At 40.2% G+C, this 57,671-nt stretch carries 59 protein-coding genes, 1 pseudogene, 1 riboswitch and 1 other annotated feature (2 of these 62 running past the window's edge); of the genes and pseudogenes, 40 read left to right on the top strand and 20 right to left on the bottom strand.

Annotated elements, in window-relative coordinates:
- The 5 genes and pseudogenes from uraD to KHA99_RS02220 form a co-directional block, all read left to right on the top strand.
- Positions 1 to 250: the end of a 2-oxo-4-hydroxy-4-carboxy-5-ureidoimidazoline decarboxylase gene (gene uraD, locus KHA99_RS02240; protein ID WP_249366394.1), read on the top strand. It extends 251 nt beyond the left edge of the window; 250 of the gene's 501 nt are visible here — the last part of the coding sequence; its start codon lies beyond the left edge, outside the window; it ends in the stop codon at positions 248 to 250.
- A gap of 112 nt (positions 251 to 362) precedes the next feature.
- Positions 363 to 1,334, top strand: coding sequence for a factor-independent urate hydroxylase (gene pucL / locus KHA99_RS02235; RefSeq protein ID WP_213115801.1), 972 nt, complete (start codon positions 363 to 365; stop codon positions 1,332 to 1,334).
- Positions 1,331 to 1,684 carry a hydroxyisourate hydrolase gene (uraH, locus tag KHA99_RS02230; protein ID WP_213115800.1) on the top strand — a complete coding sequence of 118 codons (354 nt, stop codon included), beginning with the start codon at positions 1,331 to 1,333 and terminating at the stop codon, positions 1,682 to 1,684. Before pucL ends, uraH begins: the two co-directional genes overlap by 4 nt.
- Before the next feature lie 43 nt (positions 1,685 to 1,727).
- Positions 1,728 to 2,249 carry a thiol peroxidase gene (gene tpx, locus KHA99_RS02225; protein ID WP_213115799.1) on the top strand — a complete coding sequence of 174 codons (522 nt, stop codon included), beginning with the start codon at positions 1,728 to 1,730 and terminating at the stop codon, positions 2,247 to 2,249.
- Positions 2,250 to 2,659: 410 nt separating this feature from the next.
- A pseudogene (locus tag KHA99_RS02220) lies at positions 2,660 to 2,788 on the top strand (Fur-regulated basic protein FbpA); the annotation flags it as partial.
- 245 nt (positions 2,789 to 3,033) lie between these two features.
- Here KHA99_RS02220 and KHA99_RS02215 read toward each other — a convergent pair.
- A complete protein-coding gene (locus KHA99_RS02215; protein ID WP_213115798.1) occupies positions 3,034 to 3,852 on the bottom strand; it encodes a GDSL-type esterase/lipase family protein in 819 nt (272 codons plus the stop codon).
- 119 nt (positions 3,853 to 3,971) lie between these two features.
- Between KHA99_RS02215 and KHA99_RS02210 the strand changes: the two genes are divergently transcribed.
- The 3 genes from KHA99_RS02210 to KHA99_RS02200 all read left to right on the top strand — a co-directional run bounded on the left by KHA99_RS02210 (position 3,972) and on the right by KHA99_RS02200 (position 5,429).
- Positions 3,972 to 4,523: a DUF421 domain-containing protein gene (locus tag KHA99_RS02210; RefSeq protein WP_213115797.1), complete on the top strand. Its 552-nt coding sequence runs from the start codon at positions 3,972 to 3,974 to the stop codon at positions 4,521 to 4,523.
- 79 nt (positions 4,524 to 4,602) lie between these two features.
- Entirely contained in the window at positions 4,603 to 4,788 is a 186-nt protein-coding gene (locus tag KHA99_RS02205) for a hypothetical protein (protein WP_213115796.1), read from the top strand.
- Between the two features lie 155 nt (positions 4,789 to 4,943).
- Positions 4,944 to 5,429 (top strand): hypothetical protein, encoded by a 486-nt coding sequence (locus tag KHA99_RS02200; protein WP_213115795.1) that lies wholly within the window; start codon positions 4,944 to 4,946, stop codon positions 5,427 to 5,429.
- A 43-nt stretch (positions 5,430 to 5,472) separates the two neighbouring features.
- Here KHA99_RS02200 and KHA99_RS02195 read toward each other — a convergent pair whose 3' ends face one another.
- Complete coding sequence (locus KHA99_RS02195) at positions 5,473 to 6,393, bottom strand: MBL fold metallo-hydrolase (protein WP_213115794.1); 921 nt, start codon at positions 6,391 to 6,393, stop codon at positions 5,473 to 5,475.
- A 93-nt stretch (positions 6,394 to 6,486) separates the two neighbouring features.
- Between KHA99_RS02195 and pepF the strand changes: the two genes are divergently transcribed.
- Positions 6,487 to 8,277: an oligoendopeptidase F gene (gene pepF / locus KHA99_RS02190; protein ID WP_213115793.1), complete on the top strand. Its 1,791-nt coding sequence runs from the start codon at positions 6,487 to 6,489 to the stop codon at positions 8,275 to 8,277.
- Positions 8,278 to 8,490: 213 nt separating this feature from the next.
- On the opposite strand, the gene KHA99_RS02185 is transcribed toward pepF, so the two are convergent.
- Positions 8,491 to 9,054 carry a hypothetical protein gene (locus KHA99_RS02185; protein ID WP_213115792.1) on the bottom strand — a complete coding sequence of 188 codons (564 nt, stop codon included), beginning with the start codon at positions 9,052 to 9,054 and terminating at the stop codon, positions 8,491 to 8,493.
- Positions 9,055 to 9,253: 199 nt separating this feature from the next.
- Here KHA99_RS02185 and KHA99_RS02180 point away from each other — a divergent pair, with 199 nt between their 5' ends.
- From KHA99_RS02180 to hprK, 7 genes are all read left to right on the top strand, one after another.
- A complete protein-coding gene (locus KHA99_RS02180; RefSeq protein WP_213115791.1) occupies positions 9,254 to 11,407 on the top strand; it encodes an ATP-binding protein in 2,154 nt (717 codons plus the stop codon).
- Positions 11,388 to 12,047: a response regulator transcription factor gene (locus KHA99_RS02175; protein WP_213115790.1), complete on the top strand. Its 660-nt coding sequence runs from the start codon at positions 11,388 to 11,390 to the stop codon at positions 12,045 to 12,047. Before KHA99_RS02180 ends, KHA99_RS02175 begins: the two co-directional genes overlap by 20 nt.
- Positions 12,048 to 12,109: 62 nt before the next feature.
- Positions 12,110 to 13,519 (top strand): TrkH family potassium uptake protein, encoded by a 1,410-nt coding sequence (locus tag KHA99_RS02170; RefSeq protein ID WP_213115789.1) that lies wholly within the window; start codon positions 12,110 to 12,112, stop codon positions 13,517 to 13,519.
- A 331-nt stretch (positions 13,520 to 13,850) separates the two neighbouring features.
- Entirely contained in the window at positions 13,851 to 15,410 is a 1,560-nt protein-coding gene (locus KHA99_RS02165) for a malate:quinone oxidoreductase (protein WP_213115788.1), read from the top strand.
- Positions 15,411 to 15,571: 161 nt separating this feature from the next.
- The gene (locus KHA99_RS02160; protein ID WP_213115787.1) at positions 15,572 to 16,711 is read left to right on the top strand and encodes a sensor histidine kinase; all 1,140 of its coding nucleotides are present in this window, start codon (positions 15,572 to 15,574) and stop codon (positions 16,709 to 16,711) included.
- A gap of 9 nt (positions 16,712 to 16,720) precedes the next feature.
- Entirely contained in the window at positions 16,721 to 17,365 is a 645-nt protein-coding gene (locus KHA99_RS02155; protein ID WP_213116865.1) for a response regulator, read from the top strand.
- Between the two features lie 181 nt (positions 17,366 to 17,546).
- A complete protein-coding gene (gene hprK, locus KHA99_RS02150; protein WP_213115786.1) occupies positions 17,547 to 18,482 on the top strand; it encodes an HPr(Ser) kinase/phosphatase in 936 nt (311 codons plus the stop codon).
- A 48-nt stretch (positions 18,483 to 18,530) separates the two neighbouring features.
- Here hprK and KHA99_RS02145 read toward each other — a convergent pair whose 3' ends face one another.
- Complete coding sequence (locus KHA99_RS02145; RefSeq protein WP_213115785.1) at positions 18,531 to 19,679, bottom strand: MFS transporter; 1,149 nt, start codon at positions 19,677 to 19,679, stop codon at positions 18,531 to 18,533.
- A gap of 79 nt (positions 19,680 to 19,758) precedes the next feature.
- On the opposite strand from KHA99_RS02145, the gene yeiL reads away from it, so the two are divergent.
- Positions 19,759 to 20,430 (top strand): transcriptional regulator YeiL, encoded by a 672-nt coding sequence (gene yeiL, locus KHA99_RS02140; protein WP_213115784.1) that lies wholly within the window; start codon positions 19,759 to 19,761, stop codon positions 20,428 to 20,430.
- Between the two features lie 60 nt (positions 20,431 to 20,490).
- Here yeiL and KHA99_RS02135 read toward each other — a convergent pair whose 3' ends face one another.
- The 3 genes from KHA99_RS02135 to KHA99_RS02130 are packed head-to-tail and all read right to left on the bottom strand — an operon-like array spanning position 20,491 to position 22,761.
- A complete protein-coding gene (locus tag KHA99_RS02135) occupies positions 20,491 to 22,002 on the bottom strand; it encodes a DHA2 family efflux MFS transporter permease subunit (RefSeq protein ID WP_213115783.1) in 1,512 nt (503 codons plus the stop codon).
- A gap of 16 nt (positions 22,003 to 22,018) precedes the next feature.
- Positions 22,019 to 22,141, bottom strand: a complete 123-nt coding sequence (locus KHA99_RS31135; protein ID WP_261363763.1) for a hypothetical protein — start codon at positions 22,139 to 22,141, stop codon at positions 22,019 to 22,021.
- Positions 22,138 to 22,761: a TetR/AcrR family transcriptional regulator gene (locus KHA99_RS02130; protein ID WP_213115782.1), complete on the bottom strand. Its 624-nt coding sequence runs from the start codon at positions 22,759 to 22,761 to the stop codon at positions 22,138 to 22,140. Before KHA99_RS02130 ends, KHA99_RS31135 begins: the two co-directional genes overlap by 4 nt.
- Positions 22,762 to 22,983: 222 nt before the next feature.
- On the opposite strand from KHA99_RS02130, the gene KHA99_RS02125 reads away from it, so the two are divergent.
- Positions 22,984 to 23,895 (top strand): DMT family transporter, encoded by a 912-nt coding sequence (locus tag KHA99_RS02125; RefSeq protein WP_213115781.1) that lies wholly within the window; start codon positions 22,984 to 22,986, stop codon positions 23,893 to 23,895.
- A 407-nt stretch (positions 23,896 to 24,302) separates the two neighbouring features.
- Here the strand turns inward: KHA99_RS02125 and KHA99_RS02120 are convergent, their stop codons facing one another.
- Positions 24,303 to 24,686, bottom strand: a complete 384-nt coding sequence (locus tag KHA99_RS02120; protein WP_213115780.1) for a VOC family protein — start codon at positions 24,684 to 24,686, stop codon at positions 24,303 to 24,305.
- Between the two features lie 77 nt (positions 24,687 to 24,763).
- Positions 24,764 to 25,558: an EcsC family protein gene (locus tag KHA99_RS02115; RefSeq protein WP_213116864.1), complete on the bottom strand. Its 795-nt coding sequence runs from the start codon at positions 25,556 to 25,558 to the stop codon at positions 24,764 to 24,766.
- 179 nt (positions 25,559 to 25,737) lie between these two features.
- Between KHA99_RS02115 and KHA99_RS02110 the strand changes: the two genes are divergently transcribed.
- Together KHA99_RS02110 and KHA99_RS02105 are read left to right on the top strand one after the other, a co-directional pair.
- Positions 25,738 to 26,151 carry a MerR family transcriptional regulator gene (locus KHA99_RS02110; protein ID WP_213115779.1) on the top strand — a complete coding sequence of 138 codons (414 nt, stop codon included), beginning with the start codon at positions 25,738 to 25,740 and terminating at the stop codon, positions 26,149 to 26,151.
- A gap of 57 nt (positions 26,152 to 26,208) precedes the next feature.
- Entirely contained in the window at positions 26,209 to 27,519 is a 1,311-nt protein-coding gene (locus tag KHA99_RS02105; protein WP_213115778.1) for a hemolysin family protein, read from the top strand.
- Between the two features lie 211 nt (positions 27,520 to 27,730).
- Here the strand turns inward: KHA99_RS02105 and KHA99_RS02100 are convergent, their stop codons facing one another.
- Complete coding sequence (locus tag KHA99_RS02100; protein ID WP_213115777.1) at positions 27,731 to 29,416, bottom strand: hypothetical protein; 1,686 nt, start codon at positions 29,414 to 29,416, stop codon at positions 27,731 to 27,733.
- A 376-nt stretch (positions 29,417 to 29,792) separates the two neighbouring features.
- Here KHA99_RS02100 and KHA99_RS02095 point away from each other — a divergent pair, with 376 nt between their 5' ends.
- Both KHA99_RS02095 and KHA99_RS02090 read left to right on the top strand, forming a co-directional pair.
- On the top strand, positions 29,793 to 29,933 hold the full coding sequence (locus tag KHA99_RS02095; RefSeq protein WP_213115776.1) for a hypothetical protein: 141 nt from the start codon (positions 29,793 to 29,795) through the stop codon (positions 29,931 to 29,933).
- A 128-nt stretch (positions 29,934 to 30,061) separates the two neighbouring features.
- Positions 30,062 to 30,898, top strand: a complete 837-nt coding sequence (locus KHA99_RS02090) for a hypothetical protein (RefSeq protein ID WP_213115775.1) — start codon at positions 30,062 to 30,064, stop codon at positions 30,896 to 30,898.
- 30 nt (positions 30,899 to 30,928) lie between these two features.
- On the opposite strand, the gene KHA99_RS02085 is transcribed toward KHA99_RS02090, so the two are convergent.
- The 3 genes from KHA99_RS02085 to KHA99_RS02075 all read right to left on the bottom strand — a co-directional run bounded on the left by KHA99_RS02085 (position 30,929) and on the right by KHA99_RS02075 (position 34,001).
- A complete protein-coding gene (locus KHA99_RS02085; protein WP_213115774.1) occupies positions 30,929 to 32,155 on the bottom strand; it encodes an MFS transporter in 1,227 nt (408 codons plus the stop codon).
- Between the two features lie 15 nt (positions 32,156 to 32,170).
- Positions 32,171 to 33,052 (bottom strand): LysR family transcriptional regulator, encoded by an 882-nt coding sequence (locus KHA99_RS02080; RefSeq protein ID WP_213115773.1) that lies wholly within the window; start codon positions 33,050 to 33,052, stop codon positions 32,171 to 32,173.
- A 169-nt stretch (positions 33,053 to 33,221) separates the two neighbouring features.
- On the bottom strand, positions 33,222 to 34,001 hold the full coding sequence (locus tag KHA99_RS02075; RefSeq protein ID WP_213115772.1) for an arylamine N-acetyltransferase family protein: 780 nt from the start codon (positions 33,999 to 34,001) through the stop codon (positions 33,222 to 33,224).
- Between the two features lie 125 nt (positions 34,002 to 34,126).
- Between KHA99_RS02075 and KHA99_RS02070 the strand changes: the two genes are divergently transcribed.
- A complete protein-coding gene (locus tag KHA99_RS02070) occupies positions 34,127 to 35,104 on the top strand; it encodes an aldo/keto reductase (protein WP_213116863.1) in 978 nt (325 codons plus the stop codon).
- Positions 35,105 to 35,192: 88 nt separating this feature from the next.
- On the opposite strand, the gene KHA99_RS31130 is transcribed toward KHA99_RS02070, so the two are convergent.
- Positions 35,193 to 35,327 carry a hypothetical protein gene (locus KHA99_RS31130; RefSeq protein WP_261363762.1) on the bottom strand — a complete coding sequence of 45 codons (135 nt, stop codon included), beginning with the start codon at positions 35,325 to 35,327 and terminating at the stop codon, positions 35,193 to 35,195.
- Positions 35,328 to 35,451: 124 nt separating this feature from the next.
- A riboswitch (cyclic di-AMP (ydaO/yuaA leader) is annotated at positions 35,452 to 35,594 on the top strand.
- Positions 35,595 to 35,722: 128 nt separating this feature from the next.
- Here KHA99_RS31130 and kimA point away from each other — a divergent pair.
- Positions 35,723 to 37,549 carry a potassium transporter KimA gene (kimA, locus tag KHA99_RS02065; RefSeq protein WP_213115771.1) on the top strand — a complete coding sequence of 609 codons (1,827 nt, stop codon included), beginning with the start codon at positions 35,723 to 35,725 and terminating at the stop codon, positions 37,547 to 37,549.
- A 57-nt stretch (positions 37,550 to 37,606) separates the two neighbouring features.
- On the opposite strand, the gene KHA99_RS02060 is transcribed toward kimA, so the two are convergent.
- Positions 37,607 to 37,783: a hypothetical protein gene (locus KHA99_RS02060; RefSeq protein ID WP_213115770.1), complete on the bottom strand. Its 177-nt coding sequence runs from the start codon at positions 37,781 to 37,783 to the stop codon at positions 37,607 to 37,609.
- A 93-nt stretch (positions 37,784 to 37,876) separates the two neighbouring features.
- Here KHA99_RS02060 and KHA99_RS02055 point away from each other — a divergent pair, with 93 nt between their 5' ends.
- The 6 genes from KHA99_RS02055 to KHA99_RS02030 all read left to right on the top strand — a co-directional run bounded on the left by KHA99_RS02055 (position 37,877) and on the right by KHA99_RS02030 (position 43,838).
- Positions 37,877 to 38,020, top strand: a complete 144-nt coding sequence (locus tag KHA99_RS02055; protein ID WP_213115769.1) for a hypothetical protein — start codon at positions 37,877 to 37,879, stop codon at positions 38,018 to 38,020.
- Between the two features lie 153 nt (positions 38,021 to 38,173).
- A complete protein-coding gene (locus KHA99_RS02050; RefSeq protein WP_213115768.1) occupies positions 38,174 to 38,863 on the top strand; it encodes a Na-translocating system protein MpsC family protein in 690 nt (229 codons plus the stop codon).
- A 114-nt stretch (positions 38,864 to 38,977) separates the two neighbouring features.
- A complete protein-coding gene (locus KHA99_RS02045; protein WP_213115767.1) occupies positions 38,978 to 40,129 on the top strand; it encodes a PAS domain S-box protein in 1,152 nt (383 codons plus the stop codon).
- 73 nt (positions 40,130 to 40,202) lie between these two features.
- Positions 40,203 to 40,859: an ATP-binding protein gene (locus KHA99_RS02040; RefSeq protein ID WP_213115766.1), complete on the top strand. Its 657-nt coding sequence runs from the start codon at positions 40,203 to 40,205 to the stop codon at positions 40,857 to 40,859.
- A 150-nt stretch (positions 40,860 to 41,009) separates the two neighbouring features.
- The gene (locus KHA99_RS02035) at positions 41,010 to 42,227 is read left to right on the top strand and encodes an MFS transporter (RefSeq protein WP_372447558.1); all 1,218 of its coding nucleotides are present in this window, start codon (positions 41,010 to 41,012) and stop codon (positions 42,225 to 42,227) included.
- Between the two features lie 264 nt (positions 42,228 to 42,491).
- A complete protein-coding gene (locus KHA99_RS02030; protein WP_307852010.1) occupies positions 42,492 to 43,838 on the top strand; it encodes a glycosyltransferase family 2 protein in 1,347 nt (448 codons plus the stop codon).
- A 69-nt stretch (positions 43,839 to 43,907) separates the two neighbouring features.
- Here the strand turns inward: KHA99_RS02030 and KHA99_RS02025 are convergent, their stop codons facing one another.
- Positions 43,908 to 44,075 (bottom strand): hypothetical protein, encoded by a 168-nt coding sequence (locus KHA99_RS02025; protein ID WP_213115764.1) that lies wholly within the window; start codon positions 44,073 to 44,075, stop codon positions 43,908 to 43,910.
- A 129-nt stretch (positions 44,076 to 44,204) separates the two neighbouring features.
- Here KHA99_RS02025 and KHA99_RS02020 point away from each other — a divergent pair, with 129 nt between their 5' ends.
- The 3 genes from KHA99_RS02020 (at position 44,205) to KHA99_RS02010 (ending at position 48,020) form a co-directional block, all read left to right on the top strand.
- Positions 44,205 to 45,074 carry a proline iminopeptidase-family hydrolase gene (locus tag KHA99_RS02020; protein ID WP_213115763.1) on the top strand — a complete coding sequence of 290 codons (870 nt, stop codon included), beginning with the start codon at positions 44,205 to 44,207 and terminating at the stop codon, positions 45,072 to 45,074.
- Between the two features lie 176 nt (positions 45,075 to 45,250).
- On the top strand, positions 45,251 to 46,477 hold the full coding sequence (locus KHA99_RS02015; RefSeq protein ID WP_213115762.1) for an ATP-binding protein: 1,227 nt from the start codon (positions 45,251 to 45,253) through the stop codon (positions 46,475 to 46,477).
- Positions 46,478 to 46,694: 217 nt separating this feature from the next.
- Entirely contained in the window at positions 46,695 to 48,020 is a 1,326-nt protein-coding gene (locus KHA99_RS02010; RefSeq protein WP_213115761.1) for an MDR family MFS transporter, read from the top strand.
- Between the two features lie 127 nt (positions 48,021 to 48,147).
- Here the strand turns inward: KHA99_RS02010 and KHA99_RS02005 are convergent, their stop codons facing one another.
- Complete coding sequence (locus KHA99_RS02005; RefSeq protein ID WP_213115760.1) at positions 48,148 to 48,603, bottom strand: YndM family protein; 456 nt, start codon at positions 48,601 to 48,603, stop codon at positions 48,148 to 48,150.
- A 218-nt stretch (positions 48,604 to 48,821) separates the two neighbouring features.
- On the opposite strand from KHA99_RS02005, the gene KHA99_RS02000 reads away from it, so the two are divergent.
- The 4 genes from KHA99_RS02000 (at position 48,822) to KHA99_RS01985 (ending at position 52,025) form a co-directional block, all read left to right on the top strand.
- Positions 48,822 to 49,607, top strand: a complete 786-nt coding sequence (locus tag KHA99_RS02000) for an ABC transporter ATP-binding protein (protein ID WP_213115759.1) — start codon at positions 48,822 to 48,824, stop codon at positions 49,605 to 49,607.
- Positions 49,591 to 50,352: an ABC transporter permease gene (locus KHA99_RS01995; RefSeq protein WP_213115758.1), complete on the top strand. Its 762-nt coding sequence runs from the start codon at positions 49,591 to 49,593 to the stop codon at positions 50,350 to 50,352. Before KHA99_RS02000 ends, KHA99_RS01995 begins: the two co-directional genes overlap by 17 nt.
- 21 nt (positions 50,353 to 50,373) lie before the next feature.
- Complete coding sequence (locus KHA99_RS01990) at positions 50,374 to 51,381, top strand: ABC transporter substrate-binding protein (protein ID WP_213115757.1); 1,008 nt, start codon at positions 50,374 to 50,376, stop codon at positions 51,379 to 51,381.
- Positions 51,382 to 51,443: 62 nt separating this feature from the next.
- Positions 51,444 to 52,025 carry an SCO family protein gene (locus KHA99_RS01985; protein WP_213115756.1) on the top strand — a complete coding sequence of 194 codons (582 nt, stop codon included), beginning with the start codon at positions 51,444 to 51,446 and terminating at the stop codon, positions 52,023 to 52,025.
- A gap of 76 nt (positions 52,026 to 52,101) precedes the next feature.
- On the opposite strand, the gene KHA99_RS01980 is transcribed toward KHA99_RS01985, so the two are convergent.
- A complete protein-coding gene (locus KHA99_RS01980) occupies positions 52,102 to 52,608 on the bottom strand; it encodes a gamma carbonic anhydrase family protein (RefSeq protein ID WP_213115755.1) in 507 nt (168 codons plus the stop codon).
- Between the two features lie 222 nt (positions 52,609 to 52,830).
- Positions 52,831 to 53,087 (top strand) — a binding site (T-box leader).
- A gap of 70 nt (positions 53,088 to 53,157) precedes the next feature.
- Here KHA99_RS01980 and ilvA point away from each other — a divergent pair.
- The 3 genes from ilvA (at position 53,158) to KHA99_RS01965 (ending at position 55,997) form a co-directional block, all read left to right on the top strand.
- A complete protein-coding gene (gene ilvA / locus KHA99_RS01975) occupies positions 53,158 to 54,417 on the top strand; it encodes a threonine ammonia-lyase IlvA (RefSeq protein ID WP_213115754.1) in 1,260 nt (419 codons plus the stop codon).
- Positions 54,418 to 54,723: 306 nt separating this feature from the next.
- A complete protein-coding gene (locus KHA99_RS01970; RefSeq protein ID WP_213116861.1) occupies positions 54,724 to 54,936 on the top strand; it encodes a hypothetical protein in 213 nt (70 codons plus the stop codon).
- Positions 54,937 to 55,277: 341 nt separating this feature from the next.
- A complete protein-coding gene (locus KHA99_RS01965; RefSeq protein ID WP_213115753.1) occupies positions 55,278 to 55,997 on the top strand; it encodes a YebC/PmpR family DNA-binding transcriptional regulator in 720 nt (239 codons plus the stop codon).
- Positions 55,998 to 56,164: 167 nt separating this feature from the next.
- On the opposite strand, the gene KHA99_RS01960 is transcribed toward KHA99_RS01965, so the two are convergent.
- Both KHA99_RS01960 and KHA99_RS01955 read right to left on the bottom strand, forming a co-directional pair.
- Positions 56,165 to 57,076: a DMT family transporter gene (locus tag KHA99_RS01960; protein ID WP_213115752.1), complete on the bottom strand. Its 912-nt coding sequence runs from the start codon at positions 57,074 to 57,076 to the stop codon at positions 56,165 to 56,167.
- A gap of 127 nt (positions 57,077 to 57,203) precedes the next feature.
- Positions 57,204 to 57,671, bottom strand: partial view of a GNAT family N-acetyltransferase gene (locus KHA99_RS01955; RefSeq protein WP_213115751.1) — the 3' portion only. The gene runs 324 nt beyond the window's last position; only the last 468 of its 792 coding nucleotides appear in the window; its start codon lies beyond the right edge, outside the window; it ends in the stop codon at positions 57,204 to 57,206.

Raw genomic sequence — 57,671 nt, 5'->3', positions numbered from 1 at the left:
GGAACAGGCAAGTGCCGGCCTAAATCAGCTCACTAAAGAAGAACACGAAGAATTTTTATCCCTCAACAACGCATACACATCAAAATTTCAATTCCCCTTCATCATGGCAATAAAAGGACAAACGAAAGAAACGATTCGAGGCAATATGAAGGAACGGGTGAATAACGATCCGGCAGAGGAACTGCAGGAAGCACTTACCCAGATTTATAAAATCGCCTTCTTCCGCCTAGAGGATTTTATCATCAAGTAAAAGACCTGACGACTTAAAGTTTGTATCATTTTTGGTTCCTATATCTTGAAACGCAGGAGCAGCACTTCGGCGATTCAGGGTTGAAATAAAAAAATTTTAGGGAGGAATTTAAATGAGTTCACAAGAGAGAGTTTGCTATTATGGTAAAGGTGATGTTTTTGTTTTCCGGACGTACCAAACCCCGCTAGAAGGAATCAAGACTATTCCGGAGTCGAATTTTACCGGCCGCAACAATGTTATTTTTGGAATGAATGCCAAAATTGCCCTTGAGGGAGACTTCCTTCACTCTTTCACAAAAGCTGATAACAGCTGTGTTGTCGCTACGGATTCCATGAAAAATTTCATTCTTCGTCAAGCAGCGCAGTATCATGGACCAACCTTTGAAGGATTTTTAAAATTTGTTTGTAACCGCTTCCTTGATACGTATCCACACATTACATCCGTAGAAATCACCGCAGATGAAGTTCCTTTTGAAACAGTCCAAGTGGCAGGACAAAATGGACTGGAGGCCAGCCCGTTAGTATATCGTCACTCCAGAAATGAATTAATTACAACAACTGTCAAAGTTGCGCGGACTGAACAAGGTAATCAGCTTGTAAAGCAAGAGAGCGGCATTAAAAATCTTCACCTAATTAAGGTAACCGGCAGCTCCTTCTATGGCTTCATCCAAGATGAATACACAACTCTTCCAGAAGCTAAGGACCGTCCGCTTTATATCTATCTTGATATTTTCTACCGCTATAATGATAAAGAGGATGCTGTTTCTGATAATCCTGCTGTTTATGTACCTGCTGAACAAGTCCGTGATATTGCAGCATCTGTCTTCCATGAAGCTGAAACATTATCAATCCAAGATTTAATTTATCGAGTCGGCTGTCGTGTATTACAGCGTTTCCCACAGCTTGCTGAAGTTCAATTTTTATCAAATAACCGTACGTGGGAAACAATTGTGGAGATTCCGGATTCAGAGGGTGCGGTGTTCACAGAACCAAGACCTCCATACGGCTTCCAGGGATTTGTCGTTAACCGCCAAGATCTTGTAAATGAAGGCTTAGAATTTCCGACAGAAAGTGTAGAAGCATGAGTGGAAAATTAACCACACACGTCCTTGATATATCCAAGGGCCTTCCAGCAAAAAATTTAAAAGTAGAACTTTGGCGGTTAGGACCCGAGCGGTCACTTTTAAAGACAGTTGCTACAAACAGCGATGGCAGGGTGGATGCCCCGTTGCTTGCCGAAGGTAATGTAGAATCAGGAGAATATGAATTAGTCTTTTATGTAGCGGATTATTTTCGGGAACAATGTGTAGGAGATGGTGAAACGCCTTTTTTAGATAAAGTTCCAATCAGGTTTGGAATTGCTGACACGAATTCCCATTATCATGTTCCACTGTTGGTGGCACCTGGCGGATATAGCACATATCGTGGCAGTTGATTTAAAGATAAATGTGTAGTGTGTTAAAGGGGGAGAACAAGAAATGATTCAAGAACAGACTCGGACGGCAACATTAGCGGGTAATCCTGTAACCTTGCTGGGGCCAGAAATTAAAGTGGGCGATCAAGCACCTGACTTTACGGTTTTGGCAAATGACCGCTCGCCAGTTACTCTTGCTGATTCATATGGAAAGGTCCGGCTGATTAGTGTGGTACCTTCACTTGATACGGGAGTTTGCGACCAGCAGACGAGGCGCTTTAATGAAGCAGTGTCTGAATTGGGCGATAATGTTGTGGTACTGACCATCAGCGCCGATCTTCCGTTTGCCCAAAGCAGATGGTGCGGGGCTGCCGGTATCAGCGGCGTCCAGACATTGTCTGACCATTTTGAAATGTCATTCAGTACAGCTTATGGAACGTATATAAAGGAACTTCGTTTAAACAGCCGCGCTGTTTTCGTGGTAAATGCTGAAAACATTGTTACGTATGTCGAGTATCTTTCCGAAGTGACAAACCATCCGAATTATGAAGCTGCTTTGGAAGCGGCAAAGGCAGCGGCAAAATAAAAATATGGGACCCAAAAAAAGCAATGGATTATTCCGTTGCTTTTTTTGTGGGTCTCCATTTAAAAAGATTTTACTATGAGCATATTCTATTCCCGCGGTTTGTCTCATATCGCGTAAGCGCATACATTTAACAACTTATCTCATTAAACAATTCCCGGTTTTATTATATACATATATAAATAGTAAAAAACCATTTTTTGCAGCCGTCCAATTTTTAACAATTTCGTTAAAAATATTCGTGACTATCACACTAGTTTATTAAAAAATGATAACAATTCTGTAAAAATCTACTTTTTCGACAAAATCTTCGAATTGGACATTTTATAATGGCAGTGGAAGGTGACGAACTTGTTATTAGCTTAGAGATTGGGGGAGCTTTTAATGGAACATCTTCTTAACGAAACTGTTCAATTGAAGAGCTAATTAAATTAGGTATCTTTAAAATCAATGAAAAACATCTATATGAATGGTCCATAAGTGAATTAGAAAAGGAATTCGAGGATATTGAAAAAGAATACTTGGGAATAACCGTTACATAAAAGCCGGTGGAGAATGATTTTCATAAAAAAATGCAAAATAAGAGGGTGAACATTACAATCAAATGGAGGTATTTTCATGTCCAAGAAAAAACAATCCCCCTCGCCGCAGGTAGACCAAAAGAAATTGCTTGACGATAAAGTCAAGCAAGAGCTAATAATTTTGAAGATGACCATGTCCGCAGAGTAACGCAAAACGGAGCAGATGGACAATAAAAACCGAAGGGGCCTTTACGGCTCCTTCGGTTTTATACAGAATCGATTCGATACTGATGCTTAAATTGATAAATCATTAGCTCTGATATAGCGGAATAACCGTTCGAATTAGGATGCACACCATCCGGCGATAAATTTTCCGGTCTTTCCCCATTTATTACCTTAGTGGTTTCAATCACAAGAGATGGGGAATATTGATTGGCAGTTTCATATAGTTTAAGGTTCCATTTCGGCAGCAATTGATCTGCAAGAGGATACAGTTTGTCAGACGGTGATAACGGATTATATAATTCCAAAAATACAATGGTGGCATCAGGATTCACCGATTTTACCCTTGATGCGATGTCAGATAAGTTTTTTGTAAAAGAGGTTTGTAGCTCACCAAACGATTGAAATACATTTTGCAGGTTCTGACCCTTAGCAGCCCTCAGTACATCATTTCCGCCGACATTAATGGTAATGATGTCGGCTTTCTTCATTTCTTCATCAAACCGACCTTCGAGAACCAATTCCCTTAACTCGCCGCTCGTAATCCCGTTAACACCTTCATTTTGAAATTGAATGTTCTTCTTAATCTGGCTGCCTAGCTTGTTCGAAAATTGATTGACAAGATCTTCATTTTGCTCTGCACCTACACCGCGAATGACAGAGTCGCCAATTGCCAGGTGGTAAATTTCATCTTTTTTCATGTTTCGAAAATAATCAAGATAAGAGATTTTATGGACATTTGCACTAACTTCCACAGTCTGTTTTTTTATTTTCTGAATTTGATATTTTGGGTAATAAATCCAGGCTGATACACCAAGACCAATAAGTAAGACAAAAATTACAAGGAATTTAATCAGTTTCATTGGTACCACTCCTTAATTCTCCTATTATAACAGGCAAATTCCAAGAAGAAATTAGTGGATGATTTCCAATGAACTTGGGATAAAATAATCATAAATAAGCTATGTTTGGTGTGGTACTGTTGAAATTCTACTTCATTTATGAGGCAACCATTTTATTAATTACAAGTATCGTTATATTAAGATTTGTCGGGAAAAAATCAGTTGCGAGGATGACCAATTTGGAGTCGGTTGTCATTTTGGCAACCGGGACCACCATGGGGCATGCCATTAAGGAAAATAAATTTTATCAAGTAATCATCATTCTGATTTTCTTCGGTATATTTTTATTTATTTTTCAAAAGCTGCAGATGAAATCGAGTTTCATTGAACGTTATGCAATTGGCGAAGCGACCTTGGTCATTAATGATGGAAAAATCATAATGGAAAGTTTAAAAAAACTCCGTATTACCCAAGGGCAATTAGAAATGCGGATGCGACAAAAAGGAATTTCTTATGTTTCGGATGTAAAAATCGGTACGATTGAAACGGATGGTGAATTCGGATTTGAACTAATGCCGCATGCACAACCGCTGACACAGGAAGCATTAATGAAAATAATGGGGAAAGGTCAGACAGAAACCTCATCGAAAAGTGAAAACATTTTCGATAAGGTCGTGGAAAATAATAAATGAATAGGAAAACCCAACTAATATACCCTGTATATATTTATAGAAAAAGCAAAAACTACCCTTTGGAAGGGTGGTGCGAAATTTGCGCAAAGAGAACGAATATGTCCCACAGGAATTGCTAAATGACTTAGAGGGAAAGAAAACGAATAAAGCTCACGATGAAAATGGGGCAATAACAGCTGACAACGACATTCAAGCGGAGAGTGCCATCATTATTGGCGGTGGTGATCCGAATCTTTCTCCAGATGCCGGAAAGCCGCTAATATAAGAAAACAACCTCAATGGTTGTTTTTATTTTTGGCCGTACATAGATTCATAATAATCTTTTGCTTCTTTGTTGGTAAAAAAGTGTATATGAATCACTCATTATAGCCAAAGTAAAAGCATTGAACGGAAAATCATATTTTAAACAAGGATGATAAAATGTTACCGGTTGCCATTAGAATTCTTTTCTTTTTAGCCTCTTGGGTTTCAGTAATTTTACTCCCTAATAAGAAGAAGGTGTTTGTCAAATATCTCCCAGTTTCCTTGTTTTCGGCAATGACAGTCATGTGTGAAATATTTTACTTTACGACAAAAAAATTATGGAAGGTAAGAGGCGGTCAAAAAAACATGACGCATACCGCATTCCTTCTATTATTTGGTCCATACCTTGTGATGAATATTTGGGTTTTCTATTTATCGAAAGGTAGATTTTTGTTATATGCCTTAATCAATTTTGTAGGGGACTTAATTTATGCTTTTCCGGTACTAGCTTTATTCAAAAAACTTGATGTGTTTAAAATTAAAGTAAAATCCAGTTATTTTTTCTTATTAATTTTTGCAGATGCGTTATTAAACTATTGTTTTCAAAAAGTTTTTGAAAAAATATATCCTCAACAGGAAACAAAGTGTTTGCCAGAGGAATAACCCTAAATGCTCCTTGGGAAACACTTTGTTTTTAAACAATAACTTAATCCTGTATAAACGTCTCTCCTATAGCTAAGACCTCTAATTGATGTAGTGGAAGCTGCAGTTTTTCCCATTCACGATAAAGGCGCTCAAGGGCTTCCGGGCCGGTATCATCCGCCAGCCGATAGGCACCATAATGCATCGGGACAAATTTTTTCGCTTTCAATTCTAAAAATGCCATCACACTATCTTCCGGCGAAATATGTGAATCCTTCATGAACCATTCCGGCTCGTAAGCACCAATTGGCATAAACACAGTATCAATGTTGTCGAAACGCTCGGAGATTTGCTTAAATCCCGCAAAATATCCTGTATCTCCAACAAAATACAGCGTTTCTTTTTGATTTTGAAAAATAAACCCTCCCCAATGGGATGTATTCATGTCCGTCAGCGTCCTTCTTGTCCAGTGCTGGGCCGGGACAAAATGAATCTGGATGCCTCTGATTTCAGCACTTTCCCACCAGCCCATTTCGCTGACCTTTTGATATCCTTTCCGGTTAAAAAGCGGCTTTAAACCAATTGGAACAAAAAATTGAGGGTTCCCCTTTAATTTTTTGATGGTTGGAAAATCCAAATGATCGTAATGGCCATGAGAAATAACGACTACATCAATCTCAGGAAGATCCTCGAGTGGAATCCCGGGCTCCGTTAATCTTTTTTGAAAGCCCATCCGCTTTGCCCAGACTGGATCGGTTAATATATTAACTCCATTCATTTGAATCAAAAAGGTGGAGTGGCCAATCCAGGTATAAGAAGTCATGCTACGGTTTTCTTTAATTTCTTCAATCTGTTTATCCTGGCATTGTGGAATATTAATCGTTAAATCCTTTACCTTGCTTCGTCTTTCTTTGTTCCACTTCATCATATCTTTAAATGACTTGTTGTTTTTCACATCATCGAGATTTGAGTATTTTTTTCTCATAAACTCACCTGCGAGAATTTTTTTGTTTTGATTATAACAGCATTCAATTAAATGGTAAAATTAAGTAACTTACAATTGCAAGGGGAGATTCACATGACCATTACTTATAAGTCAAGGGTTGAGGTGCCGGAAAAAGAAAAATGGAATTTCGAGGACCTTTATAAAAATCTTGAGGACTGGGAAAATGATTATCTCTGGATTGAAAAAAAGACTGCCGAATTGAAAAAATTTGATGGTGCGATTCACAATGGAGAGTCACTTTATGATTATCTATCCGAAAAAGAGGAAGTTTCCAGTAAATTGAATCTTGTCTATGTGTACGGCATGCTCCAGGCCGATGTAGACACCCGCGATGCCTTGGCGCAATCGCTCGTTGACCGTGCCAAGCAGCTTTCCGTAAAAATAAGCGCAGCTTCATCATTTTTCATGCCATTTTTATTGAGTTTAGAGGAAAGCACATTAAGAGAATATATCGAGCAAGAACCGCGGTTAAAATACTTTGAACAAGACCTTTTTGAAGCTTTCCGATATAAAGCACATGTTTTGACCAAGGAAAAAGAAGAGATCTTATCCAACTTAGGTGAGGCCCTTTCTGCGCCAAGCCACACCTACAGTATGCTCAACAACGCCGATATCAAATTCGGCGAGGTGACGAATGATGAAGGAATGAAAGTCGAACTGACGCGCGGCATGTACTCAAAGTTAATTGAAGATGAGGATCGAGATAAGCGGAGGGAAGCATACAAGGCTTATTATCAGCCGTATTTGCAATTGAAAAATTCGATTGCTTCCACTTTATCTGCAAACGTTAAAACAAATACGACGTTGGCCCGCTTGCGGAACTACCCAACCGCTTTGGAAAAAGGTTTGTTCGGGGACATGGTTCCAAAAGAGGTCTATGAAAATCTGATTACGGCAACAAAAGCCAATATTGGACCGTTGCATCAATATGGCTCTATTCGAAAAAAACTGCTTGGCTTGGAGGAGCTGCGCCAGTACGATCTGAACGTTCCTCTGGTTCCTGGTGTGAAATTAGAAATTTCCTATGAAGAAGCGTATGAAACGATTTTAAAAGCTTTGGCACCCCTGGGCGAGGATTACGTTAATACACTGAAAACCTTCAAAGATGCCCGCTACATCGATGTCCGGGAAACACCTGGCAAGCGTTCGGGTGCTTACAACCTGGGTGTCTACGGGGTTCATCCATTTGTGCTGCTAAATCAACATGATGATTTGGATAGTATGTTCACCATGATTCACGAATTCGGTCACGCGATGCATTCCTGGTATTCCAGCAAGCACCAGCCAAGAATCTCCGCCGGCTACAGTATTTTTGTAGCCGAAGTGGCTTCAACGGTGAACGAAGTACTATTGATTCATTATTTGTTAGAAAGAGAAACAAATCAAGAGATACGGAAATATTTGCTAAATCATTTTATTGACCAATTTAGAGGAACTTTCTTTACACAGGTCATGTTCGCAGAATTTGAAAAAATCACGCATGAATATGCGGAAAGCGGAAAACCTTTAAACGCTAATGTATTTAGTGAAATTTACGAATCTTTATTTAGGCAATATAACGGGGACGAAGTGGTGTTTGATGAGGAAGTGAAATACGGCTGGTCACGGATCCCGCATTTTTACCGACCTTTCTATGTGTACAAATACGCAACCGGCTTTGCTTCTGCCATTCATATTGCTGAACAGCTATTAAGCAGGGACGAATCGGCCGTCAATGCTTACATTGAATTTTTGAAGAGCGGCAGTTCCGATTATCCGCTCGAGTTGTTAAAGAAAACCGGTGTAGATTTATCTAAACCTGAACCGATTGACAATGCTTTGAAACGGTTTGAGCAGCTGATTAGTGAATTTGCTGCTTTATAGGTTAATTGATAAAGCTCCAAAGCCAGAGAGATAGGCGTTGGAGCTTTTCCGTTTTTATTCATAAAAATTTGCGATTCGCTGATATATTTCGATAATTCGCTGATAAAATTGGAAATTCGCCGATATAATTAAAAATTCACTGATATGTGCCAAGAATTCGCTGATATCTTTAAAAAATCCGCTGATGGATTACTTTAAAGTAAAAGTCTTATTTTATAAGGAAATTTCCTCTTTTTTAACAGTGACAACGCTGATTCCTTTTCCAGTGAAGATGGAGTAACCCATCAGTACATATGTCAATCCCCAGAAGAAGGCGAAGAAATCACCAAGGAACGGAAGGCCGAGACAGACAAGCATGAGCAAGAACACTATTGCGTACCAGCGAGGGAACACTTTTGCGCGAAAGGTAACAATCATCAGGATGACCGTGGCAAACAGCAGCCCTCCGTAGGAGAGACTATTCGCAAGATTGACGAACAAGCCGTCTTTCGGGTAACCACCGTAAGCGAACAAACCATAGAATGTCGCCGATAGCATTAAGTTTCCTGCAGAAAGAATGAGACCGGAGATGAAACCGAAAACCCCTGTCTGCCGTGACTGGGACATAAACAAAGCCATAGACGAGATTGCCATTAATATACTTGCGGCAAAAGCGAAGATTAGCTCAGGTGTGCTGTCCGACCCCCAAATCAAACCTGAAGGCGTCATCCCCATTCTGGCGATTCCCCCTAAAAAAGCAATAAACCCAAGAACTTTAACGATTTTTTCTAACGTCATGTTTTCCAACTCCCTTTGTTTTGTTGTTTACGAATTAATCGTATCAAAGGGGAATTCCTGATTTGAAGGGAGGGGGATTCCCATTTCAAGCGGGAAGTTTTTATGGGAATAAACGGGAAAAACCAAATCTATACAGAAGTTGGTCGTCTTGTTATAATTTTCCTATATCTTAGGTGCAAAAGGTGGGGATAGTTCCTGGATGAATGGAGTAAATAAGAAAATTTTCTTGTTTCAAGTCTTTGTGATTATTTTTTCTATACTGACCTTAGTATTTTTCATTCAATCCATTGCAGGCTATTATGACGCCCTACGAAACGAATGTATCCTCAAGTCCTGTAGTTCCTTGGCACCTGCGCCCCCAACAACGATTGAAGCGTTAAGCAAATACCATTTAACCTCTAACACGTATGCGGCGTTATTTGTCATCATCGAATCCACGTTTGCCTTCCTATTTTTCACAGCAGCTATCATCATTTTTTTTAAAAGCAGGCGGGATATAATGGGGCTTCTGGCAGTATTGGCATTGGTCACATATGGGTCAACCTACACATCATTGGTATACCTTGCATCAGATGGCCGCGAGTTGGTAGACCAGTTTCCGGAAATCATCGGGGCTGTAGGTAGAATGGCTCTATTCTTATTCTTCTTAATATTTCCAAACGGACGTTTTATTCACCGCTGGCCGCTTGTGCTATTTACTCCTTTTTGTATCATCCAGTTCATTAGTTTGATTTTTTCGGGCACGGCTGTTGATTTATTAAATTGGTCCAGCATGGCGAGACTGCTTTATTATGGATTCATGATTTCTGTTATGATTTATTCACAAATCTATCAATATAAAAAAATATCCAGCCAGGTCGAGCGGCAACAAACCAAATGGGTGGTCTATGGATTTTCGCTCTCATTTCTGGGGTCAATTATCATAAGCGGATTTTTTGTCTATCCGATTTTTGGCGAAAACCCAGTATCTTACCTCTATTTAAGTGCATTATTATATAGCGTTGTTGCCATCATACCATTAACATTAGCATTCGCAATTCTCCGTCATCGCTTGTGGGATATCGACCCGGTTGTGAACCGGACGATTGTGTATGGCACCTTGTCGCTGGCTATTATTCTTCTATACTCATTTTTAGTTTTCTATTTTAGCAGCATATTTAAGACAGATAACAACTTCATCATTTCCATAGTGGCAACCGCCATTGTGGCAATTCTTTTTGCGCCAATAAAAGAAAGATTGCAGCTTCTTGTGAACAGGCTGATGAAGGGAAGGCATGATGATCCGTATACCGTTCTGAAGGAACTTGGGGATCATTTGATCAAACCCATTGCGCCTGAAGAAATGCTAAACGTTGTGACAGGAACGATACGGGATGCTCTTTGCCTGCCATACGCCGGGATTTTCGTTAATATAAACGGAAAAGAGACACTTGCTGCAGCATCGGGAAAAGTAAAGTTTGATATCCACACATTACCGATTATTCATGGAGGGGAAGAACTAGGGACACTTCATTTATCAAGCAGGTCTTTAAATGAGGTATTTACTGGTGAGGACAATAAACTTATTGTTGTTCTTCTCCGCCAAGCTGGTCCCGTACTTCAAAATGTGAAAATGAATTTGGGAATGAAATTACTGGCAAATGACCTGCAGATGTCAAGGGAAAGGTTGGTGCTGGCACGTGAAGAGGAAAGGCTGCAAATCCGCCGAAACCTTCATGATGACCTTGCCCCCCGGCTCATGTCATTAGCTTTTAACGTCGCGGCAGCCGAGCAATATATTGAAAGAAATCCAGCGAAAGCTTTGGAGTTAATGGAGGGGCTGCGTCAAGTAATTCGTTCAACTGTGGATGAAATTCGTACGATGGTCCATGGATTACGCCCACCGACACTCGATGAATTTGGACTGCTGGGTTCAATCCAGGCGAGGGTGGATGAAATCAGGAAAACGTCGGAAGAAGTGTCTGCCACATCGGGAGTTAGTTTCATTGAAATTTTCTTGGAAGCCCCGGAATGTTTGCCTGTATTGCCCGCAGCTGTTGAGGTTGCAGCGTACCGGATTATAACGGAAGCCCTCGTCAATTTACTCCGCCACGCGAATGCGACCAAATGTAAAGTTCGTGTAACAATTGTAGAAAACACACTAGAACTCGAGGTTACGGATAATGGTGCTGGGTTTCCTGATAAGCTGAGGCCGTCCCAAAACGGAGGAATTGGTTTAACATCGATAAGGGAGCGAGCATTGGAGCTTGGCGGGAAATGTGAAATGGAATCTTTGGAAATGGGTGGAGCACGAGTAAGGGCAGTGCTGCCTTTTTCGACAGGAGTGATGAGGGATGAGAATAGTTTTAGCTGATGACCATCCGTTGTTTCGCGGAGGAGTTAGAAATTTGATTCAAACAACGGATGACTTGGAAGTGATTGGTGAGGCTGCCACAGGAGAGGAAGCTGTAGAAATGGCGTCTTCACACCAACCGGATGTCATTGTCATGGATATACGCATGCCAGGACTAAATGGAATTGAAGCCACTCAAATCATAAAGGAAAAATTTCCGAAAATAAAGATTCTAATTGTCACGATGCTGAAAAATGATAAATCTGTTTTTACGGCAATGAAAATGGGTGCAAGCGGGTATGTGTTAAAGGATGCCGGAGAAATGGAACTCCTTCATTCCATCCGCATGGTCGGAAATGGCAGCGCCGTGTTCAGCGCGGACATTGCCGCACGGATGATGCAATATTTTTCAAAAACAGAAGAGATAGAATCGGTAAATCCTGTATTGTCCGACCTAACTGCCCGTGAAAAGGAAATATTGGAGTTGATTGTCGAGGAAAAAACAAATGCACAAATTGCTGCTAGGCTCCATTTAAGTGTGAAAACTGTAGCAAATCATGTTACGAATATACTTAATAAATTGCAGGCCTCCGACAGGCATGAGGCTAAGAAAATTTTTAAAACCTCGCAAAGCTGGGAAGAATCTGAAATGGAATCATGAAAGGAAACAACATGCGGGAAAAGAAATTTTTTGTTTACAAATCCAACTCCCGAGAGTAAGATATGATTCATAAATTTATCCAATATTTACACATTTCATATCTTACCAAACAAAGGGGAGTATTTGTGGAGTTAAAAAAGGAAAAAGGGAAGTTTATCAAACTGCATCCAGCGCAAATTCTGGTAATCGGATTTGCGGTACTTATTTTTCTAGGTACACTTTTATTAATGCTGCCCATTTCGACTTATGAAGAGGGAAAGGGCCTCCATTTTGTCGACGCCTTATTCGAGGCAACGTCGGCCGTTTGCGTTACTGGTCTCGCGGTTGTGGATACAGGAACAACCTTTACCATTTTCGGCCAGCTGGTGATGCTTTTCTTAGTCCAGATTGGCGGTTGGGGATTTATGACCATCGGCATATTCATGTTTATCATCCTCGGAAAGAAAATTGGCTTAAAAGAAAGACTGCTACTTCAAGATTCGCTAAATCTATTTACACTTTCAGGCGTGGTAAAACTCGTCTCCAGAATTATCTTTATTACTTTAATCGTAGAAATAACAGGGGCGCTTATTTTAGCCATACGCTGGTCCTTTGAGATGGCATGGACCAAAGCCTTATATTATGGATTTTTTCATTCCATATCTGCTTTTAACAATGCCGGTTTTGGCCTTGAACCAGACAATCTCAGCAAATGGGTCGGCGATCCGACCGTCAACTTAGCCATCACTTCATTATTTATCATCGGCGGTATTGGCTTTACCGTTATACTAGATGTCTGGCAGAAAAAATCTTTACGTAAACTGTCTCTTCATTCCAAAGTGGCGCTCCTTATGACATTAATCCTTAATGTTGTTGGAACAATAATTATATTAATCTCTGAATTTCATAATGCCGCAACGATTGGAAATCTAAGCTGGAACGATAAATTCTGGGCCTCCTATTTTCAAGGTGTCGTACCAAGAACAGCCGGCTTTAATACCATTGATATTGGCCATATGACGCTGTCCTCGCAAGTTTTTACGATGGCATTGATGTTTATCGGCGCTTCTTCTGGCTCTACTGGCGGAGGAATTAAGGTTACGACGTTTGCCATTATCATATTTGCCTTTTGGACTGTACTGACTAATCGAAGCGATGTCAATATTTTTAAAAGAAGAATTTCCTGGAACTTGGTCAATAAATCCTTATCGATTGGGGTGTCAGCCATCATTTTTATCTTTACGATTTTCTTTTTGCTGACCTATACAGAGGATATGCCGATGAATAAGCTGCTTTTTGAAACCATTTCAGCATTCGGAACAGTCGGATTGTCAACGGGTATCACTGGTGATTTATCACCTTATGGAAAACTTTTAATTACCTTGATGATGTTCATCGGTCGCCTTGGGCCTTTAACCATGGCATTCGCGCTCATGTCCAAGCGCCATAAGGCAAGACTTAGATATGCTGAAGAAAAGATATTAATAGGATAATTGAAATATAATCCGTGTATAGGTAAACGGCGCGGTTTATAATTATTCATCATAAAAAAATGATTTCACAGAAATGTAAGCGATTGCCAAAAAGATTGATAAATACAGGGCCTTGTGGATGTACTTCTCACTTTTACCAGCTTTTAAATAGCTTACTAACTATTATTATAGTAATAAATATTTAAATCTATCGATATTAGTGATACACTATATAAAGGAATTAATTGATCCAGAAAAGGTGTGTAACTAGTCGCGCCTTAGCTTGCTGTTTGCTTTAAGCATAGGCGCCAGCATCCTTTCTGCAAATCATAGCATATAAGGGATGGGAAAAATGAGTAGCAGACAAACTGAAACAGACGTTATCTTAATTGGTGCCGGAATCATGAGTGCCACTTTAGGGACACTCTTAAAGGAATTAGTACCGGACTGGAAAATTACAGTTTTTGAAAAGCTTGAAAAAGCAGGCGAGGAAAGCTCGAACGAATGGAATAATGCAGGAACTGGACATTCTGCCCTGTGCGAGTTGAACTACACTGTAGAAAAACCAGACGGATCAATAGATATTAACAAAGCTATCAAAATTAATGAACAGTTTCAGGTTTCACGACAGTTTTGGTCTTATCTTGTTAACAGTGATCTGATCCGCAATCCGCACGATTTTATTATGCCGCTGCCACATATGAGTATGGTACAAGGGAAAAATAATGTAGAGTTCTTGAAAAAACGTTTTGAAGCACTCTCAAACAATCCATTGTTCCAAGGGATGGAATATTCCGATGAGCCGAAAAAATTGCAAGAATGGATTCCGCTTATAATGGAAGGCCGGACTTCAAAGGAACCAATAGCGGCTACAAAAATTGACTCTGGTACGGATGTTAACTTTGGTGCTTTAACACGCATGTTGACTGAACACTTAAAGAACCAAAACGTTGAAATCAAATACAAACATCAAGTTGATGATATTAAACGTACTGAGGATGGCCTATGGGGATTAAAAGTGTGGAATATGGAAACCGGTGAAATTGAACGCCATACTGCAAAATTTATCTTTATTGGCGGCGGAGGCGGCTCCTTGCCTTTACTGCAAAAAACTGGTATTCCTGAAAGTAAACATGTTGGAGGATTCCCTGTAAGTGGACTATTCTTAGTATGTAACAATCCTGAGGTTGTAAACAAGCATCATGCAAAAGTATACGGCAAGGCTGCGGTTGGTGCTCCTCCAATGTCAGTGCCACATCTTGACACACGATTTATCGATAACAAAAAATCACTATTGTTTGGACCATTTGCGGGCTTTTCACCAAAATTTTTGAAAACTGGTTCAAATATGGACTTATTAGGTTCTGTAAAACCAAATAATGTCATTACGATGTTGGCTGCAGGTGCCAAAAACATTCCATTAACAAAATACTTGATCCAACAACTAATGTTATCGAAGGAACAGCGTATCGAAGAACTGCGCGAATTTATTCCAAATGCAAAAAGCGAAGATTGGGATATCGTGGTAGCTGGACAACGTGTACAAGTTATTAAAGATACGGAAGCAGGCGGTAAAGGAACGCTTCAATTTGGTACTGAAGTGGTCACTGCAACAGATGGCTCAGTCGCAGCATTGCTCGGTGCTTCACCAGGTGCATCAACAGCTGTTTCCGTCATGCTCGAGATCATAAAAAAATGTTTCCCTCAGCACCTAGAAGCGTGGGAACCAAAAATAAAAGAAATGATTCCATCTTACGGCGTTTCACTAGTGGACAACCCAGAGCTTTTCGACGAAATTCATGCTTCAACAGCGTTTGCACTTGGCTTAAGTAAAGGACGCGCACCTGTAAACAATAAGAAGGATTTATCGAAAGAGAAACGTAGTGTAGAAAAGGAACCTGTATCAGTTTAAAAGTTCATGGGAAGTTTTATGGGGACGGTTCTTCTGCATCAGAGCAGAAGAACCGTCCCCATTTTTCATTTTTGTATGACTTTAGATACCTATTCAGTTTTTTAGCAGAATAGTATAATGCAATTAAAATAGAAACTAATTGATGGATGTGATGTCATGTCATGGAAAAACATAAAACCCCCTCGGTCATGATGATTTTTCGAATCATCCTGATCATTATGGCTTCGATTGATATTATGGGGCAGTCTCCTTCTTCGATACCTTTAAAGGGGGCTTTCATTATAGGATTGGTTATTTTGCATTTAAATGATATTTACAGAAATTATTACCAACTATATGAAAAAAATCGTATAATCTACTATATATCGATGTCGGTAAGTATTATAGCAATCGGTTTATATGTGATTCAATTTGATAACATACCGCTAAATATTTATTTTATTTTTCCAATCGTAGAAATTTTTATTTATCTGCCGACTATACAAATTGGCCTTGTTATTCTTCATATTTTCATGTTTGTGATCGGCATGTTTGCTCTTAAGGCAGGAATCCAGCAAGCATTAATCCCTTACTTTGCTTTGATGGCGCTTATCTACCTCGTTCGGAGCAACAGCAGGGAAAGGGAGAAGGGAAATCTGCTCAATGCTGAATTAATGGAGGCTAATGTCAAACTGAAGGAAATCACGATTATAAAAGAGCGGACTAGAATTGCCCAGGAGCTCCACGATTCCATCGGCCATGCCCTGATCGCCTTAAAAATGCACCTAGAATTTGCCGATAATATGATGGAATCAAATCCAGAAAAAGCAAAGGATGTCATGAAGAAAGCCTTAGTCATTTCGCAAACATCGATTACGAACCTTCGTAAAGCAGTTGATGTTTTAAAGGATAATCAGGCATGGAAAGATAAGGTTAAGCTGCGCGACTCTATTGAGGATTTAATAGATAGCTTACAAACCGCCGGCAGATTACAATTTGAATTATTTTTCGATGACACCGTTGAGTTCGCAAGCCGCGACATTCAAAATGGAATTTTTGAAACTGTGAGGGAAGCCATTACAAACGGGATTAAACACGGGAATACCCATACGTTTCATATTGATATTTTTGTAAATGAAAAAAAGGTGCTGTTGAAAGTAGAGGACGACGGGGAAGGCTGTACTGATATTAAAAAATCCCACGGCCTGCGGGGAATGGAGGAACGAATCCATTTATTGAACGGGAGTATTCAGTTTGTGTCGGCCAAGGGACACGGTTTTGCGGTGGAAGCGGAAATTCCATTTGTGACAAATGTGGAGTGATGAAAAGTGATTGACGTGATAATTGTAGATGACCAGGGAATTGTCAGGGATGGTTTAAAAATGTTGCTTAGTTTAAATGAAGAGATTCGGATCATCGGGGAAGCAACGAATGGGGAAGAACTTCTTGTATTTTTGGAAAGAATGACGCCTAATGTGATACTCATGGACATCAGAATGCCTGTCATGAATGGCATCGAGGCTACAAAAGCAGTTAAGGAAAAATATCCAAATGTGAAAGTAATCATCTTAACCACCTTTAATGAAGATGAGTATATTTTTAATGGACTGAAGAATGGGGCAGACGGTTTTATTCTAAAGGACTCTGACCTAAAAGAGATTATTAAGGCAATAAAGGCTGCACACGAAGGAACGCTACTACTTCATTCAGATGTAACAAGTAAACTAATCAGCGCCCTCCGGAATGTTCCTGAATCTCCGCAGGCACCTACCGCGGAAAAGAAAGACTTGTCCAAAATACTTACACCAAGAGAAATAGAAGTCGTTGAACAAATTATGCAAGGAAAAAGCAACAAGACCATCAGCGCGACATTATTTTTAACAGAAGGAACAGTTAAAAACTATGTTTCCCGCATTCTAGATAAGCTAGAACTCAAAAGCCGTTCAGAGTTGATTATTTATTTAAAGGAAAAGTGAGGCATGAGGACGGTTCTTATGGTTCATGGCCCTTTATCAGAAATACTGAATGAGTATTCTACATGGACAAGGATTGATAGTTACAGTCACAATTTATTTTGTTAATGATGATGATTTCATTAATCCTAAATATAATGCAAGGAATGCAATTATATAAAGACTAATTGAGGGGAGTTTAGAAGTGAAGAAAATAACAGTTGAAAACTTGGTTGAGAAGTTTTCATTGAAGGTACTTGCTGGCGAAAGTCAGCTTCAGAATGTGATAACGCAATCACGGGTGCATCGTCCGGGCTTGGAATTTGTTGGCCATTTTGACTTTTTTCCAACAGAGCGAGTTCAAATTTTAGGAAAAAAGGAAGTTACTTATTTACATAGGTTAAGTAAAGAGGAACGTAAAATCCGAATCGGAAATATTGTCCATTATCATCCGCCATGCTTTATCGTAACTTGTGGTGAAGAAGGACTTACCTATTTGAATCAACATTGTGTTGAACAGGGCATCCCCTTGTTGTTGACAAATAAGCCTGAGATTACATCAGAGTTTATTCCCAAATTGGATGCGTATTTGGTGAAAGAATTAGCACCGGAAATTGCTGTGCATGGAGTTTGTATGAATGTATCCGGTATTGGGGTTTTAATTCGAGGGAATTCGGGGGTTGGAAAAAGCGAGACAGCGCACACCTTAATCCGCCGGGGACATCGGCTGGTTGCGGATGATATTGTTGTTCTAAAAAAGCTTAGTCATCAAACCATTCTGGGTACTCACGATGAGAAAACCAAGGAGTTTTTGGCTCTTCGCAGTATTGGGCTGCTGAATGTGGTTCGGTTATATGGACGCAAGGCTTTTCAGGACGAGACACGAATCGCGCTGGATATTAATTTGACCAGATGGGAAAAAGATGCCTTGTATAACGATTTGGATCAAGAAGTTCACTCTACAGACTATATGGGTGTTAAGATTCCTTCCATTGAAATCCAACTCCAGCCAGGACGAGATGTAGCAGGGTTAATCGAGGCAGCGGCAAATAACTGGTATTTGAAGCAGCAAGGTTACAGCGCCGCAGAAGAGTTCCTGAGTAGGATAGAGGCTGATATTACGAATTCTAGTATTGAATGAATACAAAGGGACGGTTCTTGTGCATCATTGGATGCACAAAAACCGTCCCTATTTTTCAAGTTTCCGATATACAAGCGCAAGCACCATTGATGGGATGGAACAAACAATCATGCCAATATATGCGAATCGCGGCTCGATTTCATATAGATACCCGCCGAATATAGTGAATACCGCTGTGCTCCAGCTTAGTGCAAGTGCTGAGTACATGCCTTGCGCATTCGGAATCTGCAGGTGGGGAATATTTTTTATCAAGTATTTCATAAAAGCGTAATGGCACATGGCGAACGAAAGTGCATGCAAAATTTGCGAGATAGAGAAAACAATTACATTTGGAAAAGCAAAAACCAAAATCCAACGAACGGTTGAACCAAGTGATGACAGTGCCAGTAAAAAGCCTGTAGAAAAACGTTGAAAGTACCGATCGGCAATTAAGAAGAAAATGATTTCTGCAATGACCGCAATGTTAAGGATTAAACCTATTAAATATTTTGGTGAATGTATTTCTTGTAAAAAAATATAGCCATAAGTGTAATAGGTAGCATGAGCCGCTTGCAGTAAGATCACTATCGCAAGCACCAAACCGAAGTGTTTAATGCGAAATAGGTTTAACATTCTTGCTCTTTTTGTTTGGTTCGGTTGTGGTTTTTCAGACAAGACAAGTGGTGCCGGCATAAGGCCAAGACCAACTAATACTATCGTGCCGAGTAAAAGCGACCAAAAAATGACGACATCCCCAAGTGCCCCTGTAAAGACTGTTAAGACCATGCCAGACGCAACAAACCCGATGGACCCCCAAGAACGGCTTCTTCCATAATGTTTTAATTGCTTACTTTGTACAAGAACACCAGCCGCAGTATCCAATGCAGGCATTAATGTCGGGTAAAAAAGGTTTAATAGCAGCGTTACCATTAGCAAACTGGAATAGGAATTCGCGGGAATATAACACAGCATCGAAAGAAAAGTGCCGATTGCCATCCCGTTTAATAGTGTTCTGCTGCTGAACATCCCCGAAAAATATGGATACACAAATAGTGTAGAAAGTCCTCTTACAACCAAGCCTAAACTCATAATCAAACTGGCTTGTGAAATGGAAATTCCCTTTATATGAATCATCCATCCCGTCCAATAGGGGAGGAAGACGCCCCATGTTAAAAAAAATGTAAAAAACTGACTGCTCATCCAGCGTTGTGTGTTCATTCTGTTTCACCTCTGATTTGCATGTTATCATGCGGTACCATACAATAATATGAGATATCTCATATTTCTGAGGTGGATTATGGAAATTTATAAAAATGAAAAAAGAAAACGATATTTGGAAGATCACTCCATTGCCCATTTATTTTCTTTTCCAATCGTTGAGTTTGTAGAAGTGCGAGAATATAAACGAGATGAGTGGATTATTCAGGAGGGGATGAGGCCGGATTTCTTATTTTATGTCATCGAAGGAAAAGCAAAAATTTATATAACGCATTTAAATGGAAAGGTTTCATTAATAAACTTTATCAATGAGAATGAATTTGTAGGAGAAATGGAATTATTAAACGATGTGTATTATACAAAAGGGATTCAAGCGACTACGAAGACGGTCTGCTTTGCACTCCCTTTTCATCGCTGCCGTGCACAGCTCCTCGAAGATGTGGTATTCTTGCGTGAATTAACGAAGTTTTTAAGTGTCAAAGCTACAAAAATGGCCGCAAAGTATTCGCAAACCCTCGCGTTCCCGCTGGAAAACCGGTTTGCCGAATTTATTTTGCAAACCGCTGATGAAGGAGTATATAAGGAAAAACACATAACGGTATGTGACTTTTTAGGTGTCTCCTACCGCCACCTCCTGCATGTCCTCGCGCAATTTTGCGATAAAGGATATTTGCAAAAGGAAGGGCGCCACTACCGCATTATAAAGAAATCCGCCTTAGTCGAACTGGCTGGAATGTTGAGGATAGAATGAAACATAGGGACGGTTCTTGTGCATCAAATGATGAGCAAGAACCGTCCCCATAAATCCATTTTAATTTGCAACCGTATTGGTTTGTTTATTTTTTTGCTGTTCTAATTGTTTGACCGCCTCATTGCTAGTATCGACGCGCTTAACGAATAACGCTAAGATGAGGGCAACAATATTGATTCCAAGTGCTACATAGAATGAATATTGAATGCCTGCTAATAAAGCCTTTTGTGTTAATAGCGCTTTTGAAGCAGCAGTAAAGGTTGTTAGGTCAACACCAGACATTAGGCTTGTAGCTTCCGATTTTGTAACGGAATTCATAATTGTTACTAGAACGGCTGTACCAATGGAACCAGATACTTGCTGAGCTGTATTGTTAACAGCTGTACCGTGTGGGTTTAAGCGCGTCGGTAATTGATTGAGGCCGTTTGTCATAATTGGCATCATCACCATTGACATACCTAACATACGCAAAGTGTAAACAAGTATAATATAGGTATAACTAGAGTCGATTTGCAGGTTTGCCAGCATATAAGTAGAAATGGCTGTGACTAAAAGACCTGATACACCTAGAATGCGTGGACCAAATTTATCGAATAACTTACCTGTAATCGGCGACATAATCCCCATTACAATCGCACCAGGCAGCATCATTAAACCTGAATCAAGCGGGGAAATACCACGAACATTTTGAACATATGCCGGTGTTAAAATCATGCCGGAGAACATGGCCACTGCATTGACAATCGCAATGACAGAGCCAAGTGCAAACATTGGGTACTTGTAGACACGTAAATCCAATAATGGTTCATCCATTTTCAATTGACGGACGATAAAGGAAATTAGTGCAACAGCTCCAACGATTAAAGTGGTTAAGACGATTGTATCTGTCCAGCCGTCTGAGCTTGCAGAACTGAAACCATATAACAAACCACCAAAGCCGATAGAAGATAATACAACAGAAAAATAATCCAGCTTTGCATTTTTATTTTGTTCCATTACATTCTCAAGCTTCCAAATGGCTAATAGTAAACTAATGATAGCTAACGGTAAAATCATTTCGAAAAGTAATCGCCAATCATAATTTTCTACAATATAACCGGATAATGTCGGGCCGATTGCAGGGGCTGTAATCATGACTAATCCGAAAACACCCATTGCTGTCCCGCGTTTTTCTCGTGGGAAACTGATCAGCATCACATTCATTAACAAAGGTCCCATTACGGAAGAACCTGCTGCCTGGATTAAACGTCCGGTAAGTAATACACTAAAGTTTGGAGCATAGGCTGCTAATGCAGTACCTAGAGTGAAAATGGCGAGCGATGTTATAAATAAACGGCGATTCGAAAAGCGTGTTAACAAAAATGCTGATGCTGGAATTAAAACGCCGCTAACCAGCATATACCCTGTTGCAAGCCACTGGATAGTGGAATAATCTTTAATATTTAAATCTACCATCATTGATGGCAGAGCCACATTTAAAAGTGAATTATTTAAAAATGATACAAATGCTCCGACGAATAAAATCGCTAGCATTAAATAGGGTGTTTTCTTTTGTTGTATTGTTGAATCCATATATGATTCTCCTCTTTTATATTTTTTTAAGCATTATAGGCCGTTTACAAATCGCTGCCTTAATACCTTGTTGCCTAAGCCTTTCTACAATCTTTTTTAAATCAACATGCTCTTTTTTAATTCCTTCAAGGGAATTCATCGGGGTTCTTCCTTGTATAACCCTCGCTTTATTAGGTCAAGTTGAACTTGATAATTTTGAAGAGCCTCCTCGTCCGTTAAATCCTTCACAAACATTTGAACAAGGTTATGAAAGGTTACAGCGGTTATTATTTTTATAACGTGATGCAGCTCTTGTTCATCCTTAATATTTAAATTTCCTGTGTTAATTAAGCTAACCATATCTAAATAACGATTCTTCTGATCTTCTTCATAAATGTTATTAGCCAAAGTTTTTTCCAGTTTATAGTTCATATTTAAAAAAGCATTTTTAAAAAGATTTTGATGCTCTGGATTCCTGTGATACTTAATCATAAGTTGAAATGAATCAATAAAAGTATCAAATAAATCACCGTTATTCACATTTAAGCTTGAAACAAATCGCTCATAATTGATTTGGGAGAGCCGGCTTAACAAATAATAAAACAAATCCTCTTTGTCCTCGAAATATTGGTAAAAACTGCCTCTCGGTATCCCAGCATCTTTGATTATGTTAGCAATAGATGCTTCATGTAGCGGGACTCTGGAGAATTCTTTCCTGGCGGATTGAATTAAAGTATCCTGTTTATCTTTAGGTAAATGAAAAAACGTTTGTTTAGGCATCAATATTCTCCTATCTGGGATGTGACACTGTGTCACAATTCTTGATAAGAAGTATTATATGTGACACGTTGTCATAAGTCAATAGCAAAAGTGACAATGTGTCATATTTATTTAGTAAATCGAAAAGCACAATTCAAACAATATTCTGAAAAAGGTGATAGAATGGAAAATGGGAAATAATTTTAATCATTAATACATTATTTAGGGGAGGTACTTAAAAACATGGAGCAATTGTCCAGAACAAAGACGGTCCTTGGCATTGCTTTTGTTGTTCTGATTTGGGGAACAATGTGGCCGGTTTACAAAGTGTCTCTCAACTATTCGCCGCCGATGCTTTTTGCCGGATTGCGTGGAGTGATTGGCGGGGTTTTTTTGGCGTTAATTTTAATCCCGCAATGGCGAAAAATCCAATGGAAAAAAACGTGGTTTATTTATCTTATTTCAACTTTTTTTAATATCCTTATGTTCAATGGCATCCAGATGATTGGCTTGCAGTATCTTCCTTCCGGCTTATTTAGCGTTATTGTGTATCTGCAGCCCGTGCTTGTGGTTTTGCTAGCTTGGCTGTGGCTGAAGGAATCCTTATCAGTAAAGAAAATTCTAGGCATGGTCATTGGATTTCTTGGCGTAGTCGTGGTAAGTCTTGAAGGGATGTCGGGAAAAATTTCTGTAATTGGAATTATTCTAGCACTTATTACCGGTATCGGCTGGGCCATCGGAACTGTCTATGTGAAAAAAACTAGTGCACTTGTGCACAACCTATGGCTTGTAGCCATCCAAAATATGATTGGAGGCTTGCTTATGTTCGGTTATGGAGCATACACTGAAAACGTCCATGCCATTAACTGGACCATATCATTTGTCTGGAGCCTATTATACGCCGGAATCTTTGGAGTAACATTGGCAACGGCGGCCTACCTGAAATTGATGAGTGCTGGTGAAGCAAGTAAGGTTGGTTCCTTCACATTCCTGGTGCCAATGATCAGCGTTGTTATCGGTACATTTATGCTAAAAGAACCGTTTACCGCCAGTTTATTTGGCGGCATGATATTAATTCTGTTAAGCATTTACCTTATTAACCACAAAGTCTCACGAAAAACGGCTGCAGATATGGGAATGCGGCATGCAAACTAATGAAGCGAAGGTGGGTCTTGTCAAACCAAAGATCCGCTTTTTTATTTGAAATATTGAAGGAGTTTTTCCTATTCAAAAGAAAGCCGCCAATTATGGCGGCTTTTGACGTCAACTTGTCAAGCTTTGATGCTTTAAAAGGTATCCAGAATATTAAATTTATCTATTCTTCGCGATGAAAATGTGAACCATTTTGATTCTATTGATGAATTGCATCAAACGCTTGTTAGCCAAATGAAGGAAAAAACTACTGTCCTTATTAAAGGGTATTTTGGAAGGCAGAATGCAATGAAAGTAAAAATGATTGATACAGCTATGTTTTTAAGAGACTATTTTAAATAATTCAAAAGAAAAAGCATGGATTCAGGTCCATGCTTTTTCTTTTTGACTAGGAGAATTCCCCTCAATTCTTACCTGTTTTTTTCCATCACTGCAAAGTAGTTATTTTCGCTGTCTGCAAAATTAAACACCTTACCATTGGGCATATTAACAATTTCTCCAACTGTAACGTTTTTGTTTGATAAGTCGCTATGTAATTGCTCAAGATTTTTTGTGAAAAACATTAAAGAGGGCGTGCCTAGGTTTAACTCAGGTGCCATTTTAGAAACGAATTCTTTATTGTGCAGAATGATGCTTGTCTCAGCCTGATTAGTCGGGGCGACTTCAATCCAACGCATGCCTTGACCGTTATCTTCTTCTGAAATAACCGTAAATCCAACCTTTTCTGTCCAAAATTTTACCGCTTCATCCTGATTGTTAACATAAACCATAACTTGACCTAAAATATTGATCATAAAATTCACTCCTATCAATTTGATTTTATTATACCTAATATTGACACAAAGGAAGAGGGGGGGACTTCTTTAAATTTTTAATAAGCCCGTTCCAACTGATGCATCCGCTCCAATATTCTCCGTTTCCGATACAGCATAATCCCTGTTTCCGCAACATCCCCAATAAGTGATTTATTAACAAATGCCCCAAAAATAATTCCGGCAATCGGAATCATTTGAAACAGCTTTTTCCAGCCAAAGTTGTCCCGATAGGTCATGACAACCTCACGCCAGCCCTGCAACTGAGAAAAAACCTGTCCATTTTGTTTTTCTTCATCAAAAGCCGCAAGTTCATCTAGAATGGCTTTTTTCCCGACAATATCTGAAGAAGCAAACTGCAGACATTTTACAATAAAGATTCGCTCCGATTTTTCCCTAGGGTCGTATCCATAACACAATGCGACTTCTTGTAGTACTTTTAGGGACATACCGATTAGCAGGGGAATATCGATAGCGAGTGTAAAGATTCCGCCAATCCCGGTTGTGGCACCTTGAACAGTAGCCATATTGGTTCGCGAATTTCGAATTTGCTCGGCTACTGCATCCATTTTGCTGATTGGCATCGCCTGTACTTGATTAAAACTTACCACATCACGGTCAAACTTTTTTAAAATACCATCCTCATTAATCAAGTACTGTCCGCCCGTTTGTATGTATCCTCCCAATTCATCAATGGCTGTGCCAAGCTTTTCCTGAATTGATTTCGGGGTAAGTTTATCAAGCAAAACAAAGGGAAGGCGGCCGATTTTCTCCCAGAACCATAAGCCCTTTTGATCCTTTTCCCATTTTTCAATCTTCCGTAATTCACTTTTTAAAAAATCAGCTGAGTCCATTGCTGTCAAAAAAATCAACTCCAAATCGATTAATTTCTTAATGTTTATACGTTTCAACCATAAGAGTAGTTTCAACCAATTTGTCCAAAAACATTTGTTTAAAAACCATCACGTTGACTGTATAGTTCAAAATGTGATATAGTAAACATAAAATAGGAAGGGGTGAGTAAGTTGGGAAGTTGTATCGAATTGGTGAACTAGCAGCAGTTATGAACATCTCCAAACGAACAATCGATTACTACACCCAAATAGGCTTACTAAACCCTGTGCGGGCAAATTCAAATTATCGATTGTACGGAGAAGAGAGCGTCCAAGTCTTAAAATTAGTGGAGCATTACAAAAATTTGAATATGCCGCTTGAAGAAATCAAGTCATTCATCGAACTGATGAAAGCGGACTGCGGCATTGACAAAGAAAAAGTAGAAAAACACGTGGATCAGATTGCCAACATTATGCAGCATCTGAAAGAGGAAATTAAAATCATCGAACCATTTCTGCAAAAATTAAACGAGCATGAAAAAGAAATGGTTGTCAATAAGCTGTCACCGCAGGGTGTCACGTTGGCACAAACCTTGTTATTACTATTAAACTAATTTTTTCAAAAAACAGGAGGTGTATTCCTTGCTTACATTTTGTAAGTAAGGATTCTATTGACCATTATTAATTTATTTGTAATTGCTATTTTAATAGCTTTTACTGCATTTTTCGTAGCTTACGAATTTGCTATTGTTAAAGTCCGCAGCACGCGGATTGATCAGCTTGTGGCCGAGGGAAATAAAAGTGCCATTGCTGCAAGAAAAATTATTTCAAATCTTGATGAATATTTATCTGCCTGTCAATTGGGTATTACCGTAACAGCTTTAGGTTTAGGGTGGTTGGGAGAACCGACAGTGGAACATATATTACATCCGCTGTTCAATAGCTTGAGCATGCCGGAATCAGTGACGACAATTGCTTCGTTTGTAATTGCCTTTACATTGGTCACTTTTATTCACGTGGTAGTCGGGGAGCTTGCACCGAAAACTTTGGCCATTCAAAAAGCTGAGAAAGTTACATTAATATTGGCAAGGCCGATGATTCTTTTTTATAAAATTGCATATCCGTTTGTAAAAGCATTAAACGGATCGGCCCGTTTTATTACAGGACTCTTTGGATTGAAGCTTGCCTCAGAACACGAGCAGGCACACTCCGAAGAAGAGCTGCAAATCATCATTTCCGAAAGCTTTAAAAGCGGGGAAATTAATCAATCGGAATATCATTATGTAAACAATATTTTTGAATTTAACAATCGAATTGCCAAAGAAATCATGGTACCAAGGACCGAAATTGCAGCATTTGACAAATCGCAAACTGTAGCCGAATGTCTCGAAATTATGAAGAAAGAGAATTACACGAGATACCCGGTGATCGATGGGGAGAAAGATAACATTGTCGGTATGGTAAATATGAAGGAAGTCTTAACGGACTTTATCTCTGGTAATCAGTTGGACGCAACGATTGACCAATATGTCCGTCCTGTCATTCAGGTATTTGAATCGATTGATATTGACAAGCTTTTGGTTAAAATGCAAAAAGAACGGATTCATATGGCGATTTTGATGGACGAATATGGCGGTACGGCCGGATTGGTGACTGTTGAGGACATTTTGGAAGAAATCGTCGGTGAAATCCGCGACGAATTTGACGCTGACGAAATGCCTGACATCAATCATATCAACGAAAACAAAACCATCGTGGATGGTAAAGTGCTGATTGAAGAAGTTAACGATTTATTTGGACTCGACCTCGATGATTCAGAAATGGATACCATCGGAGGCTGGGTTCTATCCGAAAAAATTGACGTTAGCGAAGGGGACAAAATACAATACGGAGACTTTGCATTTAAAGTCCTCGAAGTCGACGGCTACCATATTAAAACGTTGGAAATTGAAAAATTAGAACCACAGGCCACGCCTGCATAATATATAAGGATTCCCCTTGGTGCCTGAAAGGCCCCAAGGGGAATCCTTTTTTTGGTTTAATTGGCTGGTTTTTTATTGTATGGAGTACAGTATTTAATTGAGAAAATAAAAAGATATCCCAAAACTGAATACTGAGCTTTTTGCGTATATAAATCGTAAACGCTTGAGGAAAACCTCAAGCGTCATTAGATGCCCATTGCAGGCAATCGAGCTATCCCTGTATAAACGGCCGGTTCTTTAAATGCCCTGAGTGCTCCTTCATGTACATATAAAACAATTCGTAGCGGACCCATCTAATCGGGAATTTGAAGGCAAGCTCATTTTTCTTATTGTAGACGAGCACGCTTTTCTTGTCGTACTCAACCCTTTTGATTTCATGAATACCAATGCTTTGTTGGTTGGCACCATCCTGCTTTACGAGCTGCTGGCCAATAATCAATACTTTTCTCTTTTTATTTTTATAGAATTCAAAATAACACAGCGCGCCGCCAACCACGGTGAAGAGAATCGAAATAAGAAGGGAGTTTTCCGTAAATCCGGATAATATTTCGCGTATCCAATGCACAATTGCCAGAGCGATAAAGAACCATGCACCTCTACTAAGCTTAGGAGAGCTTTGGAAGTATACACTATTATCATAATTCTGCTTTTCTTCGGCCCGTTCCTTGAAAAAGTCTTGTTTGTGCTTTTCAATCGGGGCTGAATCAAATTCCACATAATCCGTATAGGAATCGTTCCAAAGGACGGCGGTATCTTCTCCATCTTCAAGGGCATACGCACCTACCCAACCCACATACTCACGGTCATGCTCCTTAAAGCTCATTAAATAGTACCGCACAGGCTGGCCATAGTAATTTTCCATCTCCAATTTATCTTGAACCTGGATGTCGTCCGGATAATGGACAATCCCATCGTCTTCCTCCGGCAATTTGATAATGGTGGTAAAAAGCCGGGTCTTGGCCAAATGAGGCTGCTTGCCCTCATGAATAGGGTAGAGGTGCTCCATATTACGATCCTTCAATTCCCAGTAGACCATTTCTGCCGTTTCGATATGCGTGGAGCACTCCTTTAAGATGCTGTCATCGTAAGGAAGGTTTTTAACAATGCACAGAAGGAGCGCTTCTGTTTTTAAAAATGGGTCACGGAATTTTAAAGCCTGCTGAAGTTCTATTTCCACCTCAGGAGTAAAATAATATTCCATCAAATTTAAGAACAGCCTCATACGATTCCTAACAATGAAATAACTGTCCTTCCAGGCGGTATACACATATTTCGTGGAATAATCCCGATCAAATTTCAAATATTCCTGTTTTTCTTTCACGTAATCTTCTAACAAAATGGGCAGAACTATATCTTTTTGATATCCCTTTTCATAACCCGAGGCATTCAACGACAGCAGCATGTCATAGGTTGAAAATTTAAAACGCTGGGATTCAAGCATGTCCAGTGAGGCATCAAGAACCCCTTTTAGCAATGCGGGATAGGGCGCCAATTGCCGGTAAGGGATAATAAAATCATTTGTCTTGATTAATTGAACAATTTTTTCTTCCAAAAAAGAAAAAATCTCTTCGTCTTCCGTTAAAATTAAGAAGTCAATTGCCCGTTCTTTCGCCTGAATGTCAAAACTATCAAAATGCCTGATAAGGCCCTCGGCAACTTCCGGTCTGAAAAAATCGCAAACGAAATCGATGAGGAAATAGGAAGGGTTATCCCAATGGTCGACGCGCTCGGGAAACTTGGAAGCCGCCGTTTTGATCATATTTTTCAAAAGATCAATCTGTACCTCTAGCCCTTCCTGCTGTTTATATTCAACTAGCTGTCCAAGGGCTTCATACCTTTTCTGCGGATTTTGGCTTTTCACTTGTCTTAGAATATTGCGCAGCTTGAATTCGTACAAATGCCTCACCAGCCTTGTAATCTAGTAAAATTTTACTCTTTCATTCATTTTATTCCATTTCTATACATACGGCAATTGTAAAAATGGAGGATAAATGGCAGGTGTTCTTATTATAAGAAACTATTGACAGTTTTTTGATTTTTGCGATTCTAGAAATAGAATTATATAGAAATTTCTCAGGGGGAGTCTATGTCTAAACCGAATATATGACCTTTTTCAGCCTTCGCTTCAGGATGGCTGGAACCAAACTAAATCGTACGATATCAACTGCTTTTTTCTCGTTGCCTTTTTCGGTGGTCTAATTCCCATGATGGTGCTTGGCATTAGGAGTGTTAACGGAGATTATGGGAGGGGGGGCAGCGAAAGGCTTATTACTATGGAAGATTTACTAGATGCCATCGAGGTAACGAAACCAACGACGATCGAATGGTTAACAACCATTAAGAATTACATTAAGTACGCAAACCAAGGCTGCCATTATAGTGAGGCTGCAGCTTTTATTAAGGAGAATTTATAGATTTCTTGTAATGATACACAATAAGGCTTGGGCTAGCACAAGCTTTATTTTCTTTTGTTGTTTTTAATATATAAGTCTAAATTGGTGTAATATGGATAATATTAGAAAAATTTTTAAGGGGCTATAACATGAGCGTCTTGACATCCTTTTTCAATATAATACTAATGAGTTTGCTTGAATTAGTATACCTTTTCGGAATCATCATTTTGGTAGGCTTGATTTTGGGTGTGTTGGAACGGTCTTCCAATTCCTTATTGTTTCGGGCATTTGGAGTAAAAGGAGTGCTCGCTACGGCGTGGATTGGTGTTCCTATTCATGAAATTGGGCATCTGCTGCAGTGCTTTTTATGGGGGCATAAGGTGACACAAGTGAAGCTGCTTCAGCTTAATAGCCCTGATGGCACGCTTGGTTTCGTGCGCCACCAATATAACACGAACAGTATATATCAGCAGGCGGGGAATTTTTTTATAGGGTTAGGGCCAATTTTTAGCGGCATAGGGTCGTTGTTATTAGGAATGTATTTGCTAGTTCCACAATCTTTTGCAACACTTGATTCTTTTATTGCACAGCATCTAACCTTTGAAAAAGTGGATTTGCCATTACTATTGACCGTATGGGAAATAGTAGTTGTTTTTAGCAAAAATTTATTTACCATAGAAAATTTCCTAAACCCGTTATTTTGGGTTTATTTTGTATTGGCCATCTGTATCTCTTCGCATATAGCTTTAAGCTGGGCAGACATTAAAGGCTCCGCCAGAGGTCTTGGGATGATTTTCTTTCTGCTTGTCCTATGGAATGTGACGGCCAGAATCTTTGGTTTTGATACGTACCATGCCGTTACCAAGCTGGCGGAGTATAATGCCTATGTGCTTGCTTTTTCCAGCATCGCATTAACTTTTTCTCTTTTAACATGGGTAATTAGCTATCTACTTTACCAGGTGAAAATACGGTTGGCCAATCGATGAAAATAGCCGTGACATATTTTTGTTGTTTTTTTAACTGCTGTGCTTTAATCCTTTAATGGTAGATAATTTTATTTTTCTGTTGGCCATGATCCCTAAACGAATCGAAATTCCAATTGAAACAATGGCAAGAATTGCAATCATGTAGACAACCCCGTGCCATCCGAATTGACTGTACATTGTTCCACTTGCTGTTCCTCCAATGCTCGAACCCGCATAATAGAAAAATAAGTATAACGATGCGGCTTGTGCCTTATCGTGAGTTGCGGCTTTGCCGACCCAGCCGCTGGCAATCGAATGACCGGCGAAAAATCCGTAGGTGAAGATGGCAATCCCCAAGATTTTGATCCATAAATGGGTGTTTAGCGTGATGCAGGCACCAACCAATAAGATGACCAAAGACAGCTGCAAAATTTTCTTTTTCCCATGCTGGTCCGCCAGCATACCCATCCAAGTGGAGCTAAAGGTTCCTACTAAATACACGATGAAAATAAATCCAACCAGGGTTTGGCTTAATGAATAAGGAGGTTTAATGAGCTCAAAGCCAATATAGTTGTATAAAGAAACAAAGCTGCCCATTAATAAAAATCCAATGATAAATAGATAAATGAGACCCGGTTCCTTAAATTGGCTAAACAATGAAAATGCCAGTTTTTTAATGGCTAATTTTTGCGGTGTGAAATGTGTAGATTTAGGCAAAATCAGCCAGAAAACAAAGCTTGCCAGTAAACTAATAATGCCAACGCCAATTAAGGCAACATGCCAGCTGAAATAATCGGTTAAAATGCCGCTGATAATCCTTCCTGCCATTCCGCCAATGGAATTCCCGCTGATATATAACCCCATTGCCATTCCTAAGCTTTTGCCTTCAATTTCCTCGCCTAAATAGGCCATTGCTACAGCCGGCAGGCCAGCAAGCGCAATGCCTTGTAAGATCCGACTTAAAATCAGTAAATGAAAATTGGGTGTAAAAGCCGTTAAAATGGATAGGATGGACGAGGTAAATAATGCGATCGTCATAATGGATTTACGTCCAAATACCTCCGATAAAGACCCGGCTATTAAAAGACTGATAGATAAGGCAATCGTAGTGGAAGACAAACTTAAACTGGAAACCGCCGGAGAAATATGAAATTCCTGAGCAAAATCCGGCAGCAGGGGCTGTGTTCCCCAAAGAATGGCAAAGGTACTAAAACCGCCTGCAAATAATGCTAGGTTTACCCTTTTAAATGTGCGTGTTCCACGTTGAATGTAACTCATTTTTTGAAGACTCCTTTATTTTGTTTTAACTAGATGCTGAACAAATTCTTTAAAGCGCTCGACAACTGGAGATGAGTACCCATCCTTCAACCAAGCAATTCCAATGTCTCTTTTGCAGATAGGATTATTTACACGAATGAGCTTAATTTTACTTCTATCAAGTACTTGGGTATCAGGCACTAATGAAACACCTAATTTTGCTCCAACTAAACCGGAAACTGTGCCAATATCCTCTCCTTCGAACACAACCTTGGGGGAAAAACCAGCTTTTTGGCATAATTGATTAATAATGGTCTGCAGTTCATTCACATCTTTAAAAGAGATAAAGGGCTGGTCTTTTATTATGTTTAAATCAATTTCATTATTGACGGCAAGCGGATGATCAATCGAAACAATTAGAAATAATTCCTCCGTTAAAAGCGGTTCGCAGATAACCTCTTTATCATTATGGAACAGCGTGATTAGGGCCAAATCAACCTTTCTAGACTTTAATTGTTCCACAATCTGTCGATTCGAAGCTTGGTTTAATTGAAACTTCACATTAGGGTGCTCTATTTGATAATGACTTAAGATTTTAGGAATCACACTCATCCCAAGCGAAGGGAGGAAGGATAATGAGACGGTCCCGTTATCCGGGTGAATTTCATCCCAAATTTCCTGCTTACCAATCTCGATTTGTTGGATGGCTTGCTCTACATGATTTAAAAAGATTTTTCCATATCGATTCAAATAAATATTCCGGCCTTTGCGGTCGAATAGTTGCACACCTAATTCGTCCTCGAGCTTTGCGATGGAGCGGCTAAGAGCAGGCTGCGAAATGGATAACTGCTCGGCCGCCCGTGTAATATGCTGGGCTTTGGCCACTGTTTGAAAATAATTAATTTGATCCCATTCCATCTAAATCCCTCTTATGGTTTTGATATTACTATCATACTCTTCTTTTTACATAACTTCTAATTGTTAATATGCATGAAATTGATGCATGGGAGGTATGATTTATTTGCGGCAGAATTATCAAAAAATCCAAAATAAAAAGGCGTGGCAATCACGACCATTCCTTCATATTTTAGTCTGAAATACCAAATTGTTCTTTTGCAATCAATTTGAACTGCTGTGGGTCAATATCCTTTTTGATCATTTTTCCATTTGCCCACTCAGTTAAAGAAGTGTCAGTAAGGATTAAGTTACCCCTATCAGTGAACCTAGTGATTAATGGCTTTTTATTAAATGAGGATTCGGGGTGCTCGATGATGATTTTTTGCACCTCATTTAAATCGGATTCGTCGACGGATTTCCTAGTGTTAAAAGCATAGCCAACTTTCCAATCTTGGTCTTTATGCTTTAGTTTTATATGGAAAATGTAATTTCCATGTTCTGTGTCGGATTGTTCGACGCGGAATTCCCCATTTTGGGATGTTACGATTTCCCCGCTGAATGGGACGGGCTTCAATGGCAGGTTCCCGCCAAAACCTGTGTCTATAAGGAAACGCTGCCCATTGTAGGTGATGACAATTGCCACATGAGTTCTTCCAGTAGAACTCCATTGCTTGGTATTATGATTGTGTACTACACCCTGAACCAAGGAGACATTAAAACCATTTTCGATTAAAAAATAGTAGAGAATGGTGTTAAGATCATAACAAAGTCCGCCTTCATTTTTTAATAGGATTCTGTTTTTTAGATTTTCTTTTGAAATTGCGGCAGTTTTATTAGTGATGATGCACAAATTTTCAAAGGGAATGGATTTTGCTGTTTTTTCAAGAATGGTGTCTACTTTTTCAAAGGTAACAGTTTCGTCTTGAGGGTATCCAATTCTTTTGCGGAATAATAGATTTAATTCACCCATTCGTAAATCCTCCATACATTTTATTTTCATCAATCAATTAAAATTGCGAAATAAGAATTATGTAAAAATTCTCCAAAATATATTATAGTTATATTAAAACCAAATTGAAAGAGGGTACATACATGATGGATTACGTTAAGCTTGGTAATACAGGATTAGATGTTTCACGGTTATGTCTTGGCTGCATGAGTTTTGGTGTTCCCGAGCGAGGCACTCACCAGTGGGTGCTTAACGAAGAACTAAGCCGCCCGATTATTAAAAAGGCACTTGACGATGGCATCAACTTTTTTGACACGGCAAACGCATATTCAGACGGTACGAGCGAGGAAATTATCGGCCGCGCCCTGAAAGAGTTCGCTAACAGGGATGAGATTGTCATTGCAACCAAAGTGTACATGCGCACGCATAAAGGGCCGAATGGTGCTGGACTCTCTAGAAAATCAATTATGGCAGAAATCGATAATAGCCTGAAGCGTCTCGGCTCCGATTATGTCGACCTGTATCAGATTCACCGCTGGGACTACCATACGCCAATCGAAGAGACGATGGAAGCCCTGCATGATGTGGTGAAGGCAGGGAAGGCCAGATATATTGGCGCTTCATCCATGTATGCGTGGCAGTTTATGAAAGCGCAAAATGTTGCCGAGCGGAACGGATGGACTCGGTTTGTTTCCATGCAAAACCACTTAAACCTCTTGTATCGTGAAGAGGAACGCGAAATGCTGCCGCTCTGCCGGGAAGAGAAAATTGGTGTTATTCCTTGGAGTCCGCTGGCAAGAGGGAAGCTGACCCGCGACTGGGTAGAAACGACTTCCCGCTCTCAGACAGATGAATTCGGCAAAACACTTTACACATCTGCAATTGAGGCGGATCGTAAAATCGTCGAACGTGTAGCGGAATTGGCCGCAAAACGGGAGGTTACGCGTGCACAAATTGCACTCGCGTGGGTGCTGCAAAAGGCGCCTGTTACAGCACCTATCATAGGGGTCACAAAAATGCCTCATCTTGAAGATGCAGTTGCAGCAATCTCTATTAAACTGACCCCAGAAGAAGTGGCCTATTTGGAAGAACCTTATGTCCCTCATCCGGTTCGCGGCTTCTAATAGTGCCTCATAATATTACAACTGCTTACTGTTAAATAAAAAGACTACGAAATTCCTCGTAGTCTTTTTCGCACTATTATTAGACATCTCAATTTTTATGTGTTCCATGGTCATAACGCTCGACATTTTGTTCAACCGTGTCCCACCCGAATTCCTCGTTAATATCCTTCACTAGCTCATTTAAAAATTCATCAGATAAGATAGGATTTTTTTCGTTTCGCATGAAAATCCTCCTTTTGTTTATTTTATCGAATAAACGCTGGCACTATTACTTAACATAACCGTTTATCTTTAAAAAAAATCATTTACAACAGGAGAACAGGGGAGTATGATATTCACAGTTTCAAATTTCTAAATCGCTGAAACCGATAGGTGCGGGGGAACCATTTTTCTGGATTATTAATTAATCCTGGGGGTGAATCCTTTCAGGCAGGGCTACTCATTGGCCCGAACCCGACAGCTAACCTCGCAAGCGTTATATTGAGAAGGAAGGCGGAGCTTGTGATGCAAAAGAAATGATGTGTCTACAGGTCTATTCGAATTGACTTGGAGGCACTTTTTATTTTGTGAAAAATAGGGAAACTTACTTACATCTAATGAAATTTGGCGGTGACATAAATGTTTTCTTCCGTAAAAAGGTTCCTGATAGGAAGGCCTTTAAAATCACATGAATTAGGGGAACAAAAAATTAGTAAAACGAAAGCATTGGCTATTCTCTCTTCTGATGCGTTGTCTTCAGTGGCTTATGGTCCAGAACAGATTTTGATTGTCCTAGTGACAGTTGGTGCGACCGCATTCTGGTATTCCATTCCGATCGCCGTCGGCGTATTGATTCTGTTAACTGCACTTATCTTGTCTTATCAGCAAATCATCTTTGCTTATCCGCACGGTGGCGGAGCCTATGTGGTGTCGAAGAGTAATTTGGGAGTAAATTCCGGGCTGGTGGCCGGAGGATCTCTGTTAGTGGATTATATTTTAACTGTTGCAGTAAGTGTTTCCGCCGGAACGGATGCCATCACTTCAGCCTTTCCTAATTTGCATGGCGATAATGTGGGAATTGCGATTCTGTTTGTTCTTTTTATTACCCTTTTAAATTTAAGGGGAGTGACGGAGTCAGCGTCCATTTTAGCCTATCCCGTATACCTTTTTGTCTTGGCTCTGTTTATTTTAATAGGTGTGGGTTTATATAAAATCTTGACTGGCCAAATTCCGCCTGCCTTACATACTCCGATAGGGACGCCAGTGGCTGGGATCAGTTTGTTTATTTTATTAAGGGCATTTGCCTCCGGAAGCTCTGCCTTAACAGGTGTTGAAGCGATTTCGAATGCCATTCCAAACTTTAAAGATCCAGCGCCGAAAAACGCCGCGAAAACTTTAATGGCAATGGGACTTCTGTTGGCGGTCCTTTTTTCGGGAATTGTCTATTTGGCCTATTATTACGGGATCGCGCCTAGAGCTGAAGTAACAGTTGTTTCTCAAATAGCAGAGCACACCTTTGGGCGGAATTTCATGTACTATTTTATACAGGGAACTACGGCTTTGATCTTAATTTTGGCTGCTAATACGGGGTATTCTGCATTTCCACTCTTGGCGGTCAATTTGGCAAAAGATAAATTCATCCCAAGAATGTTTCTAATCAGAGGAGACCGCTTAGGGTACTCAAATGGAATCATCATACTTGGCGCGGCATCTATCATCTTAATACTGGCCTTTAATGCGGAAACCGAGCATCTCATTCCGCTTTACGCCGTCGGGGTGTTTGTACCATTTACCCTGTCACAAACAGGAATGATGGTCAAATGGCTTCGCGAAAAACCAAATGGCTGGGTATTAAAGTTTGTTATTAATACCACTGGGGCCCTAATCAGTTTTATAGTAACACTCATCTTTTTCGTTACAAAATTTTCGCGGGTTTGGCCGATATTAATCTTTCTGCCATTAATTATTCTCCTATTCCACAGGATTAAAAAACATTATGAAGCAGTCGGGGACCAGCTTAGGATTTCCACCTGTGAGCCTGTTGTTCCGATAGAAGGGAACGTCATTGTCGTTCCGGTGGCGGGTATTACCCATGTGGTCGAAAATTCGATCAATTATGCAAAATCGCTGAAGCCCGACCAAATTATTGCTGTTTATGTCGCGTTTGAAAGAGAGGACGAGCATAAATTCGAAGAGAAATGGAAGAAATGGCACCCGGATATCCGCCTTGTGACGCTCCATTCTCATTACAGGAGTATCATTAATCCACTTACGAAGTTCGTGGATACTGTTGAACATAAAGCAAGCGAGGCCAATTTCCGTGTTACTGTCGTCATTCCGCAATTTATGCCAAAACATAGTTGGGAAAACATTCTTCATAATCAATCCAGCCTGCTGATCCGATCCTTTTTGCTGTACCGCAGAAACGTGATTGTCACGACGGTCCCATATCATTTGAAAAAGTAAATAAGACAAAAGGAAGGTGTAATCTGGCACCTTCCTTTTTTTGTGCATTCAAATGTTTTAGGTGCGAATAGTAGAGGTAGAGAAGTTCTTTATCATTTTTTGCAGATTTCTGTGTCCTTCTCTTAACTTAATTGCTTCTTCTGTAATCTTTTGGAAACCTTCCAAATCTCTGTCAGTAGCGTTTAAAAGGGACTTCGGCAAGCCTTCGACGATTTGTTGTAGGGTTAAATCCATGTAGATAACCACCTTTCAACTAATTTCGTTAGACAATGATTTTCGTCTTTTTAAATAAATTTTAGAAAAGACTGTTTTTTTCCTGCAGGCAACGTGAAAAACTTATCACCAAATATCGTCAGAATCATTCAGGATTGGCGGCTATTATTGAGCATCTTTCAAATAACGACAACAGATGCGCTTGTTGGCAGCGGATGCCAATCCAAACGGACTGCCGTTCAGTATAAAAATGAATAATTATTTTTTAATAAAAAATAATATTTATATGTACTTTTACTATTTGTCAATGGCAAATAGTAGAAAATCATTGAAAATTTTAGCTGAAAAATATACAATAAATTTGGGATAAAAGAAAAAATGCTTTTATCTCAATTAAAAGGATGGTTTTCTTTGGAAAGCAAACAGCTTCAAATGGAACTTTCAAGCTATATTGGCAGAGCACTTCGTGAAGCCTTTGGAAAGGGACCTGAATCCGTTTATGTTTCGATCAATCAGTCCTTTATTACAGTGTATTTGCGAAATTTCATCTCGCCGACTGAGAACGTTTTATTGGAACAAAAGCAAAAACAGTTGGTCCAAAGTACTAGGGATATTTTAATGGAAACCCTCATTCCAGAGTTTAAGGCATATATGAAAATCTTAACCGGATTGGACATCAAAGAGTTTTATTATGACTGGGGCTTGCATAATAAAAGCGGGATGTTTGTCTGTATTGGTTCTGACGCGACGAAAGACGAAAATAATGCGGAGTACAATGGAAGAAACTCAATTCATGAAGAATTCAGGGTCATCAGCATTCAGGCCGAAAAAGAACCGGAGAAGATTGATTCCTATTTCATTAACAATCGAACATTGGTTGTGATTAGGAAGGGAATACTTGTTCCGATTGAGAAGGAGTTAATTCGGTTAGGCCATTCCGAAATATTAAAGCTCTCTAAACGTAATCTTGAAAAAAGATTATTACATAATAAAGGTAATTTCGAAGGCATTCTTCAAACAAAAGTGGCAGACATTTTTGTGGACTGGGATTTTCAATTAGATAAAAGTGCCATCGTACTAATCTTATCACCAACATCATAGGGCGGAAGTGAGTTAGACAATTTTGATTGAGCTAGACACAAGCCAAGATGGGACATTATCCTATCTTGGCTTTTTTGTATAGGTATAAAGTAGGAAAGGAACTGATAGAGAAAGATGAACAGTCCTGTTGAAAATATTAAGAATGAAAAGAACCAGCTATTAAAAAAATACATAGTGGAACGTTTTGCTGACTACGAATTGCTGTTTGAACGCAGCCAAAATGCGATTCTATTATTAGATACGGCAGGGAATATGGTGAGGGTTAACCAAACGTTTGAGAAGCTATGTGAGTATACTGCTGAAGAAGTGTTAACGATGAAGCTACAGACTTTTTTTCCGCTCGATAGCTTAGACAACGTTTTCCATCATTTTCATAAGACATCATTGGGTCAGTTGGAAAACTTCGACTGCCAGTTGAACAACAAAAGTGGTGCCATCCTTGATGTCAATATTACAAACATACCAATCAGTGTTGATAACCAAATCGTCGGGGTGATGGCTGTCTTAAAGGATATTACTCTATTAAAACAAAAAAAGGCGGAAGTTCGGAAAATAGAGGAGTTTCACCGCGTATTGACGGAAAATGTTCTTGATACAATCGTCTGTACTAACTTATTGGGAAAAATCATTTATATTTATCCATCCTGCGAAACGATATCCGGTTATAAGGCCGAGGAATTGATTGGAACCACTCTAACATTCATCGTTCACGAGGAAGATTGGGAAAAGGCTAATGCCGATCGAAAATTATCCTATTTAGGTGCAGGAAGCATTCGTGGGAAATATCGGATTCGTAGAAAAGATGGAACTTTGGTATGGGTGGAGGCACTCAGTAAACCGATTATTGATCCGGACACACAAACGATAGTGGAGGTTGTCTCAGTTATCAGGGAAATTACTGAACGAATTAAAACGGAAGAAGAGTTGTGGAGTCGTAAGAAGGCTTTCCGCGAATTAGTTGAACATTCTCCGGATGCTGTTCTCATTGTCCGGGATAAGGAGATCATTTTTGTAAATGAGACAGGTATTGATTTACTTGGTGCTAACAATGCAGAAGAGGTTCTTTCGAAAAACCTTCTCTATTTTATTCACCCTGATTACCATCAAGAGGTAAAGGACCTAATTCAAGCTGTTTTTAATGGTGAAACTGTAGATTTTCGGGATTACAAAGTAATCCGCGGGAATGGGGCAGTTTTTGATGCTGAAATAAAAGGAATTCCTACATTTTTCAATAATCACTATGCTCAACATGTGATTATTCGGTAATATCCCGAATAATCACTATGCTCAACATGTGATTATTCGGGATATTACCGAACGCAAAAAGACGCAGGAGCTTTTGCTTAACTCTGAAAAATTAACTATTGCAGGGCAATTGGCTGCAGGCATTGCCCACGAGGTCCGAAATCCGCTGACAGCCATTAAAGGTTTTTTGCAATTAATGGAAAGGAAAATGGAGGATCAAACCTATTTTGGAATCATCGAATCGGAAATAGATCGAATTGAACTAATCCTCAGTGAATTGCTAGTCCTAGCCAAACCGCAGGATTTTAAGTTCGAATCCGTCTATTTGCCAGCCTTGATTGAAGATATTAAAACATTGATTGATACCCAAGCAATTATGAATAATGTGAAGATTGAAGTGGTTAATACTGATGAACCAATCACGATCAATGGGGATATAAATCAGTTAAAACAGGTTTTTATCAACTTTTTAAAAAATGCCATTGAAGCAATGCCGAATGGTGGGAGCTGCATTATTGAAATGAAAGCAATCGGTGAGAACAAGGTGAAGATTTTCTTTAAGGATACGGGTGACGGCATTCCTCCGCAGCTTTTGAAGCGAATTGGCGAACCATTCTTTACGACTAAAGAAAATGGCACAGGACTCGGAATTATGATTTCCAAACAAATCATTGAAAACCATCACGGCACCGTTCATTTTTGGAGTGACAAGAAAGGCACCATTATTGAGGTCATTCTTCCGTTACAATAGGTGATTAAAGTATCCCAAGTAAAAAATACTTGGGATATTTATATTTCAACAATCGGAAATTTCGGGAGTGAAAATAATTTTAGTTTATGATATTATGACATTATTAATTTTAAACTTTTGGAAAAAAGTACAATTTAGGAGATGGAAAACGTGCTAATGTGGAAACGAAATTTATGGGTGCTTTGGATTGGCGTGTTCTTTACATCAGCTAGTTTTTCCATGGTGATTCCTTTTTTACCGATATTTCTGCTGCAATTAGGGGTGCATGATCACACTGAAATGTGGTCAGGCGTGCTCTTTAGTGCTGCTTTCTTTGCAGGTGCTTTCGCTTCACCCTTTTGGGGGCGTGTGGCCGATAAATATGGAAGAAAACCAATGATTATAAGGGCGGGAATTGCCCTTTTTGTTATTTATACGTTAATGGCATTTGTCACCAATCCATACCAAATCTTAGCATTAAGGATTTTACAGGGGTTGCTCAGTGGGTTTATTCCAGGTGCGATTGCTTTGATTGGAACCAATACACCGAATGAAAAAGTCGGGTATGCCTTGTCCATGATCTCCTCAGCATCGGCATCAGGGGGCATCCTTGGTCCGCTATTAGGCGGGGGTATTGCACATCTTGTCGGTAATCGACTTGCCTTTGCCAGTGGTGGAGTATTTGTATTCCTGGCGACACTGCTGATTATTTTTTGGGTAAAGGAAGAAAATTTCAAGCCTAACAAAGAGCGCGGCGGCTCTGTAAGAAATGATTTTAAGACTGCGATGATGAATCGGCCGTTATTGCTTGTGCTCATTTTAACAGTTGTAACAAGTTGTTCCATCATGACGATTGAACCGGTGCTTCCTTTATATGTTGTGAAGTTGGGCGGGTCTTCCGATAACGCTTCTTTAATTGCTGGTATCGTGTTTTCACTGCCAGGCATCGCCAGTGCTTTATTTGCCCCGTATTGGGGAAAATGGGCCGATAAAGTAGGTTTTCAACGGGTGTTATTCCTAGGCCTGATGGGCGGCGGCATCGGCATGTTAGCCCAGGTGCTCGTTTCGCAGATATGGGGATTTTCCATTATCCGCTTCATGTTTGGCGTCTTCTTCTGCGCGGTTTATCCAGCGTTAAACGGTTTAGTCGTAAAATCCACACCGGATGAATTCCGTGGCCGCGCCTTTGGATTAAACCAAACCGCCAATCAGATTGGCGGCATGACGGGTCCGATGATTGGAGGGTTCGTAGGCGGAATATTACCGGTCCAAAGTGTATTTTTGGTAACCGGTATCCTTCTTTTAACTGCCATGGGCATGGTGTATTGGAATGCAGGTGTGTTAAATGGTTCTTTGAAGAGGAAGATTATTGCCAGAAAATCAGGTTAAAACTTATCTGCTGATTCTAATAATAAAACATGAAAGAGATTGCAGTAAGTCTCAATCTCTTTTTGCTTTATCAAGTTATTTCGCAGATCAGTCCATTTTTAGGGTGAGGTTTGCGAAAAGGGATTATAACACTCTTGAGGGAAATTCCTCCCTCAATTTTAATCTTATTGGTAATTCCAAAACTACCATGGTATCTACGAGGCCTTCCATATAAAATAGTCTCATATAATTCAAACTGAAACGGGGTTTTGCTTCCATTTGACAATTCCACTTAAAGAAACACCAAGAGATGTACCGTTGCGTATTCGAGAGAGGTTATATCTTTCAGTTTTATGGAAGTTTTGGCTCAGCCATGGACTTGCTTTTGCCTGGATGTTAATGTCCATTATTATTTCGATTCCTTGGGTAAAGGATTTAGGTGAATTAGTCACCGTCCCCGTAGCGATTTTACTGATAACCGGAATTGCCTATATACCCGGGTACCTTAATGCCTTTATGCTCGTAAGTCTTTTGTTTGACAAGCAGCCGGGATTTAAAACGTTGCATCCGGCCGAACCTGTGAGTATTTTAATTGCGTGCTGGAATGAGGAAAAAGGGATTGATAGTACCTTACAGCAAATAGCAAAACAGGACTATACAGGAGAAATCCGGATTATCGTCATTGATAACAATTCGACAGACCTTACAGCACTGGTGGCAAAACAATTAGGTGATGAGCTGGGTCTTAATATAAAAGTTCTATTCGAAAAAAAACCTGGGAAGAATTTTGCTTTGAACAAAGCGCTCCGATATGTCGAGACCAAATATTTGATTACATTGGACGCTGATACGGTACTTCATACCCAAGCAGTAAGGCGCCTGGTGGCCCGGATGGAGTCTGCACCGCAGGAGGTTTGTGCAGTGGCGGGAGCCGTTCTTGTCCGCAACAGCCGTGAAAATTGGCTCGCCCGGATTCAGGAATGGGATTACTTTTTAGGAATCGCTTCTATTAAAAGGCTACAGGGCTTATATCAGGGAACGCTTGTTGCTCAAGGGGCCTACAGCCTTTACCGAACGGAAGTTGTCAAGGAAGTGGGGGGGTGGCCAGATGCCATTGGAGAAGATATAGTTCTTACATGGTCATTTTTAGAGAAAAATTATAAGGTATATTTTGAACCGACAGCCATTGCTTTTACGGATGTACCGACGAATTTTCGCCATTTCGTACGGCAGCGGAGCCGCTGGGCACGAGGGATGATTGAGGCGCTCAAACAGGTCAAGCCATGGCAGCAGCCAAGGATTTTTACGAGGTATTTAACCGGTTCGAACCTTGTGATGCCATATTTGGATTTTGTTTATACCTTTGTTTGGATCCCCGGGTTATTCTTGAGTTTATTTGGATTCTACTGGATTGCCGGCCCGCAGACGCTTTTCGTCCTACCTTTAGCTTTACTGACAAATTACGTCCTTTATCGATACCAAAAGGGTGTTTTTCAGGAACTTAACCTTGGCATTAGAAAAAATCGTAAGGGATTCTTCCTGTACGTATTGTGCTATCAGATGATTATGTCCCCGGTATCTGTGTGGGGCTATTTGCAAGAGGTCATGCGTCTTCGTAGAGTTTGGAAATAAATCTTTCTAATTTTCCTATATTACTGTCTTAAAAAAAGAGTGAATGAGATATTCACTCTTGGCCAGCTCTTAAGCTTTTGTGTTATTCGTTTCAGTATCGATGCTGTTAGTAATGGGGTGCGGCTGGCCGTACCCTTCTATATTTCCGGCATGTTCCTCATGATATTGTGTTCCAGAATTCTGACCGCTCGTAAGTGATTTTCCTTTTTGCTGTTTGTTATTAGGTGATTGGTTCATTATGTTATTCACCTCCCTGACATCCTATAGAGTGGGAAGTAAAATAAAAATTATTCATTTTCAATGCAGATAAATGATGTAAAATAGTCTTTAATATAATCTTGATACATATTCAAAGGAGAAATTCTTATGCGAACAGAAGGATACATAGAAGTAACCGGTGGGAAAGTTTGGTACGAGAAATATGATCATAGAACAGGGAACACACCGGTAATTGTTTTGCACGGCGGGCCGGGTTCATCATGCTTTTCCTTACAGGGGTTGAAGGAGTTGGCGGCAGACCGCCCGGTCATTTTATACGATCAACTAGGCTGCGGCAGGTCAGAAAGGCCACAAGATGATTCACTTTGGCATTTAGATCGATTCGTGGAGGAATTGGGACAAATTCGCTCCGCTTTGAACCTTGATGAAGTACATATTCTTGGGCATTCCTGGGGAACCACATTAGCGGCAGCTTATTGTTTAACGAAGCCGAGCGGGGTGAAAAGTGTCATTTTTTCAAGCCCATGCCTGAGTGCGCCATTATGGGAACAGGATCAAAAACGGAATTTGAAAAAGCTGCCGGTTGAAGTTCAAGAGACCATAAAACGCTGTGAAGAAGATGGAACCATGGATTCGGAAGAGTTTCAGGAAGCCATCGAGGTGTTCAGCAAAGAATTTGTCTGCCGGATTCCAAAGCCTGAGCATCTAAAAGCGCACCCTGAATACCGAAACTCCGAAATTTACAATATTATGTGGGGACCATCCGAATTTACGGTACTAGGGAATTTAAAAGAATTTGATTGTACCTTACAATTGAAGGAAATCTCTTGCCCCGCATTATATACGTGTGGCCGGTACGATGAGGCTACGCCGGAAACAACAGAGCATTACAGCCGTTCTTCTCCTGGCTCGAAATTTCATGTATTTGAAAACAGCGCCCATATGCCATATATTGAGGAACCAGAAGAATTTTTACGGGTTGTTGGGGAATTCATGCACTGGGTTGAATGTCTATAAGAACCGCCTGAGTTTTTTTCAGGTGGTTTTTTCTTCTTAATGCCCCAGTTGAAAAACGGATGCCCTTTAAATTGGACTTTTTTTCCTTGTGTTGAAAAAGTTGGAGAATGATAAAGGATTATTTGTGATTTTGTCGAATTAAATCAGGTAACATACATACACAAAGAGGAATGGACATGAATAAATCAGGACAAATCATTTTGCTGCTGCTATCACTTATTTTTACTGCTTACCAAAAGATTATGTATCATGAACCCTTCTTTACATTTGACTTTTTCCTTTTTACCTCGATCGCTTGGTTTGTTGGCTGGCAATACGATAAAGCCCGATTTTTTGAAAAAAAAGCACGGGAAAGTGAAGAAAGCTATAAGAGATTACTAGATTCACTGCCTGAATCTATCTTTATTTATCAGGATACGAAAATTGTTTATGGAAATAGGGCTGCTCTCAGAATGAGTGGCGCCAAAAGCATGACAGAAGTTCTGGGGAAGTCGGTCTTTGAATTTATCAAGCCTGAGTATAAAGACCGGTTGGAAGAACGAATTAAGCAAATTAAGAAAGAAAAATGCCCCCTGGCTACTATCGAATACAAAATTAAACGGACCGACGGAACAGAATTTTTTCTTGAAGTTACTCCCTTATCGATTGTATTTGGAAATAAAGAAGCGATCCTAGTGGTTGGAAAGGATGTCACAGCCAGAAGAGAGGAAACAGAAAGACTCCTGCAAAAATCCGAAAAATTGGCTTTGCTCGGCCAAATGGCGGCGGGAATTGCCCATGAAATCCGCAACCCGCTTACGTCCATTAAGGGATTTATCCAATTATTCAAAGCAAACAGTGAACAGGATGAGTATTTTGATATCGTATTATCAGAGCTGGAACGCATTAATGCCATTGTGGGCGAATTCCTGGTTCTGGCCAAACCATCCGCGGCTGTTTTTAAGGAACAAAATATTGAACAATTGCTACATGATGTTATTACCTTAATAAATACTCAGTCTATCATCAATAACGTGCAGATCTATACTGAAATTGCTGAAGAGCTGCCGATGATATCTGGTGAAAAAAATCAGTTAAAGCAAGTTTTTTTAAATCTCTTGAAGAATTCAATTGAATCCATGCCTCTAGGCGGAGACATCTTCGTAACAGTAGGGGTAAAGGAAGAAGGCAAAATATCCATTCGGATTACCGACGAAGGGGTCGGCATACCAGAAGAACGGATTCTAACACTAGGAGAGCCATTCTATACAACAAAAGAAAAAGGAACCGGCCTCGGACTAATGACCTGTTTCAAAATAGTCGAAAGCCACCGCGGCCAAATCAAATTTACAAGCGCAGTACACCAAGGAACAACCGTAGAAGTCACCCTCCCAACAATTACCCAGCCATTATTAAAGAAATGAAACATGGGGACGGTTCTTGTGCATCATTTGCATGAGAACTGATTTTTTTTTTGGTGACGCATGGGCGGTTCTAATGCCACATATGTCCGGGCGCCGATTATTCTAATTTTTTAAAAAATAAAAAATTAGTAAACCTTTTGCTATAATAGTTTAGTCTGAAATCATATATATGTAAAAAATAGGAAGAGTTATATTTGGCTTTTTCACGGAGGTTTATATGGGAAAAAATAAATATGTATTTTGGGGGCTGGTCATCACGACCCTCATCTCGGCGCTTGACGCCAATATTATGCAGACAGCAAGTCCGACTATTGTCAAACAACTTGGCGGAATGGAGTTGTTTGCGTGGATTTTTGTTGTCTATATGCTGGCAAGTACAGTAACTGTACCTCTGTATGGAAAATTATCGGATATGTATGGTCGGAAAAATCTGTTGATGATTGCGGTTGGGATTTTTACATTAGGTTCCATTTTATGCGGAATGGCGAACTCAATGGTTTCCTTAGTTATATATAGAGGTATTCAAGGCCTTGGAGCAGGCGGTATGATTCCACTCTCGATGATTATTGTCGGAGATTTGTTCACGATTGAAAAGCGCGGCAAGATTCAAGCGGTTTTCAGCAGTATTTGGGCTATTTCTTCAATTGTCGGGCCAGTGATGGGCTCCTTTTTCGTCGAGGCTTTGACTTGGAGATGGATTTTCTTTATTAATATTCCGATTGGAATAGCAACTGTTTTATGTTTGCTTCCTTATAAAGAACAAACAGAATTTAAGAAGACTCATATTGACTATAAAGGTTTCTTTTTATTCGGGGCTTCGGTCAGCCTTCTATTATTATCTACCAATGTAGGCAACGCCATCTGGTATGTGATTGCGGGCATAATTGGCATGATTATTTTTATTTTGGTAGAAAGAAAGGAAGCACATCCATTTTTACCTGTTTCTCTTTTTAAAAATAAAGGCATCCTGATGACGAATGTGTTTATGCTAGTGTACTGTTTATCGTTTTTTGGCACCTCTAATTATATACCGCTGTTTCTTCAAGAGGGCTCGCATATGAGTATTTATAAGAGCGGCTTGATTTTATTAAGCATTGCGGTCGGCTGGATGTTTGGCAGTACACCTGCTGGAAAATGGATTATCCGATTCGGTTATAAGCGGTTATTTATTATCGGCAGTTTTATTACCGCGTTATCAGGACTAGCACTGTTTATGTTTATTAAAGATTTGTCGTATACGAATTTGTTTTTAATTTTGACGGTGCAGGGCTTTTCATTTGGGTTATTGTTTGCAGTCGGCACGATTGCCTCGCAGGAGTTCGCCGACTCCAATATTAAAGGGGTATCTACCTCGCTGCAGATGTTTTTGCGGAACATCGGTACATCGATTGGCGTTACCGTAATGGGGTTGATTATTAACCATACTGCAAATATTGTAAATGGCATGCAGAATGTCTTTCTCTATGCCTTAATTTTAAGTTTGGTCACGGTTGTGCTAAGCTTCCTCATTCCTGCGAAGACTGCAGAATTGAGTGAGGGATAAGAACAAATGATTAGAAGAAAGGTTGTGCATAAAAATATTATGTAAACCTTGCGGTGAAAGTCCTCATGAATTGTTCCATGAGGACTTTTTTTTATAAGAGTTAGCCATGCACTGAATTAGGTTATTCCTACTTATTATCGTTCGAACTCCTGACTTCAGGCTTTACCGGAGTAAACTCCTCGGCAGCCTCTGTTTGGAACTGTGGTTGTTGTTGGATAGACCTCGAGGTATTTGTAAATTGTTTGTTTTTCTCATTCGTAAGAAATCCATGGTAAAAGTATTCAAATAAGGCCACAGCAGCAGCTGAAATAACCGAGGCCCAAATTAGATTATTTTCATTTGTCAGCATTCGCCCCATTAACCACACCACCAAAAAGGTAACTAGAAAATCCGCTATGGTTGCCAGGAGGTTGGTGGTTTTACGAAGAATCAGTAAATCTCCTAATACATAACTGACAATCCCCAGTACAGCCGTTATCAAAAGGACATCACCGAAACTAAAATCAAAAAACAAACCGAGAATGATCCCAAGTACAATCAAGCAAGGTATAAACTTGGCTGCCAAACGATATACATTTTGCATCAACGAATCCTCCTTTTTCCTGTAGATTTCCCCTTGAATTTTCCAAATATACAAATACAAGAGGGGCCTGGCATTTCTTTTTAACTGAACCCACAATCATTAATTTGCAAAATTTGCAGAAAAATAATTGACTTTACCACCAGAACCTTTATAATAAATTTTAATTAATATAAATCCGATAAAATTAATGCGAATTATAGGGGAAGTGGGGATGCGAAGTGTTTCTTCACATTAATGAGGTAAATAAGCAGTTTCTTAATCAAAAAGAGGTAAGTACTGTTCTTTCAGATATAAATCTGGAAATAAAAGAGGGCGAATTTGTTTCGATTCTCGGGCCGTCCGGTTGTGGGAAATCGACCTTGTTATCTATTGTGGCCGGGTTGACTAAGCCCTCCAGCGGCGAGGTGCTCTTGAATGGCCAGCCTATTACCAAACCGGGCCGAGACCGCGGGATGGTGTTCCAGCAGCCTGCTCTCTTCCCATGGATGACAGTTGAAGAGAATGTTATGTTCCCGCTCCGCAAAGAAATGAAAAAGAAGGAAGCAAAGGAAACTGCCCACCAATTTTTAAAAATGGTGCAGCTCAGCAACTATACAAAGCATTCACCGCATGAACTATCGGGCGGAATGCAGCAGCGCGTAGCAATCGCCCGTGCGCTTTCAATGAATCCAAAGGTCCTTTTAATGGATGAACCGTTCGGTGCGCTTGATGAGCAGACACGTTCGCGACTTCATACCGAGTTAGAAAAAATTTGGCTTGAAACGCGGAAGACGATCCTATTTGTCACCCATAGCATCAGCGAATCTATTAAGTTATCAGATCGGATTGTTGTGATGGGAACGCGACCAGGAGTGGTTCTCGAGGATATTCACGTAAAAATCCCAAGGCCGCGCGCAAACCATCCACAAATGGTGACCAAATTGGAAGAAAAGATAATGGGATTACTACAATCCGAGATTGATAAAGTAGTGAAAGAGGAACTCGCATATGCAGCAAACAATTAAACGCACCATATTCTTTGCACTGCTTTTAATCATCTGGCAGGGGGCAGTAAGAATTTTTGACATTTCACCAGCGCTAATGCCGGCACCAACAGATGTTTACGAAGCACTTGCTAAAGGTTTTTCTGATAAAACACTAATCTACGATATACTTGCCAGCCTGCGGCGCTTAGCTATTGGATTGTCACTTGCCATCGTAATTGGCGTCGGTCTAGGCATTCTTTTAGCAAAAAATAAATCCGCTGATGAGACCCTTGGAACATTGATTTTGGCCCTGCAAAGTGTACCGAGCATCGTCTGGCTGCCGATTGCAATCATGTGGTTCGGCTTAAACGAAAAAGCCGTTACGTTTATCGTCATTCTTGGCGCCACCCTGGTAATGACCATCAATATGCGGATGGGGATTAAAAACGTTTCTCCTCTTTATATTAAAGCCGCACAAACAATGGGCTCAGGTGGATTGGACCTATTCTTTAAGGTTATTTTTCCAGCATCTATCCCATACGCCGTTACGGGTGCCAGACTTGGTTGGGCATTTGCCTGGCGAGCGCTCATGGCGGGGGAGCTTTTAAGCAGCGGTCCGGGGCTTGGTTATACCCTTAAATTTGCCTCCGATTTTGGCAATATGAGCCTTGTTATCGCGATTATGATCATCATCGGCGTCATTGGAACGATTGTTGATATTACCTTCTTCCAGCGCGTTGAAAAAAATGTCATGCGCCGCTGGGGTTTAGAAACTAGCAATTAGAGATTAAAAGGGGAGAAAAAGATGAAAAAGCAGGTATCCATCATCAGCATTATTCTATTATTGGTATTCGGAGCGCTAGCGGGCTGTGGCTCAAAAGAAGCTAGTTCCGGCAGTTCAGAAAAGGCTGCTAAAAAAGTAGTCATCGGCTATTTTCCAAACATTGACCATGCTCCGGCAATGGTTGCAAAGGCGAAAGGCTTTTATGAAAAAGAATTAGGTAAAGATGTGACAGTGGAATACAAAACATTCCCGGACGGCGGCGCATTTATGACCGCTCTTAAAACTGGCGATATTGATGCAGGGTTAGTTGGACCTGGCCCAGTTATGAATAACTTTACAAACGGTGCAGATGTTAAAATCCTTGCAGGTGCCTCTTCAGGTGGTACAGCCATTGTAGCAAGCAAGAAGAGCGGCATTAATTCTGTTGAAGACTTCAACGGAAAGACGTTTATTACACCAGGCGTTGGCTGTACACATGATGTTCAGATGGAAACATTTTTACAGGATTTCGGAATCTCTTCGGCTCGGATTGGCGGTACATTGAAGCATGTAACCGGCAACCCTGCCCAGTATGCGAACATGTTTGAATCTGGCAAGGTTGATATTGCGGCAGTACCGGAGCCGTGGGCATCGCAGTTAGTGAAAGACGGCGGCGCGAAAATTATCGTCGACAGCTCTAAAATTTCTTTTGGTAAAACTCTGCCAAACACAATCTTAGTTTCAAGCGGCAAGAAAATTAAAGCTGATAAAGATGTTATTGCTAAAATTGTGAAAGCACAAGATGAGGCAATTGCATTTATCGAAAAAAATCCAGAAGAAGCTAAAGACATTACGATTAAGACCATCAAAGAAATCACAAAGCAAGACCTTGAAAAGGACGTCGTCGATGCTGCTTGGAAAAATATTCATTTCACGACTGAAGTCAATAAAGATGTGATTCAAGAGTTTGCTAATTCTTCCGTAGAGCTTAAATTCTTGAAGGAAAAGCCTGATTTTGCGACATTAATTGATACAGAATTTATTAACTAAAAATGAAGGAAGGTGCTGAGTGGATACTCGGCACTTTTTTTAAGCAAAAGGGGATTGTGAAAATGAAACGTTTTTTAATTCTATTATTTTCTGTCCTGCTTCTTACTTCTTGTTCGGCGGATAAAGAAAAGAAGGAGAAGGTAGAGTTTCCGCTTAGCATGAAGGTGGAGAGTTTTGAAGGAATCAATCAAGACGGGAAACAAGTTGACCTATCAAAATTAAAGGGTAAGGTCTGGGTGGCTGATTTTGTGTTTACGAACTGTGACACGGTTTGTTCACCAATGACTGCCAATATGGCCGAGTTGCAGCGCAAGATGGCGGATGCGGGTGTGGATGCCCGGCTGGTTTCCTTCAGCATTGATCCAGAACAGGATCAGCCTGCAATCCTAAAGCAATATGCGAGCGGAGTGAAGGCTGATTTCGCAAATTGGGATTTAATAACGGGCTATCAGCAGGAGTTTATTGAAAGCTTCGCTAATAAGTCGTTTATGGCTCCGGCAGCGAAACTGGAAGGGTCAAATCAATATGTGCACAGCACTTCATTTTATTTAGTAAACATAGAGGGGATTGTTGTTCAGAAGTACGAAGGTGCAGCGGATGTACCTTATGAGCAGATCATTAAGGATATTAAATCATTGCAATAATATTTAATATAATAATATTATGTAAAGTTAAATTTTTATCTCAAGGGCACTGCTTAAGCAAGTGCCCTAATTAACGTTATTCTAATATATCCTTAAATTCTTTCCCTTTCTGGACATAGTGTGCACTCGACATTTGCAGCATTTGCAAGTCCTTCTCGGTCAGCTCGCGGACCACTTTTCCCGGTGAACCTAACACAAGGGAGCGGGGCGGTATCTTAATTCCACCTGCCAGCAGGGTATTGGCTCCAATAATACATTCCTCGCCAACCTCGACATTGTCCAATATGGTAGAGCCCATACCGACAATTGTCTTCCTGCCAATTTTACAGCCGTGAAGGATGGCGTTATGGCCAATCGTACAATCGTCCTCGATGACACATGATTCAAACATATGTATGGTGGAATTATCCTGGATACTGCAGCGTTCTCCGATAATTATCGGGCCATCATCTGCCCGTAGAACAGCGTTAAACCAAACGGTGGAATCTTTGCCGATGGTAACATCGCCAACGATATAAGCGCCAGGTGCGACGAATACAGATTCATGAACAGAAGGGGTTTTGCCATTGTAGGGAATAATCATTTTTACCTCTCCTTTAAATATCAGAATTTTTTATATTTTATTATAACATAATTAATGGAAATATAGGGAAAATGTCCTTTTTAATGAAGCAGTCTTGTAATAAATGACAACTGTGTCCTAAAATGGAAATGAAAGCGCTTTAAAAATTGTCTAAATAATATAAATAGTCTAAAAATATTGACAGACCCTTTTTTCGGTGTTAACCTTATAAAAAATTGATTTATAAAATCGATGACGAGAAGAGTAGGATTTGCTGTTTGTCCAAAGAGAGTCGGCGTGTTGGTGGAAGCCGATGTCAGACCTTATCTGAAAATCATCTCTGAGATGTGCTGCTGAAATGTTACCAGTAAGCCGCACCGGGAAGTCCGCCGTTACAATGGAACACGTATATTACAATGTACGGATGTCGAGAGCCGCAGCAAGGAGTTTATTGGATGCTGCGGAAGTAGGGTGGTAACGCGAGCTAACTCGTCCCTATACCATTGGGGACGGGTTTTTTATTGTTTATAAAAGCTGAGATTTTTTCAAATTTGAGGAGGGAAATTGACCATGAGTCAACAGGTCGAAACATTTAATGTGGAGGATATCATCATTGCCAGTCACACCATCAAGGATGTGATTTCGCCGACTCCGCTTCAATACAATCATTTATTGTCTGACCGTTATGGCTGCCATGTTTATTTAAAACGGGAGGATATGCAGAGTGTCCGTTCTTTTAAAATCCGTGGAGCCTACAATCGTATTAAGAGGGTGAGCCCCGAGGATTTAGAGAATGGGATTATCTGTGCAAGCGCAGGAAACCACGCACAGGGGGTTGCTTATTCCTGCCACCTATTAAACATTAGCGGGAAAATCTTCATGCCTAATACTACACCGAAACAAAAGGTAAACCAAGTGAAGTTTTGGGGCAAGGACAGCGTCGAAATAGTTTTGGTAGGCGATACCTTTGATGATGCTTACGAAAAAGCAATTGAATGCAGCCGCGAAGAAAACCGGACGTTTATCCATCCGTTTGATGATTATGACGTCATTGCCGGGCAAGGTACAGTAGGTGTCGAGCTTCTAAATGACTGTCATGAAAATATTGACTATCTATTCGGAGCAATTGGCGGCGGCGGTCTAATGGCTGGTGTGGGTACCTACCTGAAGCATTTTTCACCGGAAACTAAATTAATCGGTGTTGAACCTGAAGGCGCTCCTGGGATGAAGGAATCGGTTTTAAAAGGGGAGGTCACCTCGCTTGATAAAATTGACCCATTCGTTGATGGTGCGGCGGTCAAAACAGTCGGTACGAAGACTTTTAATATCTGTAAAGAGCTTATCGATGATATCGTTGTTGTACCTGAAGGAAAGGTTTGTACGACGCTTTTATCTTTATACAATGAAAATGCGATTGTTGTTGAGCCTACTGGTGCTTTATCTATTGCTGCATTGGATACATATGCTGAACAGATTAAAGGTAAAACTGTTGTATGTATCGTCAGCGGTGGAAACAATGATATCGGTCGGATGCAGGAAATCAAGGAGCGCTCTAAGCTTTATGAAGGGCTGCAGCATTATTTTATCGTTAATTTTCCACAGCGTCCAGGTGCACTGCGGGAATTCTTATTAGAGGTCCTTGGACCAAATGACGATATCAGCCATTTTGAATATACGAAGAAGAATAACCGTGAAACGGGTCCTGCTTTAGTAGGAATTGAATTGAAGGATAAAGAAGACTACTTCCCGTTAATTGAGCGCATCAAGACGAAAGGATTTAACTGCAGGGAAGTAAATAAGGACAGCACCTTGTTCCAAATGCTTGTGTAGGAGACATGGTGACATGCGGCAAAAATTCTATAAATACTAAATATATGTGGTAAGTAGAAAGTGGTCCATTTTGTGGACCGCTTTTTTTTGCCTATAAATTTATTTTTGTTGGCTTATAAAGAGAAATTTAACTGGTCCTTAATTGGGGCACTAAAATTTTTATGTGGTAGGTTTCAGTTAAAGTATTTCTAAAAACAGGACATTAAAAAGATATATATAAAGAGTAATAAAAAGACAATAATATTGAGCAAAATAGGTTTATAAGGGAGTGTAAAGAACACTAACACTTCCCAATAAGGGGGTGAGATCTTGAATAACAACAAACGTAATCGCGATGATGTAGATGCTGGTGAGGCACTAGGAACTGGTGCAGGTGCTTTTGCCGGTGCTGCAGTGGGCTCCGTATTAGGTCCAATCGGCACAGTGGCAGGTGCTATTGCCGGCGGTGCACTGGGCAACAAAGCGGGCGAAGGTGCCGATGAGGCTATGGATCAGGCAGATAATCGAGTGGATGAGTAAAAATTCGTCCTTTTCTTAAATAGACTCCAACCTTATTTAGACTCCTGTGGCGGGAGTCTTTTTATATATTCCATTCTATTTTGATGAATTTCCAAACGAGCTATTAAATGGTTCAAGTCACCGTAGCCATATTGCTGCTGCAGATCGATACACCAATTATTTTTTATGAACTTCTATCTTTTTGAAAATCAAACTCTTAACAAATGATCTAAATTAGGTATAATATTATCTGTGTATATTTAGAAAATAGACTCCCAAAAGCTATTTTTGAAAAGGTTGAATCGTAACGGCTTTTTCATCAATGATTTTGGATAGATTCAAACCAGAAAGAGAGTGTTCATATGGGTCGTAAATGGAACAATATCAAGGATAAAAAAGCAGCAAAGGATGCCAATACAAGTCGTATTTATGCTAAATTCGGCCGTGAAATCTATGTGGCAGCACGCCGTGGCGAACCCGATCCGGAGGCTAATCAGGGTCTAAAATTCGTCCTGGAGCGTGCCAAGACTTACAGCGTGCCAAGGCATATTATTGATAAGGCGATTGATAAAGCAAAAGGCGGTTCTGATGAGAGCTTTGATGAACTTCGTTATGAAGGCTTTGGTCCGAATGGCTCGATGATTATTGTTGATGCCTTAACTAATAATGTTAACCGCACCGCTTCAGAGGTCCGTGCTGCATTTGGTAAAAATGGTGGAAATATGGGTGTCAGCGGTTCTGTTGCATATATGTTCGATGCCACTGCTGTAATTGGCGTAGAAGGAAAATCCGAAGAGGACGTCCTTGAAATCCTTATGGAAGCAGACGTGAACGTTCGTGACGTGGTTGAGGAAGAGGATCAGGTCATCGTATATGCTGAGCCAGACCAGTTCCACGCTATGCAGGAAGCTTTCAAAAATGCTGGCATAACAGAATTTACTACAGCCGAACTTACCATGCTTGCGCAAAATGAGGTTGAGCTTCCGGAAGATGCTGTTGCTAAGTTTGAGAAATTAATCGATACACTTGAAGATCTTGAGGATGTTCAACAGGTTTATCATAACGTTGATTTAGGGGAATAATAAATGAAAACTCGCCGATTGGCGAGTCCGATAGGACGGTTCATGAGGCGCAGTTGAATTTATGCGTTAAGAAAGTATTAAGCTTTCGACAGAAAGTTTATACTTTCCATTAGCCAAAACAGAGGATAACCCAAAGAGTCGTCATTCAACGACCCTTTGGGTTATCCTCATTTTTTTACAGCCGATAAAATAAATATTGTTGCAATGATGGCGAAGGTGCCAAGCCACTCAGCGGGTCCAAACGAAACCTGCAGCCAGGCAACAGATAAAAAGGCTGCCGATAACGGTTCTGCGGAAGCAAGAAGACTCGCTTCTGATGCATTAATATACTTCATGCTTTCCATGTAACAGAAAAAAGCGATGATTGTTCCGAAGATGATGACAAACACCATCGCCAAAAATGACGTCCCGGACCAATCACCATGAAACTGCCATGGTCGATAGACAAAGCTGAAGACGATACCGCCTATCATCATTCCCCATCCAACCGTAATGAGAGACCCCCACTTTGCAAGCAGGCGGCCCGGGTAAAGTGTGTAAAAAGCAAGCGCAAATGCTGAAAGAATTCCCCAAGCAAAACCAGGTACAGAGATTGCTAACGCATGAATATTCCCTTTTGTAACTAGCAAAAATGTTCCGCCCAATGCGAACAAAATGGCCATCACTTCAAGCTTTGACGGTAATTTTTTTTTCCTCAGACAAAGGTAAGAAGCTATCATAACAGGTGCCAAGTATTGAAGGACTGTTGCCGCAGCGGCATTACTATACTCAATCGCTGCAAAATAGGTATACTGAGCGGCAAGCATGCCGAAGATTCCAAACAAGACAAGCTGGATAACATCCTGTTTGTTTTTCCAGACATTCCATATATTTTGCTTCGCAACAGTATGTGCAAAAAATAATAATCCTGTCCCGGAGAGAAGGAGTCGAATGACCACCGTCCAGCCTGAGTTAAAGCCTTTATTGTGAAATAGATATTGGGCAACTGTACCGGAAGCGCCCCAGCAGACAGCTGCAATAATCACCAATATAATGCCCTTTGCCCGCGGATAGGGCAAAACTGCACCATGCGAATTCATTTGTATCCCCCCAAAGGTGTTTCTAAGCTCTCAATCTCTTAATATTACAAAAGTTTCAAACGTTTTAAAAGGGGGAATTTGTCCCTGCCAAACTTCGTATAAACTAATTATTTGATAAGGGAAGCCATTAGCTGCCCCTGATTTCCATCACGCTTTTTCCAGACAAAAAAGCATGCCCTGTAATAAATTTTCCTAATGATTGAAATCCGTATTTGGCATATACATTCTCAACCTGCTCATTGATAGGGAAAACCCACAAGTTCTCTAAGCCTTTTTTGTTTACTTCTTCTTGAAGAAAATAAATGAGGTCGCCGATTAAGCCTTTGCCGCGATATTCTTCAAGTGTGGCAACGTGTTCTAAGCGGACTTGATTCCCATGCTTGAACAAACATGCAGTGGAGCAGGCAGTGCCATCCAACTTTAGCAGATAGCGGCTGAATGCTGGGTGTTTAAACTCTTCGGCAAAGGCTTTTTCCCGAACCCCCCGGCCGCCAAACTCTTTAATTTGACATTCGATTTCTAATGCATCTGTATAATTGGCCTCTGTAACTCTCTCTATTTGTATTCTGTTATTTTGCTGCCGTGTTGCTAGTTC

This window comes from Neobacillus rhizophilus (genome assembly GCF_018343535.1).
Taxonomy (GTDB): domain Bacteria; phylum Bacillota; class Bacilli; order Bacillales; family Cytobacillaceae; genus Neobacillus; species Neobacillus rhizophilus.
Note: the sequence above shows the minus strand (reverse complement) of the source record. Positions and strands in the feature narration are given on the sequence as shown.

Coding starts and splice junctions, on each gene's coding strand:
- pucL (WP_213115801.1), top strand. CDS start 363: ATGAGTTCACAAGAGAGAGTTTGCTATTATGGTAAAGGTGATGTTTTT.
- uraH (WP_213115800.1), top strand. CDS start 1,331: ATGAGTGGAAAATTAACCACACACGTCCTTGATATATCCAAGGGCCTT.
- tpx (WP_213115799.1), top strand. CDS start 1,728: ATGATTCAAGAACAGACTCGGACGGCAACATTAGCGGGTAATCCTGTA.
- KHA99_RS02215 (WP_213115798.1), bottom strand. CDS start 3,852: ATGAAACTGATTAAATTCCTTGTAATTTTTGTCTTACTTATTGGTCTT.
- KHA99_RS02200 (WP_213115795.1), top strand. CDS start 4,944: ATGTTACCGGTTGCCATTAGAATTCTTTTCTTTTTAGCCTCTTGGGTT.
- KHA99_RS02195 (WP_213115794.1), bottom strand. CDS start 6,393: ATGAGAAAAAAATACTCAAATCTCGATGATGTGAAAAACAACAAGTCA.
- pepF (WP_213115793.1), top strand. CDS start 6,487: ATGACCATTACTTATAAGTCAAGGGTTGAGGTGCCGGAAAAAGAAAAA.
- KHA99_RS02185 (WP_213115792.1), bottom strand. CDS start 9,054: ATGACGTTAGAAAAAATCGTTAAAGTTCTTGGGTTTATTGCTTTTTTA.
- KHA99_RS02180 (WP_213115791.1), top strand. CDS start 9,254: ATGAATGGAGTAAATAAGAAAATTTTCTTGTTTCAAGTCTTTGTGATT.
- KHA99_RS02175 (WP_213115790.1), top strand. CDS start 11,388: ATGAGAATAGTTTTAGCTGATGACCATCCGTTGTTTCGCGGAGGAGTT.
- KHA99_RS02170 (WP_213115789.1), top strand. CDS start 12,110: ATGATTCATAAATTTATCCAATATTTACACATTTCATATCTTACCAAA.
- KHA99_RS02165 (WP_213115788.1), top strand. CDS start 13,851: ATGAGTAGCAGACAAACTGAAACAGACGTTATCTTAATTGGTGCCGGA.
- KHA99_RS02160 (WP_213115787.1), top strand. CDS start 15,572: ATGGAAAAACATAAAACCCCCTCGGTCATGATGATTTTTCGAATCATC.
- KHA99_RS02145 (WP_213115785.1), bottom strand. CDS start 19,679: ATGAACACACAACGCTGGATGAGCAGTCAGTTTTTTACATTTTTTTTA.
- yeiL (WP_213115784.1), top strand. CDS start 19,759: ATGGAAATTTATAAAAATGAAAAAAGAAAACGATATTTGGAAGATCAC.
- KHA99_RS02135 (WP_213115783.1), bottom strand. CDS start 22,002: ATGGATTCAACAATACAACAAAAGAAAACACCCTATTTAATGCTAGCG.
- KHA99_RS31135 (WP_261363763.1), bottom strand. CDS start 22,141: ATGAATTCCCTTGAAGGAATTAAAAAAGAGCATGTTGATTTAAAAAAG.
- KHA99_RS02130 (WP_213115782.1), bottom strand. CDS start 22,761: ATGCCTAAACAAACGTTTTTTCATTTACCTAAAGATAAACAGGATACT.
- KHA99_RS02125 (WP_213115781.1), top strand. CDS start 22,984: ATGGAGCAATTGTCCAGAACAAAGACGGTCCTTGGCATTGCTTTTGTT.
- KHA99_RS02120 (WP_213115780.1), bottom strand. CDS start 24,686: ATGATCAATATTTTAGGTCAAGTTATGGTTTATGTTAACAATCAGGAT.
- KHA99_RS02115 (WP_213116864.1), bottom strand. CDS start 25,558: ATGGACTCAGCTGATTTTTTAAAAAGTGAATTACGGAAGATTGAAAAA.
- KHA99_RS02095 (WP_213115776.1), top strand. CDS start 29,793: ATGGAAGATTTACTAGATGCCATCGAGGTAACGAAACCAACGACGATC.
- KHA99_RS02090 (WP_213115775.1), top strand. CDS start 30,062: ATGAGCGTCTTGACATCCTTTTTCAATATAATACTAATGAGTTTGCTT.
- KHA99_RS02085 (WP_213115774.1), bottom strand. CDS start 32,155: ATGAGTTACATTCAACGTGGAACACGCACATTTAAAAGGGTAAACCTA.
- KHA99_RS02080 (WP_213115773.1), bottom strand. CDS start 33,052: ATGGAATGGGATCAAATTAATTATTTTCAAACAGTGGCCAAAGCCCAG.
- KHA99_RS02075 (WP_213115772.1), bottom strand. CDS start 34,001: ATGGGTGAATTAAATCTATTATTCCGCAAAAGAATTGGATACCCTCAA.
- KHA99_RS02070 (WP_213116863.1), top strand. CDS start 34,127: ATGGATTACGTTAAGCTTGGTAATACAGGATTAGATGTTTCACGGTTA.
- KHA99_RS31130 (WP_261363762.1), bottom strand. CDS start 35,327: ATGCGAAACGAAAAAAATCCTATCTTATCTGATGAATTTTTAAATGAG.
- kimA (WP_213115771.1), top strand. CDS start 35,723: ATGTTTTCTTCCGTAAAAAGGTTCCTGATAGGAAGGCCTTTAAAATCA.
- KHA99_RS02060 (WP_213115770.1), bottom strand. CDS start 37,783: ATGGATTTAACCCTACAACAAATCGTCGAAGGCTTGCCGAAGTCCCTT.
- KHA99_RS02045 (WP_213115767.1), top strand. CDS start 38,978: ATGAACAGTCCTGTTGAAAATATTAAGAATGAAAAGAACCAGCTATTA.
- KHA99_RS02025 (WP_213115764.1), bottom strand. CDS start 44,075: ATGAACCAATCACCTAATAACAAACAGCAAAAAGGAAAATCACTTACG.
- KHA99_RS02020 (WP_213115763.1), top strand. CDS start 44,205: ATGCGAACAGAAGGATACATAGAAGTAACCGGTGGGAAAGTTTGGTAC.
- KHA99_RS02015 (WP_213115762.1), top strand. CDS start 45,251: ATGAATAAATCAGGACAAATCATTTTGCTGCTGCTATCACTTATTTTT.
- KHA99_RS02010 (WP_213115761.1), top strand. CDS start 46,695: ATGGGAAAAAATAAATATGTATTTTGGGGGCTGGTCATCACGACCCTC.
- KHA99_RS02005 (WP_213115760.1), bottom strand. CDS start 48,603: ATGCAAAATGTATATCGTTTGGCAGCCAAGTTTATACCTTGCTTGATT.
- KHA99_RS01995 (WP_213115758.1), top strand. CDS start 49,591: ATGCAGCAAACAATTAAACGCACCATATTCTTTGCACTGCTTTTAATC.
- KHA99_RS01990 (WP_213115757.1), top strand. CDS start 50,374: ATGAAAAAGCAGGTATCCATCATCAGCATTATTCTATTATTGGTATTC.
- KHA99_RS01985 (WP_213115756.1), top strand. CDS start 51,444: ATGAAACGTTTTTTAATTCTATTATTTTCTGTCCTGCTTCTTACTTCT.
- KHA99_RS01980 (WP_213115755.1), bottom strand. CDS start 52,608: ATGATTATTCCCTACAATGGCAAAACCCCTTCTGTTCATGAATCTGTA.
- ilvA (WP_213115754.1), top strand. CDS start 53,158: ATGAGTCAACAGGTCGAAACATTTAATGTGGAGGATATCATCATTGCC.
- KHA99_RS01965 (WP_213115753.1), top strand. CDS start 55,278: ATGGGTCGTAAATGGAACAATATCAAGGATAAAAAAGCAGCAAAGGAT.
- KHA99_RS01960 (WP_213115752.1), bottom strand. CDS start 57,076: ATGAATTCGCATGGTGCAGTTTTGCCCTATCCGCGGGCAAAGGGCATT.